This window comes from Paenibacillus tianjinensis (genome assembly GCF_017086365.1).
In the GTDB taxonomy this organism is placed as follows: domain Bacteria; phylum Bacillota; class Bacilli; order Paenibacillales; family Paenibacillaceae; genus Paenibacillus_AQ; species Paenibacillus_AQ tianjinensis.
Genome location: NZ_CP070969.1, coordinates 2,823,220 through 2,880,890, shown reverse-complemented (window position 1 = coordinate 2,880,890; position 57,671 = coordinate 2,823,220). Strand labels below are relative to the sequence as shown.

The 57,671-nt window shown below is 48.7% G+C and carries 50 protein-coding genes, 1 riboswitch and 1 other annotated feature (2 of these 52 only partly in view); of the genes, 9 read left to right on the top strand and 41 right to left on the bottom strand.

The window, feature by feature from the left end; translation table 11 throughout:
* From JRJ22_RS12750 to JRJ22_RS12715, 8 genes are all read right to left on the bottom strand, one after another.
* Window positions 1-817 carry the 5' portion of a MerR family transcriptional regulator gene (locus tag JRJ22_RS12750; protein WP_206104780.1) on the bottom strand. 65 nt of this gene lie to the left of the window's left edge, so only the first 817 of its 882 coding nucleotides appear in the window; its start codon is at window positions 815-817; its stop codon lies off the left edge, out of view.
* Between the two features lie 153 nt (window positions 818-970).
* Window positions 971-3,244: an amylo-alpha-1,6-glucosidase gene (locus JRJ22_RS12745; protein WP_206104779.1), complete on the bottom strand. Its 2,274-nt coding sequence runs from the start codon at window positions 3,242-3,244 to the stop codon at window positions 971-973.
* A gap of 25 nt (window positions 3,245-3,269) precedes the next feature.
* Window positions 3,270-5,123: a glycoside hydrolase family 13 protein gene (locus JRJ22_RS12740; protein WP_206104778.1), complete on the bottom strand. Its 1,854-nt coding sequence runs from the start codon at window positions 5,121-5,123 to the stop codon at window positions 3,270-3,272.
* 134 nt (window positions 5,124-5,257) lie between these two features.
* Window positions 5,258-5,815: a 5' nucleotidase, NT5C type gene (locus tag JRJ22_RS12735; RefSeq protein ID WP_206104777.1), complete on the bottom strand. Its 558-nt coding sequence runs from the start codon at window positions 5,813-5,815 to the stop codon at window positions 5,258-5,260.
* 21 nt (window positions 5,816-5,836) lie between these two features.
* Window positions 5,837-7,948: a PEP-utilizing enzyme gene (locus JRJ22_RS12730; RefSeq protein ID WP_206104776.1), complete on the bottom strand. Its 2,112-nt coding sequence runs from the start codon at window positions 7,946-7,948 to the stop codon at window positions 5,837-5,839.
* A 92-nt stretch (window positions 7,949-8,040) separates the two neighbouring features.
* Window positions 8,041-8,526 (bottom strand): GNAT family N-acetyltransferase, encoded by a 486-nt coding sequence (locus JRJ22_RS12725; RefSeq protein ID WP_206104775.1) that lies wholly within the window; start codon window positions 8,524-8,526, stop codon window positions 8,041-8,043.
* Window positions 8,527-8,692: 166 nt separating this feature from the next.
* Complete coding sequence (locus JRJ22_RS12720) at window positions 8,693-10,114, bottom strand: flotillin family protein (protein ID WP_206104774.1); 1,422 nt, start codon at window positions 10,112-10,114, stop codon at window positions 8,693-8,695.
* A gap of 21 nt (window positions 10,115-10,135) precedes the next feature.
* Window positions 10,136-10,654 carry an NfeD family membrane protein gene (locus JRJ22_RS12715; protein ID WP_206104773.1) on the bottom strand — a complete coding sequence of 173 codons (519 nt, stop codon included), beginning with the start codon at window positions 10,652-10,654 and terminating at the stop codon, window positions 10,136-10,138.
* 181 nt (window positions 10,655-10,835) lie between these two features.
* A riboswitch (cyclic di-AMP (ydaO/yuaA leader) is annotated at window positions 10,836-11,023 on the bottom strand.
* 313 nt (window positions 11,024-11,336) lie between these two features.
* Between JRJ22_RS12715 and JRJ22_RS12710 the strand changes: the two genes are divergently transcribed.
* Entirely contained in the window at window positions 11,337-11,933 is a 597-nt protein-coding gene (locus JRJ22_RS12710; protein ID WP_206104772.1) for a P-loop nucleotide/nucleoside kinase family protein, read from the top strand.
* An 80-nt stretch (window positions 11,934-12,013) separates the two neighbouring features.
* On the opposite strand, the gene JRJ22_RS12705 is transcribed toward JRJ22_RS12710, so the two are convergent.
* Window positions 12,014-12,841, bottom strand: coding sequence for an AraC family transcriptional regulator (locus JRJ22_RS12705; RefSeq protein WP_232381126.1), 828 nt, complete (start codon window positions 12,839-12,841; stop codon window positions 12,014-12,016).
* Window positions 12,842-12,943: 102 nt separating this feature from the next.
* On the opposite strand from JRJ22_RS12705, the gene JRJ22_RS12700 reads away from it, so the two are divergent.
* Window positions 12,944-16,057, top strand: a complete 3,114-nt coding sequence (locus JRJ22_RS12700) for a beta-galactosidase, LacZ type (protein ID WP_206104770.1) — start codon at window positions 12,944-12,946, stop codon at window positions 16,055-16,057.
* Window positions 16,058-16,154: 97 nt separating this feature from the next.
* Here the strand turns inward: JRJ22_RS12700 and JRJ22_RS12695 are convergent, their stop codons facing one another.
* Window positions 16,155-16,580: a VanZ family protein gene (locus tag JRJ22_RS12695; protein WP_206104769.1), complete on the bottom strand. Its 426-nt coding sequence runs from the start codon at window positions 16,578-16,580 to the stop codon at window positions 16,155-16,157.
* A 158-nt stretch (window positions 16,581-16,738) separates the two neighbouring features.
* Here JRJ22_RS12695 and JRJ22_RS12690 point away from each other — a divergent pair, with 158 nt between their 5' ends.
* Window positions 16,739-17,221, top strand: a complete 483-nt coding sequence (locus JRJ22_RS12690; protein WP_206104768.1) for a GyrI-like domain-containing protein — start codon at window positions 16,739-16,741, stop codon at window positions 17,219-17,221.
* A 139-nt stretch (window positions 17,222-17,360) separates the two neighbouring features.
* Window positions 17,361-17,906 carry a P-loop nucleotide/nucleoside kinase family protein gene (locus JRJ22_RS12685; RefSeq protein ID WP_206104767.1) on the top strand — a complete coding sequence of 182 codons (546 nt, stop codon included), beginning with the start codon at window positions 17,361-17,363 and terminating at the stop codon, window positions 17,904-17,906.
* Between the two features lie 325 nt (window positions 17,907-18,231).
* Here JRJ22_RS12685 and JRJ22_RS12680 read toward each other — a convergent pair whose 3' ends face one another.
* The 6 genes from JRJ22_RS12680 to nirB all read right to left on the bottom strand — a co-directional run bounded on the left by JRJ22_RS12680 (window position 18,232) and on the right by nirB (window position 24,719).
* A complete protein-coding gene (locus JRJ22_RS12680; protein WP_206104766.1) occupies window positions 18,232-19,620 on the bottom strand; it encodes a sedoheptulokinase in 1,389 nt (462 codons plus the stop codon).
* A gap of 131 nt (window positions 19,621-19,751) precedes the next feature.
* Window positions 19,752-20,498, bottom strand: a complete 747-nt coding sequence (locus JRJ22_RS12675; protein WP_206104765.1) for an alpha/beta fold hydrolase — start codon at window positions 20,496-20,498, stop codon at window positions 19,752-19,754.
* A 161-nt stretch (window positions 20,499-20,659) separates the two neighbouring features.
* Window positions 20,660-20,992: an iron-sulfur cluster biosynthesis family protein gene (locus JRJ22_RS12670; RefSeq protein ID WP_206104764.1), complete on the bottom strand. Its 333-nt coding sequence runs from the start codon at window positions 20,990-20,992 to the stop codon at window positions 20,660-20,662.
* 114 nt (window positions 20,993-21,106) lie between these two features.
* Window positions 21,107-21,874 carry a uroporphyrinogen-III C-methyltransferase gene (gene cobA, locus JRJ22_RS12665; protein ID WP_206104763.1) on the bottom strand — a complete coding sequence of 256 codons (768 nt, stop codon included), beginning with the start codon at window positions 21,872-21,874 and terminating at the stop codon, window positions 21,107-21,109.
* A gap of 85 nt (window positions 21,875-21,959) precedes the next feature.
* Window positions 21,960-22,271: a nitrite reductase small subunit NirD gene (gene nirD, locus JRJ22_RS12660; RefSeq protein ID WP_206105116.1), complete on the bottom strand. Its 312-nt coding sequence runs from the start codon at window positions 22,269-22,271 to the stop codon at window positions 21,960-21,962.
* A gap of 18 nt (window positions 22,272-22,289) precedes the next feature.
* A complete protein-coding gene (nirB, locus tag JRJ22_RS12655) occupies window positions 22,290-24,719 on the bottom strand; it encodes a nitrite reductase large subunit NirB (protein WP_206104762.1) in 2,430 nt (809 codons plus the stop codon).
* Between the two features lie 332 nt (window positions 24,720-25,051).
* Between nirB and JRJ22_RS12650 the strand changes: the two genes are divergently transcribed.
* Both JRJ22_RS12650 and JRJ22_RS12645 read left to right on the top strand, forming a co-directional pair.
* The gene (locus JRJ22_RS12650) at window positions 25,052-25,648 is read left to right on the top strand and encodes an ANTAR domain-containing response regulator (RefSeq protein ID WP_206104761.1); all 597 of its coding nucleotides are present in this window, start codon (window positions 25,052-25,054) and stop codon (window positions 25,646-25,648) included.
* Window positions 25,649-25,660: 12 nt separating this feature from the next.
* A complete protein-coding gene (locus JRJ22_RS12645; protein WP_206104760.1) occupies window positions 25,661-26,707 on the top strand; it encodes an anthranilate phosphoribosyltransferase in 1,047 nt (348 codons plus the stop codon).
* 82 nt (window positions 26,708-26,789) lie between these two features.
* On the opposite strand, the gene JRJ22_RS12640 is transcribed toward JRJ22_RS12645, so the two are convergent.
* The 7 genes from JRJ22_RS12640 to JRJ22_RS12610 all read right to left on the bottom strand — a co-directional run bounded on the left by JRJ22_RS12640 (window position 26,790) and on the right by JRJ22_RS12610 (window position 33,020).
* Window positions 26,790-27,290 carry a DMT family transporter gene (locus JRJ22_RS12640; protein ID WP_206104759.1) on the bottom strand — a complete coding sequence of 167 codons (501 nt, stop codon included), beginning with the start codon at window positions 27,288-27,290 and terminating at the stop codon, window positions 26,790-26,792.
* A gap of 30 nt (window positions 27,291-27,320) precedes the next feature.
* The gene (locus JRJ22_RS12635) at window positions 27,321-28,019 is read right to left on the bottom strand and encodes a Crp/Fnr family transcriptional regulator (protein WP_206104758.1); all 699 of its coding nucleotides are present in this window, start codon (window positions 28,017-28,019) and stop codon (window positions 27,321-27,323) included.
* A 26-nt stretch (window positions 28,020-28,045) separates the two neighbouring features.
* Window positions 28,046-28,471 carry a DMT family transporter gene (locus JRJ22_RS12630; RefSeq protein WP_206104757.1) on the bottom strand — a complete coding sequence of 142 codons (426 nt, stop codon included), beginning with the start codon at window positions 28,469-28,471 and terminating at the stop codon, window positions 28,046-28,048.
* 167 nt (window positions 28,472-28,638) lie between these two features.
* Window positions 28,639-29,040 (bottom strand): NUDIX hydrolase, encoded by a 402-nt coding sequence (locus tag JRJ22_RS12625; protein ID WP_206104756.1) that lies wholly within the window; start codon window positions 29,038-29,040, stop codon window positions 28,639-28,641.
* 103 nt (window positions 29,041-29,143) lie between these two features.
* Window positions 29,144-31,108 (bottom strand): elongation factor G, encoded by a 1,965-nt coding sequence (locus JRJ22_RS12620; protein WP_206104755.1) that lies wholly within the window; start codon window positions 31,106-31,108, stop codon window positions 29,144-29,146.
* 10 nt (window positions 31,109-31,118) lie between these two features.
* The gene (locus JRJ22_RS12615) at window positions 31,119-32,102 is read right to left on the bottom strand and encodes an aldo/keto reductase (RefSeq protein ID WP_206104754.1); all 984 of its coding nucleotides are present in this window, start codon (window positions 32,100-32,102) and stop codon (window positions 31,119-31,121) included.
* Between the two features lie 162 nt (window positions 32,103-32,264).
* Window positions 32,265-33,020, bottom strand: coding sequence for a class I SAM-dependent methyltransferase (locus JRJ22_RS12610; RefSeq protein ID WP_206104753.1), 756 nt, complete (start codon window positions 33,018-33,020; stop codon window positions 32,265-32,267).
* A 264-nt stretch (window positions 33,021-33,284) separates the two neighbouring features.
* Between JRJ22_RS12610 and JRJ22_RS12605 the strand changes: the two genes are divergently transcribed.
* A complete protein-coding gene (locus JRJ22_RS12605; RefSeq protein ID WP_206105115.1) occupies window positions 33,285-34,097 on the top strand; it encodes a class I SAM-dependent methyltransferase in 813 nt (270 codons plus the stop codon).
* Between the two features lie 218 nt (window positions 34,098-34,315).
* Window positions 34,316-35,035, top strand: coding sequence for an SAM-dependent methyltransferase (locus JRJ22_RS12600; protein ID WP_206104752.1), 720 nt, complete (start codon window positions 34,316-34,318; stop codon window positions 35,033-35,035).
* A gap of 129 nt (window positions 35,036-35,164) precedes the next feature.
* On the opposite strand, the gene JRJ22_RS12595 is transcribed toward JRJ22_RS12600, so the two are convergent.
* From JRJ22_RS12595 to JRJ22_RS12510, 18 genes are all read right to left on the bottom strand, one after another.
* Window positions 35,165-36,334, bottom strand: a complete 1,170-nt coding sequence (locus JRJ22_RS12595; protein ID WP_206104751.1) for an alanyl-tRNA editing protein — start codon at window positions 36,332-36,334, stop codon at window positions 35,165-35,167.
* Complete coding sequence (locus tag JRJ22_RS12590; protein WP_408637882.1) at window positions 36,327-36,788, bottom strand: GNAT family N-acetyltransferase; 462 nt, start codon at window positions 36,786-36,788, stop codon at window positions 36,327-36,329. Before JRJ22_RS12590 ends, JRJ22_RS12595 begins: the two co-directional genes overlap by 8 nt.
* Before the next feature lie 19 nt (window positions 36,789-36,807).
* Window positions 36,808-37,572 carry a TSUP family transporter gene (locus JRJ22_RS12585; protein WP_206104750.1) on the bottom strand — a complete coding sequence of 255 codons (765 nt, stop codon included), beginning with the start codon at window positions 37,570-37,572 and terminating at the stop codon, window positions 36,808-36,810.
* Between the two features lie 96 nt (window positions 37,573-37,668).
* Window positions 37,669-37,848: a hypothetical protein gene (locus JRJ22_RS12580; protein ID WP_054940500.1), complete on the bottom strand. Its 180-nt coding sequence runs from the start codon at window positions 37,846-37,848 to the stop codon at window positions 37,669-37,671.
* A gap of 71 nt (window positions 37,849-37,919) precedes the next feature.
* Complete coding sequence (locus tag JRJ22_RS12575; RefSeq protein WP_206104749.1) at window positions 37,920-38,639, bottom strand: YebC/PmpR family DNA-binding transcriptional regulator; 720 nt, start codon at window positions 38,637-38,639, stop codon at window positions 37,920-37,922.
* A 27-nt stretch (window positions 38,640-38,666) separates the two neighbouring features.
* Window positions 38,667-40,265, bottom strand: a complete 1,599-nt coding sequence (gene lysS, locus JRJ22_RS12570; RefSeq protein WP_206104748.1) for a lysine--tRNA ligase — start codon at window positions 40,263-40,265, stop codon at window positions 38,667-38,669.
* A gap of 64 nt (window positions 40,266-40,329) precedes the next feature.
* Window positions 40,330-40,599, bottom strand: a binding site (T-box leader).
* A gap of 55 nt (window positions 40,600-40,654) precedes the next feature.
* Window positions 40,655-41,011 (bottom strand): hypothetical protein, encoded by a 357-nt coding sequence (locus JRJ22_RS12565; protein WP_206104747.1) that lies wholly within the window; start codon window positions 41,009-41,011, stop codon window positions 40,655-40,657.
* Between the two features lie 375 nt (window positions 41,012-41,386).
* On the bottom strand, window positions 41,387-42,502 hold the full coding sequence (locus tag JRJ22_RS12560; protein ID WP_206104746.1) for a 5-methyltetrahydropteroyltriglutamate--homocysteine S-methyltransferase: 1,116 nt from the start codon (window positions 42,500-42,502) through the stop codon (window positions 41,387-41,389).
* A gap of 15 nt (window positions 42,503-42,517) precedes the next feature.
* The gene (locus JRJ22_RS12555; protein ID WP_206104745.1) at window positions 42,518-43,450 is read right to left on the bottom strand and encodes a LysR family transcriptional regulator; all 933 of its coding nucleotides are present in this window, start codon (window positions 43,448-43,450) and stop codon (window positions 42,518-42,520) included.
* A gap of 107 nt (window positions 43,451-43,557) precedes the next feature.
* A complete protein-coding gene (locus JRJ22_RS12550; protein ID WP_206104744.1) occupies window positions 43,558-44,682 on the bottom strand; it encodes a phosphodiester glycosidase family protein in 1,125 nt (374 codons plus the stop codon).
* A 162-nt stretch (window positions 44,683-44,844) separates the two neighbouring features.
* A complete protein-coding gene (locus tag JRJ22_RS12545) occupies window positions 44,845-45,972 on the bottom strand; it encodes a TPM domain-containing protein (RefSeq protein WP_206104743.1) in 1,128 nt (375 codons plus the stop codon).
* Window positions 45,973-46,146: 174 nt separating this feature from the next.
* Window positions 46,147-50,634 carry a coiled-coil domain-containing protein gene (locus JRJ22_RS12540; protein WP_206104742.1) on the bottom strand — a complete coding sequence of 1,496 codons (4,488 nt, stop codon included), beginning with the start codon at window positions 50,632-50,634 and terminating at the stop codon, window positions 46,147-46,149.
* Complete coding sequence (locus JRJ22_RS12535) at window positions 50,621-51,379, bottom strand: DUF6063 family protein (protein ID WP_206104741.1); 759 nt, start codon at window positions 51,377-51,379, stop codon at window positions 50,621-50,623. Before JRJ22_RS12535 ends, JRJ22_RS12540 begins: the two co-directional genes overlap by 14 nt.
* An 11-nt stretch (window positions 51,380-51,390) precedes the next feature.
* Entirely contained in the window at window positions 51,391-52,899 is a 1,509-nt protein-coding gene (locus JRJ22_RS12530) for a hypothetical protein (protein ID WP_206104740.1), read from the bottom strand.
* A 266-nt stretch (window positions 52,900-53,165) separates the two neighbouring features.
* Complete coding sequence (locus JRJ22_RS12525; protein WP_232381125.1) at window positions 53,166-53,762, bottom strand: GNAT family N-acetyltransferase; 597 nt, start codon at window positions 53,760-53,762, stop codon at window positions 53,166-53,168.
* Window positions 53,763-53,946: 184 nt separating this feature from the next.
* Window positions 53,947-55,860 carry a threonine--tRNA ligase gene (gene thrS, locus JRJ22_RS12520; protein ID WP_206104739.1) on the bottom strand — a complete coding sequence of 638 codons (1,914 nt, stop codon included), beginning with the start codon at window positions 55,858-55,860 and terminating at the stop codon, window positions 53,947-53,949.
* A 405-nt stretch (window positions 55,861-56,265) separates the two neighbouring features.
* A complete protein-coding gene (locus tag JRJ22_RS12515) occupies window positions 56,266-56,688 on the bottom strand; it encodes a DUF4362 domain-containing protein (RefSeq protein ID WP_206104738.1) in 423 nt (140 codons plus the stop codon).
* A gap of 44 nt (window positions 56,689-56,732) precedes the next feature.
* Window positions 56,733-57,401: an HAD family hydrolase gene (locus JRJ22_RS12510; RefSeq protein ID WP_206104737.1), complete on the bottom strand. Its 669-nt coding sequence runs from the start codon at window positions 57,399-57,401 to the stop codon at window positions 56,733-56,735.
* Window positions 57,402-57,551: 150 nt separating this feature from the next.
* On the opposite strand from JRJ22_RS12510, the gene JRJ22_RS12505 reads away from it, so the two are divergent.
* On the top strand, window positions 57,552-57,671 hold the 5' portion of the coding sequence (locus JRJ22_RS12505) for a DUF6803 family protein (RefSeq protein WP_206104736.1). Its footprint extends 366 nt past the window's final position; only the first 120 of its 486 coding nucleotides appear in the window; it begins with the start codon at window positions 57,552-57,554; its stop codon lies beyond the right edge, outside the window.

Sequence of the window (57,671 nt, the reverse complement as noted above, 5' to 3'; positions counted from 1 at the left end):
CCTCTACATAAACCTCTGCAGCCAACATGCCTCCCAAGCAAAAGCCCGATTCCGGCAGCCAATTGTTATACAAAAAGTCATATGCGCCCGCCAATGCCGAATTGGTAAGCGTTTCTCTGTTACTTGCTCGAAAAGCAACCCTGACGTATAATCCGGCAGGCAGTGTAAAGCTCCGCATCCCTTCAGGGATTTCGTCCAGAGAGGTGACCTGCATACCCATCATGTAAGTTCCCCAGCTCATATCCTGTTCACACTCACAAACAAGCCCAATTCCTGCAGCTTGCATCATACGGTTCGGGATCATCTCCGGTTCGTCATTGCCAAAAAAAGAGCTGATTAATTGGTCGATCAATGCCTGTTTCTCATTGCTGTTGCTATAAGGCACCCGTGCAGCTCTTCCAATAATATGAATGGGCTCTTCTAAATCGAATGTGTCCACTTTGTATTCAGTTGTTATAGTCATAGATGCGTAGACCTCTTTTCCTTCACTGATGCGTTTTTGAAGATCCAGCAGTTCAAACTCGATGGCAATCAGGTTGCACGTCTCTCTTTGGATAGAAGCCAGCTGTGCCTGAATGGGTTCAATCCATAAATCAGATTCGACAAGTAACAGGGCGCGGATTTCCTCAAGGGAGAAACGGAGTCTTCGCAGATATTGGATCCGCTCCAGTCGTTTACTTTGTTCGTCTTCATAGCAGGTATATCCGTTGGCAGGATCAACCCCCGCCGGCTCCAGAAGGCCGATCTCTTTGTAATACCTGAGTTGTTTCTTAGATACCTGATGCAGACCCGCAAACTGTCCTATGGTGTAGCCCATATTTTCACCTCCGAATACATCATAATGTGTTCCCTAGGGGCACAGTCAAGGCTTCTACTCTGAAAAAAACATCCGGCGGGTTCCATTCTAGTAGGGCGGCATATTGCGGCATCCAAAAAAGACCAGCCTAGATTTAGGCTGATCTTTTTTCGCTCACAACGTATCAGGCTGTTCTTTAAATTCAACAGCTGTTGTTCTTGTCCGCTGCATCACCGGATGATTGTCCAGTGCAAGCGGCTCTGCAAAATGCACACCCGCTAAGAGCTGGTCGCTGTGCATTTGCTGCTCTTTTCTAGCTGCTGAAGGTTGCTCTGTTAGCTTCCTGATGATTTCTCCGTGGCCATTCAACAGTTCCATCACAAGCTTCTGCTCTGTACGGATAATCCGCAGCTCCGCCCCCGATTCGGCCTCAAACTCCAGCTTGTCAAACGGCGCTATATCGATCTCTGTCGTAAGCTTGATACCCTTGAAACGGTAGAAATACCGCTGTTCCGCGCTATTCGCTGAATAATCAGCCTCAATCATACCCTCTCCGACTTTTACATGATAATGCAGATCGGTTATCTCCTGCGGGATTCGCGGAGCCAGCAGAACTGTATGATGGATCATATCGGGCCGGATGCCCAGGAAATACTGATACCATACACGCAGCTGCTCTGCATTGGACCAAGCCTGGAGATAAGCTCCGGTCAGTTTGGCCCAATTCTCCCCTTCATGCGGGTATGCATCCAAGTTCTCACTCAGTCCGCCTACGACCCCAAGATGCAGCGCCTGCCAGTTCATATTATGGAATAGCTTATAGGCGGTTTCTTCCTGCCCGGCTTCAATCATGCGCTGCATAGCTATGCCGTTCAGCCACGTCCACACGGTGCCGTTATGGTAAGCTTCATCTTTGTGATACTGCTCTGTCAGATGGAACGGATGGAAGAACGGATGCTGCCGGTCAAGGGAAGCAACACCCCAAGGGTACACCAGCTCCTCCCATGCGGTACGTACCGCAGCATCCGTATAGTCACGATCTTCGAACATATCAAAAGCAAACAGCTGGTTCGGACGCAGAGAGAACTCCGGCTCATCCGCTGCGTTTAAACGGTCCGCCAGATAAGGATGTGCCGAATCGCGGAAATCCCGCTCAAAGTTTCTTTTCAAGCGGTCGGCCAAGCTTCTCCACCGCTCTGCATTTTTCTGATCGCCCATATATTCGGCAAAATACACACCCGCACGCAGCTGGTGATACCACAGTGCCTGTATATCATTCGCGCGCGTTTCACGTGGTGAATAGGAGTTCAGGTCTGCATCCCGCGCATCCATCCAGGTCTCATTGTCATCATGGGTAAGATAGCCTTTGGCATCCACCCAGTGCTTGAGCGAGCCTTCGATACTGCTCAGCACCGCCGGGTACAGCTGTTTAATAATCTCTGTATCTCCGGAATATTTAACATAATCCTGCAGCTGGATAATAAACCTCGGTGTCCCGTCGGTTGTGTGATAGTCAATATTCTCCGGTGCCAGGATATTCGGAACTCTGCCGTAATATTTAGATGTTTCATCTGTATTCTGATATTCGGCAAAAGACAGCAGAATATTCTTTGCCGTTTCGAACTGCCCGCTGACCAGTACTGCACCAGGAAGAGCGATGAACTGATCGCGTCCCCAGTATTCATTGAACCAGGGCAGTCCGGCATAGATCCCCTCGCCCTGTTGTCTGGTTACAAGCTGATCCATAGTTAAGCTGAGCCAGCGGAGTGCGAGCGTCAGCTGTTCGTTACTGCTGGAGATATAAGCATTCTGCTGCAAAAAATCCTCCATTCGCTTCGTGCGCTCAGTTTTCAGCCGGTTTACGTTCGCATCAGTATCCTGAATTAAGGCAGCAGCTTCAGCTTCTGTCCGGGCAGCGGAAATATAGAATCCCCCGGCTTCGGCATCTGTATGGAAGACCTTACTCTGCAGCGATAACGGACGGGCATTACGGGGACGCAGCGCAATGATCCACTCCCCTTCCATTGCCTTGAAATAAGCGGTATTCCCGCTGAGCTTCAAAACCTCCAGCTCTTTCCCTTTTAGGGCAATCCCAATGTCTTTCCCTGCCCCGCTCAGGCTCACTTCAAGCACATTCCGGTAATCAAACAGCCACAGCTCCTCGGTCAGGCTGCCGTGGGTGCGGATCATGGAATAGGGGCTGACCTTAACAGCAGCTTGCTGATTATCCAGCTCCTGATGGTCGGCATATAAGGTGTACCCGCCAAAGAGCCGGTTCTTCGCCACGTTCAATCCCTCAAAATAAGCATGTTCAGGATGATCCGTTACATGGGATTGGGTAAAGTAATAGGCAGCTTCTTTATTGGTAAAAGAGACTGCGCGGTTGTCCTTCCGTTCAACGGTCATCGTCATTTTGTCCAGAATAGACGGTTTGGCACCTGATGTCATGACTGTTCCTCCTGCATAATTTAGTTTACTCCACTGCCAGCAGCCTGAACGAATAAGACTCCATACGGATTTTCGCAGCGGTTTCAACCAGCTGATCATTGTACAAATCTTTCATTTTCCGTCCTTGTAATTCGTTAGGAAGCTCAATATCGGCTGGTTCACTGGAATTATGGATGAGTACAAACAGGGTTCCGCTGCTGCTTTCTTTTTTGTAAATCAAAGTATGGGTTGCCCCCCCTGCAGACAGCCACTCAATATCAATCGCCTTAAACAGCGGATTCTCCTTGCGGAGCCCGATCAGTCTGCGGATCGTTTGATACAGCGCCAGATTCTGCTGCTCCGCCTTCCAAGGCATACACTGCCGGTTATGATGTTCGTCTCCGCCAAGGCCGACCTCACCGCCATAATAGATGCTGGGCGAGCCACCGTAGGTCAGCAGAAAAACATAAGGAAGCTTCACCAGCTCCGGGTCATCTCCGCAAAAGTGCAGAATTCGAGCGGTATCATGGCTGTCGAGCAGATTGAACATATTCCGCGCTACATGCTTAGGATAGCTGACCAGCAGCTGATTAATGGCATACACGAAATCCTCAGCGGTATACCGCTCCTGCTCCGGAAGATTTGTCCCGAAGTACCGGGTAACCGGCGTAGTGAACTCATAATTCATCACTGCATCGAATTGATCACCCTGCAGCCACGGATTGGAATACAGCCAGTTTTCTCCGAGTAAGTAGATGTCTTTGCGGATCGCCTTCATGCGTTTCCGGAATTCCCGCCAAAAGTCATGGGATACTTCGTTAGCCACATCAAGCCGCCAGCCGTCTATATTATAGCGTTCCGTCCAATAAACGGCAGCGCTTATCAGATATTCCCTTGCCGCAGGATTGCCAGTATTCCACTTGGGCATCAGCTCCGTATACGCAAAAGTCCGGTAATTCAAATGCTCTCCGAAATAATAGCCTTCTCTGGCCGCGAGCGCAATGTCAGGGACAACCGGTTTGTCCGCGTCCAGGATATAGAAATAATCATAGTAAGGCGAGCTGCTGCCGTGCTTCAATACATCCTGCCAGAACGGATGCTCATAGCCGCAATGATTGAAAACCGCATCCAGCATCACCCGTATGCCCCGCTTATGGGCCTCTTCCACAAGCGTACCTAATTTCTCGTTGTCACCGAATTGCGGATCAATCTTAAAATAATCCTTAGTATCATATTTGTGTGAGCTTGGCGAATCAAAAATAGGTGTGAAATAAATGCCGTCACAGCCCAGATCACGGATATAATCCAGCTTTTCAATGACCCCTTGCAAATTACCGCCGAATTTCTTGTAAACGCCGTCCAGCTCATCACTGCCCCATTCCAGTATATCATCCGCTGTAACATCGGCTGCCCCCCGGTTGAACCGGTCCGGAAAAATCTGATACCATACCGTATCCTTTACCCACGATGGCGCCTCATACAGATCTTCTTCCAGAATATAAGGATAATGAAAGTAGTTCGTGTGATCCTTAGGCGGTGTCCAGTTTTCCATAAGCGGAGTAAAATGATGGCATCCGGCAAAACAAAACTCATGGCCGTCATTCAGCACGAAAGCGTACTTAATTCTTCTCCAGTTAAAGCCCGGTAGCTCGGCAAACCAGCAATCATGATAACGGGTAACATACTCCTTCTTCATCTCCACATGCTGCATTGTATCTACTGCAAACTCATAGACATACGAATCTTTGGTCACCGGCTTCCAGTTAAACGGATCAATGGCCAGCAGCGTGACCGACTGGATATCATCTTTTTTCGTTTTGATGCGGATATGCAGGGTCTCCGAATCATAGGCGTATGACAATGCCCCTTTAGGTTCATGAATAAAGGCCGCTAAATCCATAGCAGTACACTCCTCACAGCGGGAATTTGAGTTTCACTTATACGTTTAAGTGATCTAAGTATAAAGCCCCTGCAGGCGGTCTGTCAATCCGCGCCCGGCAGGGTTATAGGGATAATCCATTCAACTATGTATGGCTAAGATTGGAGAATTTCATCAATCCGCTCCTTCGCACCTTTCCAGGAGGTCATTAGCGGGAACGCATATTCTTCCCGTGCTCTCAGATTCCAGGGATGCGGGATACACAATACTTTCTTGCCCTCTTGTACAGCAGGGAGAAGATTATGCGGACCATCGTCAATGAGCAGATCGAAGTTGATCAGGTGCTTCCGCTTGCCGGTAAAGAAGTTATCGGCCGGGATAAACGGCATATGCTTTTGCAGCCAGTTCCATTTTTCTACAACCGTTTTCGGTACAGCTGCAGTCACAATAATAACATCATAAGCATTGTGCAGCTTCTCCATCTCTTCAACTACATGCTCATCAAACAGTTCAAGCTCCTCATACAGACCCGGTCTTCCAAAAAAGATGTCCATCGTGCTGTCCGGATGGCGCAGGTGGTCACTGTTCCAGTCGAACATATCCTCATAGCGTAGCGGATGGGTCGGAAATTCATTATTGTTATGATAAATCGCCCGTTTAACGAGGTGGCAGATCGTATCATCCATATCAACTGCGATGATTGGTTTCCTCATAAGTTGTCTCCTATTTGCATTCTATATTGTACTAATGACTCTTTGAATAATCCCCTGCTCCGCATCGACTAGAACATCATCGCCGTTCTCCAGCAGTTCTGTTACGCCAGCCACTTGAACGATTGCCGGAATGCCCATTTCTCTGGCGAAAATCGCTCCATGGGACAGAAATCCCCCAACCTCTGTTACGATAGCAGCACAGGAGATTATAGCATAGGTAAGGTTCGGTGTTAACACAGGTGCAACGATGACCGCGTCTGCGGGAATAAGACTATAACTCTCACGGTCCAGCGGATTCATCAGTTTGTAGACTTTTCCTCGAACGGCTCCACGGGAGACAGCAACGCCCTGCAAGTGGCCTTCTGCAGGAGCTTCCACACTATGCCTGGCAGCCGGCTTTTGCTGGGGATTGACCTGTTGGGCTGCAGCAAAGGCTTCTTTTCGCTGAACAAGTGTATCCTCATTGGGACTTGGCGCGGAACCGGAGATAATACCGGAAATTTCATCGGGATACAGGAAAAATATGCTTGCTGTGTCTTTAATTTCCCCACTGGCAAGCAGCCTCTTCTCTACTTCCAGCAGAACTTTTCTTATAGCAGAAGCGCCTTTTTGCAGCAAATAATCGTCATCCTCTGTCCTGATCAGCATAGCCCGGAATACGTGCAGCAAATCCCGGAACTCCGCTCGATCTTCACAGCTCATCCTTTGTTCTAAGGCTGCAGCTGTTTCTCTCCAGCTCTCTGATATCACAGATGTCTCCCGGTATGTATACTTCCCGAGTTCAGTATGAATTCTCAATAAAATATCCTCAGTACTCTCAGCTAATGTCTTAAGATGCAGGGCCAGCGGATGCGGAAGCTCGTAACCGTACTTATGTATGAAGGCATTGAATTCCTCGGCCCAGGGATGTGAAGTGCCTGCGATGACCGCATCTTTTAGTTCATTGAAGTCAGAATACATACGGGCAGAGCGGATTAGCCGGTTAAGCTCAGAAGTCTTTTGATAAGTCAATGTATTCAGCGCCTCTGTCAACGAAGACAGGATCAAGTGTACATCGGCATGATCTCTGGCAAAGCGGCTGATGATGCCTCTCAATTTCTCTCCTATAACACGGCGTGCTTTGAGCCATCCCCTGTCCAAATATTCTAGTACATAAGCACGGTTTATCTCTACTCTTTCTGCTGTGATTTCCCACAGCTTCAACACTGAATAGTTCGAAATATCTTCGGATAACAGCTTATCAAATTCCGGCTCATATTTACTCTTAAGAATCTGCCATTCTACCGGACTATCCACTTGCTGATTAACTGTGGAATTGTTCTTTATTCTGATATACGGATAATGCTGTACAAACCGGGTATCCCAATAGGGCATTTGAAAAAATCCGCCGGGATCGAGCTTCATAACTAACGGAGCTACCGGCTCTGTACATTGATCGAGCAGGAACCAATCCTCATCAAGCGATTGAACACCTGTCGTTATGGGACGTACCTGAAGCCAATATAGCGTACCGTTTTTTAGACAGAATTCCATATCCACAGGTTGGTTGAACAAAGTTTCAGCTTTAGAAACCCATGGTTGCAGAAGCGGCTGGAGTTGATTAACGAAATCTATTGATTTGTCCCAGATCCCATTACGGTAAGAATATAAAGGGTTCGCATAGCCGCCCACCAACTGCTCTCCTCTGCCCTCCACGATCTCAATGTTCAAATCTGTTTCTCCAGTAACCGGATTACAAGAAAATAAGACCCCTGAATAATCCGGTTCGACAAAGATCTGAATGATCACCGGAATTGAATTTTCGTGGACCAATGTCACTGCAGACGGGAGCACAGACGGGTGGCTAATTACAGTCGACTTGTATTGACCGGCCATAGATTGGCTCGAACTGTCTTCATCAGCCGCAGAAGACCTGACAGCCCAGCCGTCTGCAGAAGGCAGCAATTGCGCCAATTGTTGAGCTATATCAACAAGTCTGCTATTTAATTCAGCCTCTGTACATGCAAAAAAATTCAACGGAAGCACCATTCCGGCGGGAACCCTGAAATCATTGAATATTAACCTGGACAGGTTGAAGGCTTTATTACCGACGTCCGCTGCATCTAAACCGGGAGTGCTTAATAGTAATTCCACAACGTATCTCCTTCACTGAAGCTATGATTTGGAAACTACGAATAGGATACTAATTATTTCCATTATTTACAATGAACTAAATACTAGTCTTTTTAGGAGTTTAGTTGTAAATCCTTAATATACCAGGCATCACAGGCAAAATGCTCAGATCCGGCAAGCGGCTCCGCCAGCAATGAGAAGCCCTGTTTCTGATAAAATCGGTTCGCGGCAGCCATGGTCTGCAGCGTTTCCAGATAACACTGTTTATAGTACAGTTTGGCAAAATCCAGAGCAGTCTGCAGCAGTTTCGAGGCGATCCCGGTTCCTCTGGTAGACGTAGTGAGGTACATTTTCTGCAATTCACACACTTCATCTGATTCATCAAAAGCGGCGATTCCGCAGCCTCCCAGCACTTCCCCGTCCTCTTCCACGATCCAGTAAGCCCGGTTTTCTGCTGCATTATAATAGCTGTAGAGATCATGCATGCTCGCATCAGCCCAAGCCAGGCCGTCACGGTTACCTCCGTATTCAATCAGGCATTCACGGATAATCCGTTCGATTGGGCCATTGTCTGAAATTTGGATCTGTCTTATGTTCATCTGTATTCTGCCCCCAACAATCCTAATCTGTTTTATTTTGCTATTATACAGGATTAAGAAGGCTTGAACTACTGATCCCGGCTCAAACAAATGAAACCAGCCCAGTACGGCGCGAAAAGCTTTTGCCGCGATACTGAGCTGGTTTGAATAATACTTCGATAATGGATTACTGTTCTTTAGTTCTGCCGAGCAGCCCGCTAATCGCCTCGGTCACGTTCATACCGGTAAGTGTCTGGGTCAGTTCAGGAATCTGGGTCATGATTTTGGCGATATCCCCGGTAATTTTGTTCACACCGGATGAAGCTCCATCCTGGGAAATCACTGTAATCTTATCGACCTTAGCCAGCGGGGAAGCGATTTTATCAGCCAGCTCTGGCAGAACCTTTAAGAATTCCACCGTGAGCGCGGCTTGCGTGAACTGTTTATACGCTTCCGCTTTCTTCTCTAGTGCCCCTGCTTCGGCCGCACCGGCCAGTTGAACAATCTCAGCGTTTGCTTTCCCCTTCGCAAGTTCTGCTTCCGCTGTTGCCAGCCCGCGTCTGGTCGTTGTGGCAGCCTCTGCTTCGGCCTCAAGAATTTGCCGCTGCTTGGCCGCTTCCGCTCTCATAATCGTTGCCTGGTTTTCCGCCTGAGCAGGCTTAATCACCGTTGCCTCCAGCTCCTTCTGTCTCAGCTCAACTTCGATTTCCCGGACGGTCCGGTTGGCTTCCGCTTCCATCTGCGTAATTTTGACCTGTTCTGTAACCAGCGACTGCTTGATTTTATTCTGCTGCAATTCATACGCAAGATCCGCCTGCGCCTTCTTCACTTCCGTCTCCAGCTTAAAGTCCGCCTGCTTAATGTTCAGATCCTTCTCAAACAAGGATTCTTTGGCGCGGGCAGCAGTTTCCGCTTCAATGGTCGCCTGATGCGCATTGGCTTTGGCAATGGAAGATTCTTTCTCCGCCTCGGCCTGCTTGATCTGGATGTCACGTTCCGCTTCCGCTTTGGCAATGCTTGCATCACGGCGGATGCGCTCAATTTCCGGAACGCCCATATTGTCGATATACCCTTTGTCGTCGGTAATTTTCTTAATAGTGAAGCTGACCACTTCCAGTCCCATCTTGTCGAGGTCTTCCGAGCAGGTTTCCCGCATCTTACTGTTGATTTCGTCAGGTGTCTTTAGAATCGATTCAACCGTTAATTGTCCGATCAAGCCGCGTAAATGCCCTTCCACCGAATGCAGGATTATCGTCTCGCGGTCTTCTTCCGGCCGGTCGATAAACTGCTCACTGGCCGTCAGAATAGCAGTAGGGTCACTTTTGATCTTAATCTGGGCCACTGCCTCCAAGTTGAGCTTGATGCCTTGCCGGGAGAACATCGCCTGCGCTGGGATGACATCAAAGCTCATCAGCATCATGGAGATAGTCTTGCTGTTCTGGAAGCCGGGGATGACGAATGTCCCTCCGCCCTGCACCACTCTCTTCCCGCCGAGGCCGAACACAATCATTGCCTGATTGGGCGGAACTTTTTTATAAGCGTTCACGATACTAAGTAGAGCCAGCAGGATTACAACAACAATAGCCGCGATTGTATAAAGAATTACCATTAGTTCGACACTCCCTGTTATTTATAATTGTTCAAATTCTCTCTCAAATAGAGTTACTGTTGCCATTCCTTTATCCACCTTCAAAATAATTACTCTGTCGCCTTTTGCAAGCTGCTGGCCGGCTTCTGCTCTCACCCCAAGGGAGCGCATCGTTCCGTGCAGCACATATTTCATTTCCCCAACCGCACCATCCATTGCAGGAATGCTGATGTATCCGAGCTGGCCCGCCTGTTCATAGTCCATTTCATTCATGCTGCTGTCATACCGGGTCATCACCCGGGCCAGCACTACATACATCAGACAGCCTAGCAGCAACGCAACCACGGTGGAGATCAGGACCACTGCAAGCATCGTCATCCCGCTGAACCGGGTAAACACATAACCCGTTCCGCCCCAGACCGTGACAAACACCATCAGCGGAAGTATGGGCACAAAGCCCGGACCTCCGGCATCACCGCCTCCCACATGCATGTGACCTGCCAGGCCATGCCCATGAAATCCGCCGCTGAGGAGGAGCAGTAGTCCTACCCAGAAGCACACGATAAATACAGTAATGATATTAATCCCACCTTTTAGCACTTCATATCGAATAATAGTATTTAATTTTGTTGTTATAAGAATTTTACTTCTCATACAGATCGACAATCCAACCTGTAGGCGCAGCAAAAAGACCACAGAAGCGGCAGGGCTCTCCGTGGTCGGTTAATCGATCATGGCGCTCATCCTCTCTCTTCGAGGCTTACGGGGTTAGCTGACGGATTCGGGCAGCGAGATTGCCCTACCCTGCCGGATATGCTAATCAGCACTCAGCAAGGATTCACCCCGGGGTGAACGGCAGCGGTCTGAGCGAACGCTGTCTTCACCATTGGTTCCCCCGTTCCCATTAACGGAATTCAGCCATTTGAGAACAGTTATAGTATTCGGTTGCTGATTTGAATCTTACGCCTGCGGCCGTTTAATGTAAAACCTTAAGTGTGGAAAAAAAAGACAGAGAATGCCGCCTCTTCACGAATGAAGGCGTATTCTTTAACTTCGCTCTTAAGCGGTCGATGATTTACTCATGATTACGCCGTTTCTCATAAGCTGTCCCGTCGGGCAATACAAGCTCCGCTATCATAAGCCCGATTCCCTCTCCTATTTTGATTACCAGCATACAGGTAAGTCATGTTACGATAGGGGAGCTGATAATCAACCCGACTCGTATAGTAAGGAGCCTACTGCAATGAACAAACTCGTCTTTTTCCTGGGTCCGGCAGGCGCCGGTAAAACCACATTAGCCAAGGCTGTCGCTTCCCGCCGTAAAGCCGCCTTTTTCGACATGGATATTTTATTGAGGCCTGCGGCAGATGCTATTATGACTATGCACGGACTAGATCCCACTGATAGGGACTCGGCAGAATATAAAAGACTGTGCCGCGACCTGGGGTACCGGATCACAATGGATGCCGCACTTGATAATCTTGGCCTGGACAGCGATGTTTTTGTGGTGGGCCCATTTACGAAGGAAGCGGCGAATCCCGGCTGGATTGAAAACGAGCTGAGCCGGATTGGCCTTACACTGCAGGAGGTTGAAGTCAAGGTCGTGCTGGTCACATTAGCTGACGAGGAGCTGTTCCGCGAGCGGATACAAGGCAGGCATTCCCCGCTGGATGACTGGAAGTTCCGGAATTGGGAGGTCTTCCGCTCTTCACTGGGCAGCCGTACGGTTACATGGCCGCTGCCCGAAGCAAACGTGGCGCTAATCGACAATTCGCATCCTGATCTAGCGGTCACTACTGAGCTCGTAGAGCAGTTTATCTATCAAGATGATGATGTATAAATCGAATCAAGAACATTCTACGGTGCAGTTTCAATCTGGGTAGGAGCATTTTTTATTGCCCTGGGTATTTTACAATTTATTTAATCCAAACCGTGCAGCTGCTTGAACTGCTCAGGCTTCATTCCGGTTAACCGTTTGAACACCGCGCAGAAGTAGCTCGCGTTCTCAAAACCTGTCAGCTGTGCGATTTCGTACAGTTTTTTTTCACGTTCCTGATACATCAATTGCTTGCTCCGGTTAATGCGCTGCTTATTGATATAGGTTACCGGCCGGTCATGAACCGTACGCTGAAACAGCCTGCACAAATATTGCGGAGAAACAGAGATTACCTCCGCCAGCTCCTTTAAGGTCAGTGTCCGGTGCAGATGAAGCTCAATATGCTCCAGCACCGGTTTGATCCGCTCAAGCTCATCCTCCTTATTCGGGGCAGGAGGCAGATTTCTTTTCAAATCCAGCAGCAGCGAGTACAGCAGCTTGGAACGTTCCATGTTCACTTCGAGATCGTTGCCACCCGGCAGCAGCAGCATTTCTTTAAGCGGAGCAAGAAGTTCAGCTTCCCTTAATCTCCAGATACCTGACTCGCGGATGCCCGCATACGACAGCATCCCCCCGGCCTCTCTCCCCTGAAACGATATCCAGGCCAGCTCCCACTCCCGGCTAACCGGTGTATAGGAATGCGGAATATCAGGAAAGGTAATGAATACATCTCCCGGGCCGACAATCTGCCGTTTATCTTTTATCGTCAGCTCGCCCTTGCCGTCCAAAATCTGATGCAGCTGATAATCCGGAAACCCTGCCGGACGTTCAGTCTCTTCCTGGTGTTCCCAATATCCGATCGTTGTAGCATACAGCGGCAGCTGAACCGTATCCTCTGTCCCGCAAAAAACCATCATGCTCTCCAAGTCCATTCACCTGTTTCATATATTGTTATTTCACTATAATATCCTTGTATATCTTATAGGCATTTGCCAATTTATAATATGAATATAACAATACAAGGAGATGTTAATGTGCGCAAGAAGCTTAACTACCAACCACCCGCCAACGGCTATCCTGAATGGAATAACAATCCCGAAATTTTTGAATTGAACCGCTTGCCGGCTCATTCGTCCATGATGTCCTACACGACCGCTCAGCAGGCATTGCATGGAGACAAAACAGCATCCCCTAATTATCAAACCCTTAATGGCAGCTGGAAGTTTGCCTTCGCGGAGACCCCTGAGCAGCGCATCAAGGATTTCTATAAATCAGATTACGATACCAGCAGCTGGGCTGAAATCCCTGTGCCCTCCCATTGGCAATTCCAGGGGTATGACTATCCGCAATATACCAATGTGCGTTATCCTTGGGCTGTTTCCGAGCCTGACCTGAAACCGCCGTTTGCTCCAACCGTGTATAATCCTGTAGGTTCGTACACCCGGACGTTTTCTGTGCCTGAAGCCTGGGAAGGCCAGCCTGTGTTCCTTAGCTTCCAGGGGGTCGAATCCGCATTTTATGTATGGGTGAACGGTGAACTTGTGGGGTATGGTGAAGATACTTTTACCCCGTCAGAATATGATATTACTGCTTACCTGCATGAAGGCGAGAATAAGCTTGCGGTTGAAGTCTACCGCTGGTGTGATGCCAGCTGGCTGGAGGATCAGGATTTCTGGCGGCTTAGCGGGATTTTTCGCGAGGTTTATTTATACACGACTCCTCAAGTCCACCTTACGGACTTTTCTGTAGTGACAGAGCTTGATCATGATTATGCAGATGCCGAACTGAAGGTGAAGCTGCAGCTTGAAAATTATTTCAACCATGAGCTTAGTCCTCATTCTGTTCAAGTCCAGCTCTTGGATGACCAAAAACAGCCAGTCTTTGAACAGCCGTTGTCGGCGGATATTACATTTGTTGATGGCGAGGTTCAGCAGCTTAAGCTGGCAGCACACATCGAACGCCCTAAGAAGTGGAGTGCGGAGAAGCCTTATTTATATACCCTGCTCATTACGGTTATGGACGATCAGAATCAACTGCAGGAAGCTGTAAGCTGTAAGGTTGGTTTCCGCACGTTTGAGATCAAAGACGGTCTGATGAAAATCAACGGCAAACGGATTGTGCTGAAAGGCACCAACCGCCATGAATTTTCCTGCGACACTGGCCGCGCCTTGTCCAAAGAAGATATGATCCGCGATATTCAGCTCATGAAATCCCATAATATCAATGCTGTACGGACTTCCCACTACCCTAACCAGTCTGTATGGTATGAGCTGTGCGATGAATACGGCCTCTATGTGATTGATGAGACAAACCTGGAGACACATGGTTCCTGGCGGTATGGCCAGCAGGAGCTTCATGATTACAATATTCCCGCTAGCAGACCGGAATGGCGTGCCAATGTCATCGACCGCTGCAATTCCATGATGCAAAGAGACAAGAATCATCCATCCGTGATCATATGGTCCCTGGGCAACGAATCCTTCGGGGGCGATAACTTCCTTGCCATGCATGATTACCTGAGAGAAGCCGATCCGACCCGGCCTGTTCACTATGAAGGCATTTTCCACTACAGACCATCAGAGGCAGCCAGCGATATCGAATCCACCATGTACATTAAACCGAACGAAGTGGAGCAGTATGCCAAAAACAACCCGCAAAAGCCTTATATTCTGTGCGAATACAGCCATGCGATGGGCAACTCGTGCGGCGGACTCCATCTCTATACAGAGCTGTTTGATAAATATGATATTATTCAGGGCGCTTTTATCTGGGACTGGGTTGATCAGGCGATCCGCACTACCACAGCGGAAGGTATTGAATACTTGGCATACGGCGGAGATTTTGGTGAAACCCCGCATGACGGAAACTTTAGCGGCAACGGCTTATTGTTTGCGGACCGTACAGTAACTCCGAAACTGCTTGAAGTGAAGAAATGCTATCAGAGCATCAAAATCTCGGCCTTGGATTTGCAAAAAGGGCACTTCCAGCTCCGCAATACCTTCTTGTTTACCAATATCGAAGAGTACAGCCTGGAGTGGCGAATCGCCCGGGATGGCGAAACCACCCAAGAAGGCACTATGCGGGTTGGTGCAGCACCTGGCGAAACGGTCGAATTTATCATTCCTTATGAGCTGAATGAATTGGTCAATGGTAAAGAAGCGGTGCTGACTATTTCCTTTACCCAGCCTGAAGAAACCTCATGGTCAGAAGCCAATCATGAGATGGCCTGGGAACAGTTTGTTCTAGTGCCCTGGTTAGCATCCAGCCGTGCGGTATCCACAAGCGGTGCACTTCACATTGCCGAACAAGAAAACGCCGTCACCGTTTCAGGCGATAGCTTCTCTCTAGCCTTCAATACAACGACCGGGGAATTGTACTCCTATCAGACTGCCGGTCAGGAACGTTTACTTCAGCCTGCAAGAGCGAATTTCTGGCGGGCCGTCACGGATAATGACCTCGGTAACGGCCTGGATAAACGCTGCGCCGTCTGGAAAGAAGCCTCCTCCTCCCAGAGCTTGATCGATTTCAACTGTCATACGGAGGGCAGCCGCTGCTTTGTATCCGCTACCTATCTCCTGTTCACGAATCCTGACTCCATTCTGCGGGTGAAATATGAGATCCGGACAGATGGATCAATAGAGATCACGCAGGACTTGAACCCGGGAGGCAGTGATCTGCCGGAAATCCCTGAATTTGGCATGATGTTCGTGCTGGACGGCGGACTCGATACCATCTCCTGGTACGGGCGCGGACCACACGAGAACCATTGGGACAGAAATACCGGCGCTGCAATTGGACGATATAGCGGAAAAGTCATTGAACAATTCACCCCTTATCTCCGTCCTCAGGAATCCGGCAATAAAACAGATGTCAGATATGCTTCTCTTACAGAAGGCGTGAACGGACCCGGCTTCCATATCGAGGGTACGGTTCCGATTGAGGTTAACGCATTACCGTGGACCCCGGACGAACTGGAAGCAAGTGATCATGTGTACAAATTGCCGGCTTCAGACAAAACCGTGCTGCGGGTGAATTACAAGCAAATGGGTGTCGGAGGCGATGACAGCTGGGGTGCCCCGACGCATGCCGAGTTCACTTTGCCTGCCAACCGGCCTTATTCCTTCCGGTTCACCGTTACGCCAAGATAAACGAAGTTCAGCCGGTACAGCAAAGAGGGGAATTCCTTTTACAGGAGTTCCCCTTTTTTAACAGCCTAATAACAGCCTAAGCACATAATTAACTGACTTAGCTGCGCCGGCTTATTAATCCGCTAGTTCTAGGCCAGCTTTTCATCAGTCCCAGGAGGATCATTCCGGTCAGGATACCGGCGGAGTCGATAACCATATCGTACAGCCTTCCGTCGCGTCCAAAATACAGCTGAAATATTTCAGTCGTCACAGCAAATATAATGGACCAAAAAATGCTTTTCCCATAGCTTCTAGTAATACGGTAGAGCAGAATCCCGAATATGCAAAACCCGGAGAAATGCCCGATTTTCCGGATAATATAAGCCTTGGTGTGATAAAGATCCATCACGAGCAAATGATGATAATCCGGTGAGGGTGTCCAGTGGAAATACGGCAGCACACCTGTACTCCAAAAGGTTGAATTGGCGGCACAGGTGAAAATTAACAGCACAATTCCCAAAAGAAACAGCATTACGGCTTTCATAGTGGACCTACTTTCTGATACAAGGGTTGAACAGATATAGTAGCTATTATAGACTTTTGCCATTCAATTAATCAATTCTGCAGCCATCTCTCCTAAACCTGACAGAACGCAGTCAACTTACTCCCTGTATAATTTGTTGTAAGGAGAGGATGCAGATAATGAGTACTTATATCACGCAGGAACAAAAGCTGACGCTTACAGGTGTAACAGTGCGCACTACCAACGCAGATGAAGCAGGAACAGCTGGACGATTGCCAAAGCTATGGGAAACTTACTTTCAGAGCAAGCTCTCAACCTTGACCGGGATTAGAAATCCGCATTATATTTACGCGCTGTATACCGATTATGAAAGTGATGCAACCGGGTCTTATACCACCTTAATTGGACATGAAATTAACGATGAGCGCGCGCGGGACGACAACAATTTTGAGGTTGTGTTTATACCCGAGAGCAAGTACCTTGTATTCAAAACACGAAAAGGCCCGGTGTATGAAGTCGTTGCAGAAGCCTGGCAAGAAATATGGGATTATTTCAAGGAATCAGCGGAGGTCAGAACTTACACGGGAGATTTCGAGCTTTATGACACCAGAAACTACGATCCGGCAAACACAGAAATTGAGATCTACATAGCTATAGAGTAGTCACAAGGACGCCTGCTTGGGCGTCTTTTTGCATAACAGGCTTTCTGTATACCCAGGATACTCCAATTGAGATATAATTAAGCATACTTTTACAATCGTGGTGATAAAGATGAACAGAATTAATAAGGAGTACTCAATCATGACACAGAAATTACCGTTATTCATTATCACAGGTGCCAGTGGTGTAGGAAAAACAACTGTAATGCATGAACTAAGAAGGATACTCCCCGAATTTGTAGTGTTTAGTACGGATCAGGATAATTTCGGTACAACCGCTGACAAGCTGGAATATCAGGACAGGTACAATCTGCTGCTGCATTTTGCCAATGCCGTGGCGAAGTCAGGGAGAGGTACAATTATTTGCGGAACGTTTATGACCTGGGATGCCGAAAAATGTGATACCTACGATAACTTTAGTGAAGTCTGCTTCATTAATCTGCATTGTGATGATGAAACCCGCAGTTCCCGGCTTCGCAGACGTGAGGATAATGCCATGTGGACAGAGGATATGCTGAAGCAGCATGAGCAATTTGCCCAGTGGCTTCTCGACCATGCGGACACTGACTATAATCCGCCGATGCCTATAATTGACACCTCCTCTACCCCACCGGCCCAAGTAGCAGAGCAAATCAAAAGCTATATCCTGCAAAAATGGAATGAGCAGCAGGTGATTACAGAAGTATAACCTGACGGTGCAAGTTGACCGGGTTTCATCCAAAAAAGGTCATCCCCCGAAGGATGGCCTTCCCATTTACTCACTTCACCCAGATATCCTTATAGTTAATTGTTCCTCATCTTGTTCATTAAGCGCAGCAGATAGCATGGATTCCACCATCTGCCTTAAGGAAAGGGCTAGATGGTTCTGAATTATACCCGTTATTTTGGATGAAGAACAATCCATCACGTATCATTTGGACTTTTCCATGCTGAAATAATCTGCTAGCTTTCAGCGCTGCTGCTGGGCCGGATATACGGATACGGATTTAAAATAAAGCCGCCGCTTCTCATCCTCATATTCTAGGGTCTGCTGGCAGCTCCAGGCCGATATATTGACCGGCCTCGGAGAAGCTTTCTACTCCGCCAGCCCCTACGGCAGCATAGAGTGCTGCTCCAACCGCAGCTTCTTCAGGTGAATAACTAAGAGCCAGCGGCAGCTTAAAAGTGGACTGCGCTTTTGCGCATAACACAGCATTGGCACGCAGTGCATTGCCGGACCCTATCATATGCTTATAAGCGCTACCCGTTATACTAGTAAGTGTCGTATAGAATGCGTGCAGCTCATCAATCATTCCCTGCAGGAATCCATGAGCCAGATGGGCTGGAGTGAAATTATCCAGCGAAATCTGCCCGATGCTGCCGCGCACTTCCGGGTTCGTACGTGTGCCGAGAAACTGTGTATTCACTCTCAATTCTTTTCCTGGAGTTTCTCTATCGCTTAGAAGCTGCTCCATGAAGGTGTACAGTTTTCCAGGCGCCTCCCCCGTGTAGGCGGTAATTAGCTCCCGGAAAAAATGTTCCAGCAGGGCATAGGATTTCCCTCCGCTGAGCGCAGCACCGACCGCAAGCCTGCCTCCGCCGGGAAAAGGCCGTATCTCCATCCCCTCTAACGGGTACTCACCATCAGGCAGCAGAACGGAAAGCTGGCTTCCCGTACCAATATTAAGCAATACCGATTCATCAGGAACCGGAACACTGCCGAGAAAGCTGGCCTGATTATCCCCCAGCGAGCAGTACACCGGAATTCCGCTTGTCGTGAAACCAATCACCGTACCGGAAGGTACCACCTGAGGCAACAGCCCCGTATCTATTCCAGCCCGTTTAATCGCTGCATAGTCAAAACCTCTATTATCAAAACTGTAGCACCCGATACCAGCAGCTTGGGTTGGATCGATTAAAGGCGACCGGCTTCCTGTCAGCCGGAGTGCGGCATAGTCAGCAATCGTACAGAAGCTAACCGCTGCAGCCGGAACGAGCCCATTATGGATATTATAGTAGTGAGTAGCAAGCCCGTAACCCGGAGCAACGGTATAGCCTGTAGTCTCACTCAGCTTCTGTGCATAAGAAGAGCCGCCATCAATTGGCAGACCAGCTCTGCCGTCCTGCCATGTGTATAAAGGACTGACATGTTGCCCCCTGCTATCCGTATAGACAATTCCGTGCATCTGTCCGGTTAGGCCAATGCCAATTATTTCCTCCTCCATGAGATAGAGCTGTTCAAGAATCTGACGGGTTCTCTCAATAATAGATTCGGGATCCTGAAGCCGTTCCCACTCTTCTCTGTGCTCCGTTGTGCCGGTGCCGCTGTCGTCGGTGACGGAGCAGACAACAGTCTTCTGCTCCAGGTCATAGATCAATCCGGTGATTGATGTGGTACCAATATCCAGTCCTATAAACTTCATCTGTCTTCCCCTTCTATGTGCACATGGTTTATTACAGGATCAAAACTTAATTTGAGTAATTAATTTAAAATTAATTATAGTATGAATGAATTTTGAAGAAAAACTTCATCAAGGATGCTGGGGGAAATGTACTATAATTGCTCCCAACATTCCTTAATTGCGTTAACAACGATTTGGGGTTCTGAGAACTGTGGAAAATGTCCGCTATTTTTAGCAGGGAAGTGTTTGCTCTTTGCGGATAAAGTGAGTAGCTCCAATTGATGCTCCAGTCGTTTAGTGCGGACGGTCTCCGGCATCATTTTACTATTTTTCTCCCCGCTTATTACACATACCGGTATGTCCGGAAACGCTTTGGAAGTAAGGATTTGTTGTACTGTTTGCTTTACAAAATTGACTTCATTGAATTTCTTAGATGGTGATAAGGAATCGAATACCGACAACATCTTATTGATCCTCTTGATTACCTTTCCTTGGTACGCCTCCAGCTCAATGTCTTTCGGATGACTGGATTCAAGAAATACAACCCCTGCTATTTCATTCGGGTATTGCCGGGCATACAAATTTGCATATAATCCACCCAAGGAATGTCCCACCAATAAATATGGAGGTTCAAGACGAATTAACTTTAATGCTTCGCGCAAGGTTTCAATTATGGTCAGTCCGTCTTGGGGTTCTTGAGGTTTGTCACTTCCTGCAACACCAAAGCGGTTATAGCAAAATACAGATGATAAATTCGCAAGTTGCGGCAGAATCCTCATCCATCCTTCAATAGGTCCCGAGCCGCCATTAATCAATACAATCGCCGGACTTCCGTTACCTCTGATGTTATATTGCAGCCTTCCTTTTGAAGTGATTACAATTTGCCTCTCAATACCCAAGTACAACACCTCGCATGATTAGAATATATCAATCAGTACGACCTCTTTGAGAAGTGGTTTCAAAAGCTCCTGGTTCATTCCTAATGCGCCCCCTGACTATGCAAAAATCCCGTCTGCCCATGATTCCGGCAAACGGGATTTGCTGAGTGATGTTTCACTATTTAATTTACCGTTTGTTGTCGCGTGTCCCTTACCCTGATATTGCTCCCGAACAGCGTGGAATCACTGGTTAGCTTGTAAGAGGGATAATTCTCTTCCGCTTCCAGCCGCATGACCTCATCGAACAAGGATTCCTGCTGACGGTCACAGAGAAACGTAAACGGTTCTTGCTGAAATACGATATCAGTTGCGTTTGGCTCATTAATAATCTGAATCACCAGCACGCCATTACAGCCGCAGTCTTCCGTATCATAGAACAGCTTGAAGGATCCCGGCTGGCCGGCAAGACTCTTATGAAGCCGGTCAGTAGTCAGTGTATCGAGTTGAATGTGCATAGATTGTTACCTCCTTGGAACAGTGCAGTCAGTGAATAGAGTATACCGCAAATATAACCCCGCTGCACCTTACACCCGTGTGACCGCACGCACTATCTTTTTGACATTCCCGGCTCAACCGATCTGTGAACGGGCCGCATGTTCCAAACTTAGCAGCTGCTCTCTTACATTAACTACTTCTCCGACGATAATCATTGCCGGATTATGGATCTTCATCATTGCCGCCAGTTTACCGATATTGGCGAGCGTTCCGGTGACCGTCCGCTCTCCTGAGGTAGTTCCGTTCTCGATTAAGGCAACCGGAGTCTGAGGATCTTTGCCATGCTTCATCAGCTGCCCGCAGATTTCGCTTAACCGGCTGACACCCATATAAATTGCCAAAGTATCCACACTATGGGCCAATGTATCCCAGCGGACAGGAGCAGCCGCATCCTGACAGCGGCTGCCGGTCACGATGGCGAATGAGGCGGCCAGTCCACGGTGGGTCAGCGGAATACCGGCGGAAGCGGCTGAGCCAATGGCCGAAGTAATCCCGGGAATGATCTCGTACGGTATTCCAGCAGCGGCGGCGGCGAGCGCTTCTTCCCCGCCTCTGCCAAAAACGAACGGATCTCCTCCCTTTAAGCGGACCACATGGCTTCCTGCTGCAGCGTGATTAATCATCACCCGCTCGATGGATTCCTGGGACATGGAATGCTGGCCTGGAGCTTTCCCGCAATAGATGCGGATCGAGTCAACTGATGCATAGTCCAGCAATTCTTCGTTCACAAGGCGGTCATACAGAATAACATCTGCCGCCTGAATGCGGCGCATGGCCTTGACTGTGATCAGCTCAGGATCACCCGGGCCTGCACCGACGATAGATATGCTGCCCTGTTTCATAATCTGTCCTCCAGCGAGGCCAGCTTGACTGTCTCTATATTCCCATAATCATGCATATTATCCCCTCCTCTACTATGTTTAATAACTATATTGTCAGATAGATGCTGCCGCTTTCAGGGTCAATTTCTACCTCATAGGTCTTCACATGGCCTGTATCCGGAGTAAGAACGTTGCCGCTGTGCAGATCAACCCGCCAGTCGTGGAGCGGACAATGCACTCTTGATCCGCAGACCATACCCTCGGACAAAGCGCCTCCTTTGTGGGGACATTTATTCTCAATAGCCAGAACCTCTCCTGTTGTTAGTCGAAATAAGGCGATTTCGGTATTCCCCACAAGCAGCTTCCGGGACCCTTTAATATCGATTTCATTTACATTTCCTACGAGCATTTTGGTCATTGTCATGGTAGGGCCTCCTTATACCGTCTCAGGTTGTGAAATCGGCTCGAAATTTTTGCGCAGCTCCGGCTCATTTACAATTTGCTTCCAAGGGTCGCTCGTCAATCTCAGGGTTGCTTCAATCCGCTCCTTCAGGGCAAGCCGCTCTTCCCTGTCATCAAGCGCCTGCTTGATGCTGTCCAGCCCTACTCGCTCAACCCACTGGGCGGTCCGCTCATTCCATCCGGCATTTTCCCGGTAATATTGAAGGAATGCACTGGCCCATTCCAGCACTTCGTCATCTGTTTTCACTACGCAGAGCAGATCCGTGGCCCGGACATGCACACCGCCATTGCCTCCGATATGCAGCTCCCAGCCTCCATCGATCGCAACAACTCCGAAGTCCTTGATTGTTGCTTCTGCACAGTTACGCGGGCAGCCGGATACTGCCAGTTTCACCTTGGCCGGAGTGTTGAGCCGCTCGAAGGCTTTCTCCAGCCGGATTCCCATGCCGATTGCATCCTGGGTACCGAACCGGCAGAAGGTAGAGCCCACACAGGTCTTGACGGTCCGGAGTGTCTTGCCGTAGGCATGGCCGGATGGCATATCCAGTTCCTCCCACATCTTCGGCAGATCCTCTTTCTTAACGCCGAGCAGATCCAATCTCTGTCCACCGGTGAACTTCACCATGGGAACATCGAATTTTGCGGCAACCTCAGCGATTTTGATCAGATCGGCTGGTGTCGTAACCCCGCCGTAAATCCGCGGCACTACGGAATAGGTTCCGTCTTTTTGAATATTGGCGTGATAACGTTCGTTCGTAAATCTGGATTCCTTTTCGTCGATATATTCTTCCGGCCACAGCATGCCCAGATAATAATTCAGGGAAGGACGGCATTTCGAACAGCCTTCATCATTGCTCCAGTCCAGTACATTCATTACTTCCTTGACCGTCTTCAGCTCCATGCGCTTGATCTCGGCAACAATCTCATCACGTCCAAGCGTGGTGCAGCCGCAAATGCCTTCCTTCACCGTTACAGCATTATCCCCTGCGTATAATTGAAGCAATCCTTCCACCAGCGGCTTGCAGCCGCCGCAGGAAGCAGAAGCCTTCGTGCAGGCTTTGATCGCTCCAACACTGGTGCACCCGCCGGATTGTATCGCTTCGGCAATTGCGCCTTTAGAGACGCCGTTGCAGCCGCAGATAATCTCATCATCAGCCATCGTTTCCAGCCGGTTCCCTTTTGGTGATGCCAGCGCATCTGAAGATACGCCGAGCAGAAGCTCTTTTTCCATCCCTTTAATATTCTCATGATTCTTAATCATCGAGAACAGCTGCGCCCCGTCTCCCGTGTCTCCGAACAACACTGCGCCTACCAGCTTGTCATCCTTAATCACCAGCTTCTTATAGACTCCTTCGATCTCATCCTGGTAGCGGAGTGCCCTGGAACCTGGCTGTTCCGTAAACTGGCCTGCTGAGAATACATCCACCCCGGAAACCTTCAGCTTGGTTGAGGTGATGGAACCTGCATATCCTTCGGTCTGTACCCCCGCCAGTCTTTTGGCGAGAACAGCTCCTTGTTCATATAATGGAGCAACCAGCCCATATGCGATCCCCCGGTGTTCTGCACATTCCCCTACGGAATATACGCCGGGAGTGTTTGTTTCCATATAATCATTCACAATAATCCCGCGGTTGACCTCAATCCCGCTTTTGCGGGCCAGTTCAACATTCGGTTTGATGCCCACGGCCATTACAATCAGGTCCGCTTCTGCAATTTCTCCGTCGGCAAACAGCAGGCCCTTCACTCTCTTTTTGCCGAGGATGGCTTCAGACTGCTTCTTCAGAAGGAACTTCATCCCTTGCTCTTCCAGCTCTTTGCGGAGCATCACGGATGCTGCTTCATCCAATTGACGTTCCATAATATACTCATGGATATGGACAACGGATACCTCCATCCCCAGATGCAAAAGCCCTCTGGCTGCCTCCAGTCCCAGCAGACCGCCGCCGATTACCAGCGCTTTCCGGTGGGTCTTCGCTGTTTCCTGCATGATTTGGGTGTCCTTAATATCGCGGAATGCGATCACACCCTCCTTCTCAGCTCCAGGCAGCGGCAGCATGAACGGATTAGAACCGGTGGCCAGGATCAGCTCGTCATAACTGGATTCTATACCTTTATCCGTGTACACTTTTTTCTGGCGGGTATCGATGGAGGTTACGGTATGTCCTGTATAAAGCCGGATGCCATTGCTGTGATACCACTCCAGATCATTAATGATGATATCGTTCATAGAAGCTCCGCCTGCAAGGACAGAGGACAGCATAATCCGGTTATAATTGGGATGCGGTTCTGCACCGAATATTGTAATTTCATAAGCCTCCGGGGCTAATTTCAATAAATGCTCGATCGCTCTTACCCCCGCCATTCCATTGCCGACCATGACCAGTTTTTTGCGTAAAGTAGACATATGTCTCTCTCTCCCCTCTCCATGTAGACAACAGAAATAGCCCGCTTCACCCCGCCCGGAAAAATAGTTTTCCCGTTGCGATATTGTGAGAGCAGGCGCCATTGCCGCTTCGACCGAATACATCGTTGTACTCGCCGTAATAATGAATTTGTTAAATCGACTATACTACAGCACCTCGCTATACGTCAATAATTATGACATATAAATTTTAAATATTTAAATCCATCGACAAAACGGGGTGTTTTGTGTTATATAATATAACATCTAATTAATTGGCGGTATACTTCAGCTATTATGCCTCGATCATTACGATCTAAAAGGAGCGTCACGCTATGCATTCCCTGCTCTTGATTCATAACGGCAAAACAGAGAACGACATAGAGGCGCGCTCAACACAGAGTCCGGACGGCATTCTTAAGTCCTGCGGGTACGTGGTCGGAGTAGCCACTAACCAGGAGCAGGCTGTTGGAATGATCCGGGATATTGACGCCTTCATACTGAATATGCCGATTACCGAGATTAATCTCTGGAGAGAAAAGCTTATCCGCCACAAAATCGCCCCGGTTCTGTGGTGGTGCACCTCATCTACCGCTAACTTATCCGTCTCTGCCTGCGGAGATGATATTATGGTGGATGGTATTCTCTCCCCTTCTATGCTGGCCCAGGAGATCCATTGGATTCTTCATTTCAGCTCCAGACAGTGCTTCGAGCGTCATCAGTGGCTGAAAGAGAAGGAACAGCTGCTTGCGCGGATCGAGGAACGCAAATGGATCGACATGGCCAAGGGCATTCTGTCCAAAGCCAAAAACATCAGTGAATCCGAAGCCTACGACCTTTTGCGTAAGCAAGCGATGAACGAGCGTAAACGTATGGTGGATGTAGCCACTTCCATCGTCAAAGTCTATCAGCTGCTGCAGGATCAAACTTAAGGAGAATCCGATATGATTAATATTCTAAAAGAAGTCGCCAGAGGCAAACGCGGTGCGCGGGATTTGAGCTACGATGAGGCGCTCATTGCAGCAGAAGCGATCCTGGGGCAGACGGCCTCCCCTGTCCAGATCGGAGCCTTTTTGATCGCTGAACGGATCAAGCTGGAGAGTATTGAAGAGCTGGAAGCCTTTGTAGCTGTCTGCCGTAAGCTTGCCCGCCGTGAACCGGTGCTTCAGGGACTCGATTGCGCAGGACCTTATGACGGGCGGAAGCATTCCTTCATCGCAACTTTTCCAACAGCGTTTGTGCTATCCGCTGCAGGTGTGCCGGTTACCCTGCATAGTACAGCTTCACTTCCGCCCAAATGGGGCGTTACCTTGCAGGATATCATTCAAGAATCCGGCATAGATATTTCCAGGCTGACACCGGGGGATGCCATTGAAGCGGCAGCAGGCAGCGGCGTACTGTTCGCCAAAGCTGAAGACTGGTGTCCCCCGCTCGGTGCGCTCCGACCGCTTAGAGAGGATATTGGAATGAGAACCATCCTGAATACCGCAGAGAAGCTGATTGACTATTCCTGCTCCCCTTATATCGTATTCGGGATTTATCATAATACCGTATTTGACCGCCTCTCCAGACTGATCATTAAGCTTGGGTATCAAAAAGGGCTGATTGTCCAGGGGGTTGAAGGCTCCGAGGATCTCTACATCGACCGTCCAAACCGGGTATACACCATCAATAGGGGCCAGGCCCAGCTGGATATTATTGATCCGGAGTCCCTTGGACTGGAAACGGAAGTTCCTGAGCTGGAATGGACGGCCCTACGCCAGCTGCAAACTGCGGAAGAAGTCCTCCAGGGCGGCGGGCACATGGCCTTTTACAACCAGACCCTGTTAAACGGCGGAGCCAGACTCTTTCTTGCCGGCAAGGTGAATTCCATTGAAGAAGGCGTGTACACCTGCAAGCATCTGCTCGATAATGGCGAGGCCTGGGCGGTATATGCGAAATGGAAAAGCCTGCTTCACGGCAGCAAAGCAGCTTCCTTGGGACAAGTGTAGTCGGCAGCGCCGTTAGACACAAAAATATAAGCCAGAGCTTCCTTAGTTTCAGGAGACTCTGGGTTTTTCAGGTCAAGATGGCTTAATCCATATGCAGGGCCTGCCGCCGCTGGCCGGGGTTCACTTTATCCTCTGGCTCAGCCTCACGGCCTCCGCCTAATTTAAAGACCAGAATGCCGCCAACGATGACCAGAACACCCAGCAGCTGATTGAGGGAGAACGGAACCTTTGTCAGACCCAGCCAGCCTAAAGAATCCCATAACAGCGCGAATCCCAGCTGAGAGGTCAGTACAATGGAAATCGCATAAGTAGCACCCAGCAGCTTGGTAGCCTGCACGAGGCAGATTACGACTCCAACGCCGATAACTCCGCTGAACCAATACCAGGCCTGCATATGCTGCAGTGTAAACATGCCAGTTCCTTGCGTAATCAGTCCCATAATCAGGGAAGCGATGAAGCCCATGCCCAGGACTAGTGTGGTAGTGGTCCATGATCCCGTATGTTCATTCACTTTACTGTTAAAAATATTCTGAAGGCTTACCAGCGATCCCGCAAATAATGCCAATAGTAGTCCAATTATCATTTAGCAAAAACTCCTTAGTTCATGGATTTGTTATTCATAAATATTACGGTGGGCGATAGCACTGAGTCCGTTCCGGTCTTTTACTAGAATGACCCCTTTGCTGCGCTCGGTCAGTCCGTCCCGGCAGAATTTCTGCAGCACACGGTTCAAATGTCTATAGCTGGTTCCGATGAAGTTGGCCGTATCCACCAGGTTGATCGTCTCCAGTTGACCGGTAAAAGAAGGATCTGTTTCATCAAAGCTGATGGACAACAGGTAACTGGCCAGCCGCACCTCCACCGGATGCAGCAGATTGAGGCTCAGAAAATCCGATTTACGGTAGAACTTCTGCGTGATAATCTCCAGCAGAAACTGCAGCAGTGTGGGGTTAGTCTTGCCGTATTTCTGCAGCCAGCCGTAGGAGATGCCAAGCATATGCACCGGAGATACAGCTTCAACAGTGTTTATCATCTCAGTCCCCTGAATATATTCAACATCTCCAATGACCTCAAGCGGTGTCTTAAAGGAGATAATCAGCGTTTTACCTTCGGCTGTTGTCGTGTAAACTTTCAGCTTGCCTTTAACCAGTATATATAGCGTTCCTGAAGGATCTCCTTTGGAACAGATGCATTCGCCCTGATCAAAACTGTAGAGTGATAAATGCTCACTTAACAGCCCTGTAAAAATCGCTTCCAGCTGATAATTCCGTAAATAGGAATCTACCTGCTGGCGGTCTTGAATTTCTTTCATCGCAGAGCTTCACCTCCAGCTGTGTCTCAGAATTTGAGAATAATGACACCGACAATCATCATCCCGATGCCAAGGAATTGCGGCAGCCGCATTTTTTGCTTAGCCACACCAAACCAGCCGTTAATGTCAATCAGAAAGGTCAGAAACAGCTGGGCAATCAGCAGCGCAGAAATGGTAAAGGTGACTCCAATGTTCTGAATGGCTGTCACTTCACTGAAAATAATGAATGCGGCCAGTCCGCCTCCGGTCAGATATAAGGGTTTTACTTTTTTTAAGCCCTGTTTCTTGCCATCCCGCACAATCAGCAGAATCGCCAGCGCCATAATGAACCCGGTAAGCTGGGTTATCGTCGCCGCCTGCCATGTACCGATATCCTGGCTGATTCGCGCGTTCGCAACCCCTTGCAGCGTTATACAAGCTCCTGCAATGAAGGCAAATATAATTCCTTTCATATACTTCTCTCTCCTCTATGTGTTCTCTGCTTTAATTAAATGACATCCTGCGTAATCCGTGAAGGACATATGTCCTAAATTGCAATTTGCAGATCAGCCACATAAGTAAACGAAAGCCCGTTTCAAGCCTTAACAGGCTGAAACGGGCCATATGGATAGTAATCCAATTAGAGAAGCAGCTGCATTTCATGCAACCGGTCAAAAATAAGCTGGCTGACAGCAGATACCTTCTCCCTGTCCTGATAGCTGAGCCATGCCAGTTCAGCGATTTCCGCCGCCGGAGCTAATGTCCCGCTATAATCCGCGGTCAGACAGGTCATTTGGACTTGTACGCCTGACTCTTTACCATGTGCCGCAGCGGCAAATTTGCCAAACAGCTGAATGGTGTCCGGCTGAATGCGGACCGTTAATTCCTCTTCAATTTCGCGGATTAAGGTCTCGTTATCGGTTTCACCGGCTTCACGCTTGCCGCCGGGAAAATAATAGGTATCTTTGCCATGGGAACGTGCAGCTAATACTTTACCCTCCACGATATGAATCCAAGCGATCTTGTCTATCATTGCAGTCATGAATATCCCCCTCGAAATCTTGGCTTTGCTCTAATGTAAGAGTAAAGCAACATCAGACGCTGAAGAAAGGACATATGTCCTGAAGCATTCAGGACTTCAGAATTTACCGCTGCAGCTTCACGTGCATATGCCGTTCTGCTTCATCCCAGGGAACCGAATAGGCTTGTCCTTTCGCACAAAAAATCGAATTTGAACTATAAGCAGGATCCGCATTTTTATCATACTGTTTGTGCTCAATCACACTCACCGTCTGATGGCAGCTCTGATACCCTGATACCTTTAGCGATAAGGAGCCTTTACCCTGTGTCATTGAAGCTAATCTGACCGAATAATTCATAAAGGTCGCAACCGGTACCGTACCGGTAATGACAGCCATCTGATCTGTTATTTCAGGTGCTGCAAAGCTTCCGCTTGCCTGCTGGATATCTGCCATTACTTTGCCCACATAATCGCTATTTATCCTGATCTTGAGGTCATAGACCGGCTCCAGCAGTATATTCTCCGCCTGCTCCAGCCCTTGGCGTAAGGCGCGGAAAGCCGCTTCCCGGAAATCCCCGCCGGAAGTATGCTTATTGTGGGCTCTTCCGCTCAGCAAAGTGATGCGAAGATCGGTCAGCGGTGATCCGGTAAGCAGGCCGTGATGGCCGTTATCCTGGAGAACCTGCACAATCTGGCGCTGGTAGCCAACAGATAAGTCATCCGGATGACACTCATTATAAACAGAGATTCCACTGCCGCGTTCACCGGATTCAAGCTTAAGATGCACCTCTGCATAATGTCCTAGCGGCTCAAAATGGCCGCAGCCGTAGACCGTATTTGTGATCGTCTCCAGATACAGAATTTCCGGATCACCGAAGGTCACCGGAATGCGGAACCGTTCGCGCAGGATCTGATCCAGAATCTCCAGCTGGATTTGTCCCATGACATGAATATGCAGCTCCTGCAGCGCTTCATCCCAGCTGACATTGAGTGACGGGTCTTCTGCACCCAGCTGCTGGAAGGCATGAAGCACCTCCTTAAGGTGGACTGGCGGAGCAAAATTCACTTTAGCTTTCAAAGTAGGCATCAGCTCACTGCTCAGGTGATCCTGCAACGCCCCAACGCCTTCACCAGGCATGGCGGATGTAAGTCCAGTAACTGCAAACAGTTCACCGGCAGCCCCCCAATCTGCAGCAGCTGTCTTTGCCCCGTAAATTCTGCGGATTCCGGTAATCCGCTCTGTGATCACTTCCCCGGCACGGCCGTAAGTCAGTTCCTCTCTTGCTTTGAGTACGCCTTGCAGTGCTTTTATATAGATAATCCGTGTACCTCTCTCATCATGACGGATCTTATAGACCCTTCCGGCAAAAGGCAGACGGTGATCATATCCGGTGCTCGTTAATGCTTCGAGATTTCGGAGAAAGCTATCCATACCTATATCCAGCAGCGCAGAACCCGCCATACACGGGAAGATCTTACTCTGTTTAACCATCGTGATGAGCGCTTCCTGCCATGCAGAATCACTCAGGCTTCCGCCGAGATAAGCCTCAAACAGCTGTTCATCACGTTCAGCCATAAATGCCTGTAGCTCTTCACCTGCTCCGGCAGCTTCCAGGTCAGGCAGCATAACGGCATCTCTGCTAAGCTGCTGGCGGATTTCGGCTAGTACCCGCTGCGGATCGGCGCCCGTACGGTCAATTTTGTTGATAAAAAAGAAAGTCGGTATGTCATGCCGCCGAAGCAGCTGCCATACCGTTTCTGTGTGACCTTCTACTCCCTCAACGGCACTTACAATGACCACGGCATAGTCCAGAATTTGGAGAGCGCGCTCCATCTCCGGCGAGAAATCGACATGACCCGGCGTGTCCAGCAAAAAGTAACGCGAATCTCCCATGCTAAATTCAGCCTGATCAGCAAATACCGTGATCCCGCGCGCTTTTTCAATGTCATGTGTATCTAAAAAAGTATCTTTATGGTCCACCCGTCCCCGGCTGCGGATCGCCTCCGTCTGGTAGAGCAATTGCTCTGCAAAGGTTGTTTTTCCCGCATCGACATGCGCAAGCAGACCAATGGTTGTATTTCTTGTCATAACCTCTGATCTATACACCCCCGCGGATGTGAGGAGCTACATCACTGCTGTAAAACCGGCTCAAACGCTGCATTTCTTCAGCTGTAAAGGATGGCACTTCCCCCGCTGCCAGATTATCAGTAACCTGAGCTTCATTCTTAAAGCCTGGGATGATGCAGCTGACAGCAGAATGATCAAGAATCCAGCGCATCGATGCTCTTGCCATATTGCCCCGCCCTTCACTGATCCACTCCAATTGGGAGGCCAGCTCCACGCCCTTGACGAACGGTAGACCAGCAAAGGTCTCCCCGACATTGAACTGCTCACCATTTGCATTGAAGCTGCGGTGATCATTCGGCTGGAAGGTGCTGTCCTTCCCAAACTTCCCGGTAAGCAGCCCGCTGGCAAGCGGCAGACGTACCAGAATCCCGGTTCCCTGAGCTTCGGCCCGCGGAAGCAGTTCAAGCGCAGGCTGTTGACGGAACAGGTTAAAGATAACCTGGAGTGATTCTACACCCGGGTACTCCAGACATAGCAGACCCTCTTCTATCGTTTCAACACTGACGCCGTAGTGGCGGATCTTACCTTCGGCCTTTAATTGATCCAATACAGCAAATACACTTCCATCCCGCAGAATCTCAATCGGCGGACAATGGATCTGATACAGATCAATCGCTTCACGCTGCAAACGGCGCAGGCTTTGTTCAGCATACTCGCTAACCCTCCGTGCGGAATAAGTTTCGGGATCATAAATATCGCCGGCACGGCAAAACTTCGTAGCAATATGGATTTGATCTTCTTTACCTTTGGTAGCCTTGGCCAGCAGCTCCTCAGCATGTCCTGAACCGTAAACATCTGCAGTGTCAAAGAAATTCACGCCTTGTTCGATAGCGAGTGACAGCCCTTTCAGTCCGTCCTCGTCACGACTTGTCCCCCAGTCGCCGCCAATGGCCCAAGTGCCAAAGCTGACTTCACTGACGGTTAGACCGGTATTTCCAAGCTTGCGGTAATTCATAGGATTGCCTCCTGGTGATTTAGATTGTTAATTCAATTTTGTCGCATTGTTATCGTTTTCATCAACTTATTGCTTTCTGAATCGGAATAAACTTAATAGTAGTGTACGTCTTACAGTCCACTCTAAGTCAAGGTCTTTTCAAATATTTCGTCTTGAACGTCTCTATACTTCTCCCCAATAAATCTCAGTTTCATAATCGAATGGAACAATACCATCCTGATTATTCCGGTCAAAAAGATTCTGCAGCTCCTTCATCATCGGATCGTAATTCGGGTGCCCGGGGACAGGACTGTAGGAAGAGGATAACAGCCGGCCTTGTAAACCCTCGAAATCGAACTCCTGACTCAACCTGAATCGAACTTCTTGCATCGTACCTTCCTTGAAAAAAGCTTGAAGGATATCTTGAGAAATATTTTTATGATTAACCTTCTCGTAGTCAGTTCCGTATGTATGAAGCAGCTGATCGTACTCCTCACGAAATGGGGTACCGTTGGTAAGCCGGGAATTCCAGAGCAGTATTACCTTTCCGCCCGGTTGTAGAATTCTGCGGAACTCGGATTGTGCGGCTAAGCGGTCAAACCAGTGAAACGCCTGTGCACATACAATAAATTCAACTGACTGATCCGGTAATCCTGTGGATTCTGCTGACCCGGAACTAGTCTGAAAGTTCGGATAATCTTCTAACATTTGCTCAGCGGCTACACGCATTGCCTGATTAGGCTCAACCCCGGTCACATAGCTTCCGCGTTCCAGAAGCAGCCTTGCAAAGATCCCTGTACCTGAACCTATGTCTGCTATTCTACTGTTCGAACGCAAACCTATGAAGTCGTACAAATAATCAATAGCCTCTTTCGGATAGCTCGGGCGGTACTTCAAATAGGAATCGACCCGGTCCGAAAACCTTTCTTCATTGTTCATCTCTCGTCACTCTCCTTTTTTATTCACTCTTTATCAACGGCATGCTTGTATTCCTCTGGTCTCAGTGGGTTTCAAACTTATTCTCCGTACAATTTTACCATATATCGGGACTTCCCAGTTCGTTAATTGGGGCAGTATGGAATATTTTAGGTAGATTTGTACGTGGATAAATGGTACATTATCTTGGCAGCAGCAGAGCGGGTGTTCGTATTGTCGGGATATGCACTTAAGCTCATATTATTCCTAATGGGAGAGGATACCGGTATGGACAAGGAATCGGTTTATCGAACAAATATTATTGGTGCGGGCGCAGTTGGTAGCGTTATCACAGTCGAGATGGACAAAAATTCTATACATAAAACAAACAGCATCTTTTGGGATACAAAAGGAAATGAAATCTTAGGAGCAACCTCACTTCCTTTGTATGGAGCATATGTCTCTGAAGAGAAGTGCCAGCTTTTTGGCGATGTTTCAGGAAAAAAGGTTCTGGAAGTAGGCTGTGGAAGCGGGCAGTCCTTGCTTTATATGGGGGAACGCAGAGTATCTGAACTATGGGGTACTGATATAGCTGCAAATCAAATCAAAAAGACATCGCAACTTTTGACGTCCTCCGGTCTTTCAGCCCAATTGATCTGTTCTCCCATGGAGGATGAATGTGGAATTCCGGGGAATTATTTTGACTTCGTGTATTCGGTTTATGCCATAGGCTGGACCACCGACCTTGAGGGTACTTTTAGCCGGATCGCTTCCTACCTGAAAAAGGACGGTGTCTTTATTTTCAGCTGGTCTCATCCCATACACAAATGTGTTGTAGCAGAGAATAACATGCTTGCTTTTAAGAAATCTTATTTCGATGAATCCTGGTATACCGCATCCCTTGATGAAGGTACGTTAACCTTATCGGACCGTAAACTATCGACCTATTTGAACGCACTCGCAAAAGCGGGATTTGTCCTTGAGCAATTAATTGAGGAATCAGATGACGACATTATGCAGTCGCGAAACGATAACAGTGATTTTGCAAAAAAAGCAAAAATGCTGCCTGTAACTTTCGTAGTCAAAGCAAGAAAACTATAGTATCCCAGTCATCTGTGATATAAATCGCCGTGCCGGACGATGATGGAGTATTACAATTAATAACATAATAGTGAAAGGATGTGTCTATATGATGAGCATTGTGCGATTAATAAAGGTGAGTTTTAACTAACCCTGTAAAGGGCATAAACGATTCAGAGCTTCCTTATGCTCTTTTTCTGTATGACCTTTACAGGGACTACAAAAAAGGAGAATTAATAATGAAAACATATCTTTTTAAAGAAAAATACGGTGACCTGATCAATGATTTAATTAAAGATTTCGAAGAACAAACGAACAGTAAATATATTATAGGCCCGGATGCCCTTCGACTTCTCGAGTTGCTGTGCGAAAAAATGAAGTTTACCCCTGGGATGCGCGTTCTAGATATGGGGTGCGGCATTGGCATTACATCAATTATCCTGGCAAAGGAATATGGAGTTAATGTATTTGCCAATGACCTTTGGTTTAGTGCAAGCGATAACTATAAACGTTTTGTTAAAGCAGGCGTCAGTGATTTGGTTGTCCCGATCCAAGCGGATGCCCGTAGTTTGCCTTATGCCAGTGATTTTTTTGATGCGGTAATCAGTATAGATGCTTACCACTACTTCGGTACCGATGAGTGTTACTTCAGCAGCCATTACGCAAGATTAGCTAAACAAGGCGGTCAGTATGGGATTGTATGCCCTGCGTTGACAAGGGAATTCACGGAAGGCTTGCCGGATGGATTGGCTTCGCTATGGGAACCGGAAATGTATGCATGGCATAGCGCCAGCTGGTGGAGAAATATGTGGCAAAAGACAAACCTTGTTGAGGTTACGAACGCTGAAGAGATCCCGAACGGTAAGGCGTTATGGAGAGAAACGGCAGATTTTGAGCTTCACAATGCCGACACCGAAAATTTCTTAACTCTTATGCTCATGACTGCAGTTAAAAAGTAGTTTTTTCCTGGTTGACTAGCAATACTGCACTTAGAACTTAAAAAGAACCTGAACCCTTGTATAACGAGGATTCAGGTTCTTTTCTAGTTTTCCCGGCAAGTGTTCCGCCAAAACAATGTAGTTCAGCAGCTATTGCCGTTTTGCAAATTCATAGAATGCCAGGGCCTGCTCCCAGGTAGGAAAGCCTGCTTGAGCCAGCTTATCACTGCCTCCGCCTTTTCCCTGGAACTCCCCTAAGTTGGTTTTGAAAAAGGCTCCGCAAGACAGCCCGGCATTTCCGCTATGGGCAAACACTACTTTATTCTCGGCAGCTGACAACAGCAGCACCGGCAAGTCCGTCAGTACCGTCAGCTTAACCGCCAGACTCTGCAGATCTTTAAGTGACCTCTGCTCAAAAACCTGCGCGATGATCTCGCTCCCTGGCTCCTGCGCCGCCAATAGTTCAGCCGCGACATAGCCGTCGTTCTGCTCTTTAAGGGCATTGAGCTCTGCTTGAAGCAGCTTCTGCTCCTGCTCCCACTTCTCAATCCGGTCTACAATTTCATCCTTACCGGTATTAAATTTCAAGGACAAGGCGCTAAGGATACGGGCATTAGTATTGAATTCCTCCAATGCACGCCCACCACACTTAAAAGTAACACGGATATTGCCCTTCTGTTTCTCAGATCTCAGCAGCTTAATCATGCCGATAGCCCCTGTAGACGAGACATGAGTTCCTCCACAGGCGTTATACTCGACTCCTTCGATCTCCACAATCCGGATGTTCTCCGTTACTTTGGGCTGCTTCACCAGCGGCAGACGGGCTAATTCTTCTTCATTTACGATATAACTGGTGATGCTGCGGTTCATATAGATTTGCCGGTTAACCTCTGCCTCAACCTCAAGCATCCGGTCCGCAGACAGCTCCTGCAGCTCGATATCGATCGTTGCATAATCGCTCCCCAGGTGGAAGCTCAAGGTCATTGCCTGACATAGCTTAAGGAACATAGCGGATAACAAATGCTGGCCGCTGTGCTGCTGCATGTGGTCCAATCTTCGCTCCCACTCGATCCGGCAGCTTACCCCTGGCCCGTCAGGCAGGATCATAACCTTATGGAGTACTTCTTCCTCCTCCAAAATAACATCCAGCACAGGAATGTCATCAATAAATCCGATATCACAGGGTTGTCCGCCGCCGTGCGGATAGAACGCTGTGTCTTTTAAAATCAGGTAGAGCCCGTCCTCTCTCTCCACGATACGGCTGACTTCGGTCTTCCATTCCTTAATATATGCGGATTCGTAATATAGCTTATTAGTCATTAATCTGTTCCACTCCGTTTCTTTCTCTCTCTCCGGATGCATCGAAGTAAAGTTCCATAATCACATAGTCTTTCCCGCCTTTAGTGAAGGTCCGGTCCGTAACAGCCAGTCCAAACTTCTGATAAAAGGAGGCTTTATGGCTTCTGGCATTGCAATAAACCCGCTTCACACCGGAGCTTGCCGCTTCGTTCAGTACATGATGCAGCAGTTTGCTCCCATATCCTTTGCCCTGCATGGATTCCAGGGTGGCAAATTTGCGGAACTGGGCTTCACTTCCATCTATAAACAGTGAGACTACCGATATCATCTGTTCACCTTCGAACAGCCCGTAATGTGCGCCGGCATCGTCATCCTCCAGCTTCACGTAGTCCAGCTCACGCTCCGGCCACATGACTTCGTGTCTTAGCTGCCAGGCCGCTTCTTTATGTATTAACGTGATCCTCAATCTATCCATCACCTCAGCTAGTGTGTCTTTAGTGCATCGTATCCCAAATTTGCTTGCCGATCAAGATCACAGTCACTGTGATGAACAGCGGCCGGATATAGCCTGCTCCCTTGCGGATCGCTACCTTAGAGCCAATAACCGCACCAGCTACCATTGGCACACCCAGCAGCAGACCATAATAAAAGCTGACAGAACCAAGCGCGATAAATGTGAGCAGACTGGAAATATTGCTGGCAAAGTTCAGAACCTTGGCATTGCCGGCAGCAGTTACAAATTCAAAACCCAGCATCAGAAAAGCAAAGATCAGAAAGGATCCGGTGCCCGGACCAAAAAATCCGTCATAAAACCCGATTACGAACGCCACCATAACGCCGATCAGACGTGTTTTTTTACTGCTGCCGGAGAACGTGGACACATCTCCCCACGACCTTTTGAATAAGGTATAGATCGTAATTACAACCAGCATCACAATGACGAGCGGCTTCAGAAACTCTGAGGGTACCTGCCTAACCGTAAAGGAGCCTGCCACCGCCCCGATAATTGAAAAGGGAATGAGCAGCTTCAGCAGCTGAAAGTTGATTTTCCCCGAACGGACAAACGAAGCGGTGCTTGTAAACGAACACATCGTCCCGGCCAATTTGTTGCTGCCAAGCAGCAGATGAAGGGGAATGCCTGCGGACAGCAAGGCCGGAATTGAGATCAGCCCTCCGCCTCCTACTACAGAATCTATGAATCCCGCCAAAAAACCGCAAACCACCAGAACGATGATCATTCCTGTACTTATATGGTCCATACTTGTTAAATCCCCCTGCTATGTATTTTCCCGCCTCAATAAAAAAGCAGCAGGATCATCTCCTGCCGCTCTCTTACTCCCTCTATAGCGGAAGTGTCACTTATAAGTGTTCTGTTCATTCTTCTTATAAGTCGTCTTATCATCCATCAGAGCTTCCTTGCGGACATCGAGCTTCTTCTGCTCCATTTGCTGGGCCTGCTGGCTGGTAACCGGCGTTTGGTCCAGCTCCTCGACGGTGTTGATCAGGTTCTTGTCCGGTTTATAGTCATTTGTCACTGTGCTGCCTCCTTAAGTGTAAACTTAATGGTTCAGCTTATTGTGGCAATCCGCAGCCGGAATTATTCTCTCTATTCTTCGGAATCGATGTTGTGATATACCTGCTGTACATCATCGAGTTCTTCCAGAGCGTCGATCAGCTTCTCGAACTGGACTTGGGCATCTTCCGGAAGGGTTACATAGTTCTGCGGAAGCATTGTCAGCTCTGCTACAGTGAAGTCGGTGATACCGGCTCCGCGCAGGACTTCCTGAACGGCATGGAACTGGTCAGGCTCGGCATAAACGATAACCGACTCGTCCTCTTCCAGCACATCTCGCACATCTACGTCTGCTTCAATCAGCAATTCCATAACTTCCTCGGCAGACTTGCCTTCCAAACCGATAACGGCTGTGGTATCAAACATATACGTTACCGAACCGCTGACGCCCATGTTTCCGCCGTTTTTGCTGAATGCGGAACGCACTAGCGGCGCTGTACGATTCACATTATTGGTCAATGCATCGATGATGATCATCGAACCGCTTGGACCGAAGCCTTCATAACGCAGCTCAACATAGTTTTCGTCGCCGCTGCCTTTGGCTTTTTCCAGCGCCCGGTCGATGATAGCTTTAGGTACATTATAGGTTTTGGCACGCTCCAGAACGACCTTAAGTGCACGGTTCGACTCCGGATCCGGCTCGCCTTTCTTGGCTGCTACATAAATCTCAACACCAAACTTGGCATAGATCTTACTAGTATTGGCATCCTTGGATGCTTTCTTTTCTTTAATATTATTCCATTTACGACCCATAGTGTTCCGCTCACTTTCCAACATTAATTATAAACAGTCCGTTCTATTATACCTCTCCCGGGACGATCCCGTAAAGTCCAGTAGACGGAGCAGAGGTTCCGTTCCTACAGCCTGGATCAGAGCAGGAATCCTCGGCCCTTCCGACTGATGCAGAACAAGCTGGTATATCAAGGCAAACAGGCGTTTCTGATTGCTTCTCATCATCTTTTTGTCATCATGGTGACAAATAGCGTAAACTCGTCTCATGAGTTCCTCTTCCTCTATTTTTTCTTCTCTCAACAAGCCGCAAAAAGCGTTTATCCACTCCTGCTCAACAGCTTCAAGCGTATGATACAAAGCTATGTCCGGGTTTTCGTTTACCGTAACTAGCCTCTGTGGAACAAACTGTCTAATCCAGTGCCCGGCCCGTGCTGCCGTTTGCTGAATGATCTCCTCAGAGTAATCCTCACCGCCTTGCCGAAGCAGCTCCTGCAGCACTCTGTTGTCAAAATTAATTAGCGGCAGCAGACTGGATACCTGACTAAAGCTGGGTGCATGAGGCTCTGTATCCTTCATAAGTGAAAGCTCCATCGCTGCGCTTAAATCATTGTCAGTCAACGTTCCGGCGTCATATGCTTTGCGGTATCTTTCGAATTCCGTGTAATTACGCAGAACATCCTCATCAAGCCCGATACTAAAAGCGGTATTCGGATGATATTTGGCAAACAGGAACATGATCGGCTCCGGCCCGTACACCTCGAGCAGATCCGCAGGTGTGTAATTATGGCCGGAAGAGCTGGACATTTTGGCATGGCTGCCTTTGATGCTGATGAATTCATAGGGAACGTAATAAGGCGGCGGATTCCCGAAGATTCTCTCCGAGATAACCTTAGCGACATTATAGCTGCCCGTTTCGGAGGAGTGATCCCGGCCTCCCGGCTCGAACACAACCTGCTCCATTCCCCAGCGCATCGGCCAGTCGATTTTCCAGTGTAATTTGATATTCGCCGCCTTTGGAACGTACAGTGTATTATAACAGCCGCATTTGCAGCTATAGATCAGGTTTTCTGAGTCTTCGTCAAAAGCATGGACACTGGTCGTATCCTTCCCGCAGCGCTCACAGTACACTTGTACCGGATAAAAGGCAGCCCGTGCGTCCTCCGTTGCTTTTCCTGTTTTGAACATCATCAGAATGTCGTAAATTTCTGCTCTATTGCGCAGCGCATGCAGAATAGCCGGATTATACCGGAGCGATTGATACTCGCGGCTCTGATAAATGAACTCGGGAACAATTCCGAAGGCAGCCAGCGCATGTTCAAATTCCTGTTCATAGTGCTCCGCATAGGAGGCATGACTTCCGCAGGGACAAGGTACCTTGGTATAAGGCAAGCCGATATATTGTTCAAAAGAAGGATCAAGCTGAGCAGGAACCTTGCGGAACCGGTCGAAATCATCCCATGAGAAAATAAACCGTACCTCTTTGCCGGATTTCCGGAGTGCCTGCGTGACGAAGTATGTCGTGACGATCTCCCGAAAGTTTCCGATATGCACCGAACCCGACGGGCTAATCCCTGATGCGCATACAAAGGTCTGTCGTTCAGGATGGTTTTGGATTAAATTGTTTGCGTATTTTTGTGCCCAATGCATGTTAATGCTCCTCTGTTTATAGTATTGGAAAAGCAAAAAAAGCTCCCGCCCTCAAGATTGTTATCTTGAGGACGAGAGCTATGAATAGCGTCGTGGTACCACCTCTGTTCGCGGTCATGTTGCCAGGCCCGCCTCTTCGGGTACGGCCATTACGCTTATACCCTATCTCTGTAACGGGAGATCCCGTCATACCATCCTTGAGCTATATTACTTCCCCAATTCCGTATGCAGCTCGGAGACTTTATTCGTTAAGCACATTGCTGCTCCATCTCACCACCTAGGAGCTCTCTGGGAACAACGTTATCTTAAGTACTCTTCTCGTCATCGCTTTTCATATTCAATTCAAATCAATTAACATTATTTAAACATGGTTTTCCGGGCTTTTCAAGTTAAAGTTCGAAGAAGAATCTTTTGAATAGTCCTAAGTACTTCTTCTCCGCCTGAATATCTGAAATAAATGTTTTACCGTCTTTGATGTCCGGGATACTGTAAACAGAGAACAAGATATAATTATCCCTTTCTGCAATCGAGTTCAGCAACGGTCTGGCCAGCAAATCTGTAGCCCCGCCCGGCAACCAGCCCCCCAGCTTGTCATGCAAGTCATTCGCAGCAAAATCGGAAAAGTCCTCTCTAGTCGGATTCAATACAGCAAGTGCCACCAGCAATAAGCCAATCACGATTAGAACATTCCTGAATCTTCTAGTCTTAGTATTGCGAACAGCATGCTCATCAACAAACGGTTCCATGTCATCCCCCCTGCTAGAACAATATCCCATTTGGAACTTTATGTAAATGACGGTCTTTAGGATAAGGCCGGGAGGCAAGATGATCATTAGGCTATTAGAATGAATAGATGGCGAAGTCATAAGACTGCTTGAAATCTGCCCTGCCACACAAATTATATAGATTGAACTTGACAATAAATATTTAGGGAGAAGTGACGGAAGGGAATTTTGGAACTGGAGGAGCGCCAGCGTCCGCCTTTGTCTCTGGATTTCAACCGCTTGCAGCGGTATAAATCAAGAAATACTTACGACAACAGCGGCCGGAAGTCCAAACATTCACTGTAGTCACGGCCAAACCCCAAATAAAAATATCCCAATTCAATCTATATAACAGAACTAAACCCAAACTTCATTCGCCGTCTCAACGACCAGCCGGATCTTATCCCACTGCTCTTCCTCCGTCAGGATGTTCCCTTCCTCCGTCGAAGCAAAACCGCATTGCGGGCTGAGGCACAGCTTCTCGATATTCACATATTGGGCCGCTTCGGCAATCCGCAGCTTTAGCTGCTCCTTGCTCTCTAGTCCCCCATGTTTGGTGGTAACCAGGCCAAGCACTACAAATTGGTCACGGATAAACCGCAGCGGGGCGAAGTCTCCAGAACGTTCATTGTCATATTCAAGGAAAAAGGCATCGACCTGAGTCTCGCCGAACAACACTTCGGCAACCGGCTCATAGCCGCCTGCAGCAAACCAGGTAGACCGGAAGTTGCCGCGGCACACATGCAGCGCGATCGTCATATCCTCAGGTCTGCCGGCAATACTCTCGTTAATGAGGCGCACATAATCCTTAGCAAGCTGCTCCGGGTCGACTCCCCTGCTGCGAAGATGGGCCCGGTGTCTGCCGCTGGAAAGCGTACCCCAGGTGGTATCATCCAGCTGCAGGTAACGGCACCCTGCATCATAGAAGGCTTGAATAGCAGCCTTATATACAGTAATAATGTCCTGATACAGCAGCTGCTGATCGGGATATATTTCATTCCCGTTATAATCCTGCACGAAGTGGAACAAGGATGGGGCTGGGATCGTCATTTTGGCCAGCGTATCTCCTGCCATCTCCTGCAGCTGCGTAAAATGGGCAATCATCGGATGATCTTCAAACGCGATTTTGCCGGTAATCTTAAAGCTCTCAGCCCGCTGAGTACTTTCCTTGGAGCCGCTGCTTTGATTGAGGATGATTTTTTGAGTCCCTTTAATCCCCAGGAAGAAATCAAGATGCCACCACGAACGGCGGAATTCCCCATCGGTAACCGCCTTGAGGCCCAACGCCTTTTCATGCTTCAGCAGTTCAGCAATCTCCTTATTCTCTATTTCGTGAAGCTGTATAGCTGTAATCTCGCCCTGTTCATACCTGCTGCGGGCTGCCTTAATTTCGTCACTGCGCAGGAAGCTGCCGATGATGTCATAACGAAAGGGCGGTGCATTTCTGGCGGAACCGGTTATTGGACTGATCATACGTCCCTCCTGCTGTTATAGTAAGAATTGATTCAAGTCGAAGCAACTGCTTGCGACCAGATCATTTAATAGTTCGATATAACTCGACATGATTTCACTAGGTTTGCGGTCCTTGTGAGTAATCCAGCCGACGGTAAACACTTCATTGCTGTCATAAGGTATGGTCACTAGGCCGTTGCCGTTCAGCTCAGAAGCCATGATTCCAGTGCCTATTGTATAGGAATCGGTGCCTAGCAGCAGGTTCGTAAGTGTTGCCCGGTCGGTTACCTTTATATTCTTCTCAATCTGGGTGAAGCTAAGCATTTCTTCTGAATAGTGCAAAGAATTGTTGTCTCCCTGCTCAAAGGTAATATACGGATAAGGGAGGATGTCGTCCAGGATAAGGGTCTCCTTGGCGGCCAGCGGATGTCCTGCTCTCACATAGACATGTGGATTCGTGTTGAACAGCGGGGTGAATTTGAGGTTCCCGTCGCTGAACAGCTTATTCATTACCTTATAGTTGCTTTCGTTGATATACAAAATCCCGAGATCACTGCGCAGGGTCCGCACATCCTCGATAACTTCGTAGGTCTGTGTCTCACGCAGGCTGAAATTATATTCCGACACATTGCGTTCCTTCATCAGACGCACAAAAGCATCGACGACAAAAGCATAATGCTGGGTGGACACGGAAAAATAAACCGGGCTGCGTTTCTTGCCGGTATACCGGTTCTCCATGAACTCGGTCTGCTCGATAATCTGCCTTGCATAGCCCAAGAACTCCATGCCTTCCGCTGAAATGCTGATTCCCCGGTTGGTCCGTTCAAAAATCGTGATTCCCAGCTCGCTCTCCAGTTCCTTGATGGCATTGGAGAGACTGGGCTGTGACACAAAAAGCCGTTTGGCCGCTTCGTTCATAGAGCCGCTGTTCGCAATCTCAATGGCGTAGCGGAGCTGCTGCAATGTCAATCCTGTTCCCCCTCTAATCAAAGGCTGTGGCCCTGTGCGTATCTAGTTATTTTATTAGCATATCCTTACTTGCTGTACTACGTCTACTGCTCTCTTAAAATCTATTGTTACTGTGTCCGCTTCTTGGCCGCATCGATCTGCGAAGGATCAAGCCCTTCCCAAATATTCGCAATCTGTGCCTGCTCCGGATGCTCAAAGACGAGAAATGCTGTAGGCAGATAACGTTCTCCATATTGCGAAGAAGGTTTATTAACGATTTCATTGTCTTTCACCAGTACCGTCGATGATCCGCCATCCAGATTCGCGGCAATTACCGCTCCATGCTTCAGCATAATCTGCTGGACATCGTAGAGATTTGCACCGATGCTGTAGCCCGGCTGCCGGCCGTCGATGACAACAAACAACAGCGCCCCATCCGCACGCTGACCCATCGCAGTTCTTGGTGCAATCCCCCAGCCTTCGGCTGCGTTCTTGATTAATCCTTTGCCATTAACAATAATCCGCGGCTGAAAAGATACGGCTTCCTGCACACCAAGCTCACTCAGCTCTTCCAGCGAATAGTTTCCTGCAATCATTTTGCCCTGCTTGTCCAGGCCGACAATCTGTGTCGATTTCTTGCCGCCAAGGCCATTATAGAATAATTTCCCCTGTGAGATGACCAGCCCGATCGGTTTAAACCCGTTCCCCTTCCAGTTCGGGTCGGCAAACCCTCCGCCGTTCACTCCGGCAATCGCCCCGGTACGCTTGACCATACTGGATACTTTCTCGCCAGAGCCGATTTTGCCCGGAACACCTAACCGGACCTTCGTAGGATCGTTGACCGTCATTACATAACCTGTATAACTAGTCCCTGACACCTTCTCAATCTCGACCAGCGGCTTCTCTGCTTCAACTTCAGGTGCAGGGGTTGCAATCGTATGGGTATCCTTCTCGTCGCCCATATGTACAAAACGCTGATTGTACTCGGCTACCCGATTCTTCAGCTCGTCTTCACCAATAATATATTTCGCCATATAGCGGTGTTGTGTCGTTATCAATGTGTCTGCGATCAAATAACGGAGATTATGGGCAGAAGGTGCAAAATACAGCCAGCCCCCGGCAGCAACCAGTAACACGATAAAGAACAGGAAGACTCTGGTGAGTCTGCGCAGAAAGCTTTTTTTCTTACGTTTACGGACAGGTTTTTTCTTTTTTCGTACGTCTGAACGCTGGGGTAATGATGAAGTACTCACTTCTTTCTTCCTCCCTGGAGATGCATATAATGGAAATCATGATAGAATCATATCTTCCCATGATAGACGATATCGCGGAAGTAAAGGTTTCAGTTTTTTAACTCTGTGATCCATAACTAGTAAAATAAAGAAAACCCTCTTAGAAAAGAGGGTTCTGCTGCTCTAGTTATATTGGTTGCGGCGTGACACCACCGTTGCAATCAATACGATAAATATAATGGAAAGCGCGAGAAACGTCAGTCCCTTACTCAATGAGGCTGGCTTCGTTACCGATATAGCTGCTGTTGACACTGCCGGTCTATCCGTTCCGGTGTTTATGGAATTGTCGTTTGCCGCTGTAAAAGCTGTCATGGAAGCTGCCGAAGCTATTTCCGGACTGTGATCTGCTCTGGCCAGAAAAAAGCTGTAAAATTCATTTGCCGTTGCTGTGACACCGGCAGCGTAATTTTTGCCGGCAAATTGCGGTTCGAGCACCTTATCCAGAATGCCTCTGATAAGCTCATTCGTCAGCGTCCTGTCTACATTTCTTCCCTGCAGCACATGGTAGTTGTCGCCTTCGATATCCAGCACTAGCAGCACATCCCTGGAACCGGCACGTATGGATGCAAATTTTGCGTAGGTGTAATCCTGCAGGCTGCGGCCTCCGGTATTCTTCACTGTTACGATGTAAATGCCGCTTCCGGTCGTTGTTTTATAAAGGTTACTGGACTGGTTGAGATACAGCCTGGTTACCTGAGGCAGGACTCTGGCGTTGTCAGCCACATAATTCCTGCTCCCGAGCGGCTCTTTCCAAACCCCGCCCAGGCGTTCAATGAGTGCTCCGTAGGTTTTCCGCGCACCGGCGGCGTAATTTTTGTCCGCAAAGTCCGGCTCGAGTGAATCCGAGAGAATCTGTGACAAGACGTTATCTGTTAAGGTGCTCTTTAGCCCGTTTCCCTGCAGTGCCCAATATTTATTATCTTTGATCGAGAGCAGCAGGAGGACTCTATTGTTCTTATCCGCTGTACCCATGCCCCAGCTGTTGAACAACATGGTCGCGTACTCTTCCATTGAAGCCCCGCCCGTGGAATCAACCGTAACCAGCACGACCTGTGTTCCGGTCTCCTGGTGAAGCTTTACTCCGTAATTGACCATATAGTTCTCAGCCTTTACGTCAATTACATTGGCAAAATCATTGACGTAGAACGATTCCGTAGGCTCCGGTACAGCCGGTTTTGCCCAGCTCAGCACCGGCAGCATCATACTCAGCATCATGGCGATAAATGTTATTTTGATAATCTTCCGATTCATCTGAATCCCCCTGCCCGTGTTATTGCTTGATTAGATAGATAATAGATTCTATGCGAAGAGGAACACTAGTATGATTTAATAGTCTCCTGAATGATCTAAAATTACATCCATATAAAAATAGAACCAGCCTGCCAGGTTTGAGCCTGGCAGGCTGGTTCTATTTGATATTTATATTTAGAACAGCGAAGCCGGGATCAGCTTTCTTCCGCCTTTTACGAGCGTGGATTCCAGCATTTCTCCCTTATCGCCGCCAAAATAGAGCTGCCAGTAAACGCCGAAACGGACACTGACATCATTCTTAACCAGCTCCGGCGGCGTGACGATTAGCCACTGGAACCTCAATGCTTTGGAGATCTCAAACACCGGATCAAGCACGTTGTTCGAGACCATTTCGCCGAACGGATTGTCATATAAGAAGACCGTCCAGCCTTTATTCTCACGGTTAACCCGTTTATGCGTCATGATCATCATCGCTACCAGAAGCTGCACGGATTGGCGCTGACCGCCGCTGCCGACAGCTTCATCCAGCGCTCCGCGGTTAATAACCTCCCAGTCGGAGTAATGGAATTCTTCCGGGGCCGCATAGAGGAAGTAGTTCTCGGTGACCGGCTTGTACACTTGAAGTACCGGGAAACGGTTCTGCATTGCGGCATATACGATTTTTCCGTCATTTATAAGCTCCTTGACCGCAGCTGCCGGAACCTGCTCAATCTTCGGATATTTCTCCAGCAAAATGCTGATGCAGCGGTTGAAATAGTCGCTGACCAGCGGTTCGATATCCTCTGTAGTCTTTGGAACGGTGATATTCTTATAATTCAGCCGCACCAGCGGAAAAGCATGTCCGTTCTCATTGTGGATGATCATCCGCCGTTCCATGCGCTTCAGGATATCCACAATTTGCACGACCCGCTTGGCGGCGCGCCCGACCCATAGCTTCCGGGACAGCTCCATCCCTTCCTTATCACTGCGGATGCTCTCAATCTGATCCTGCGAGCTCTGCAGCATGGAATCCAGCACTTGGCGGGCAATAAAGAAATCATCCCAGTGTACGGTATTAAGCCGCTCCTGAATCTTGGTCTCCAGTTCGCTGTTCCATCCGCACTTGGCGAGCTTACTGCTTAAAGAAGATTTCTCTTCCTTCACTTTGCGGGAGATTTCGGCTCGCTCTCCGCGGCTTTTCTTGCTCTGCAGCAGCCAATCGGCTACCAGCGGTTCACAATCTTCTCTTACGCGCAGCTGTATTTCTTCCGGCACTTCCCGCAGCTGTGTGCGGCCTTCAACATGCGTATCCATTATCTTACTCTGATTACCCAGCGTTTGAATCCACTGATCCATTGAAGATAAGGCCTGCTTGCAGCTGTTCAGCAAATGCTCGTTTTCGCGGTTGCGAGCATTAACCTCAGCTTCTTTAGCGTCGAGGGATTCCTGCCAGATTTCCACCGGGCGTTCGTGTTTTTCTTTGATCGTTTTTTCAGCTTTCCGCAGATCCTTCTGCAGATTCTCCAGAATCGTCTGGCAGCGGATGTAGGATTCACGCACGTTCTGGTAATCTTCATCCAAATTAGCTGTTTCGTTCTTCTGGCGTGCTCTCGCTGTCATAAGGGTTTCCGGAGAATCGGAAGGCTCAGCCGCATTCTTCCATTGTTTATCTACCTCATTGACGGCGGACTCCAGCTCAGCCAGCTGTTCACCGGCTCGTTTAATATTGCCTGCCCGGGTACGGATTTCCAGCTCATTTTGCGTTAAGGATTGCTGCAGGCTTTCCACAGTACTGAGCAGCTGCTGGAGTATATTTTGAGCCTCTGGATCAAACTCCTGCTCTTCTAAACCGGAACCCTCTGAAGGATGAAGTTCACCAGGAAAAACAATCTCCGGGAACCAGCTTTGCAGCCTCGGGAATAAGGAGTAGCGTGTATCCCCAATCCAGTTCACACGCTGCTGCGCGGTGCTGTCCATTTCCGCTTTCAGCTGGACCATCCCTTGCTCTTTGGCGGCAATCTCTTTGCTTAGAACCTGTTTGCGTTCCACAGCACTCTGCTTGTCCCTGTAATCCTGCTCCTGCTTCTTCGTCCGTTCTTCCCACTGGCGCAGCGCCTGCACCCTTTGTTCTAGTCCGGTCTGCTCCAGCTCATTTTGAACCACTTCTTTCTGAATGCTCGCCAGAGCCTCTTCATTGCTGCTGATCTCATGGTTCAGGCTGCTTAACTTTTGGCCAAGCTCATCGCTGAGTTGTGCAAGTGTGCTCAGCTTAGCTCTGAGATTCATCGTATGCTCGCCTTGGAACAGCCGCTCGAACTCTTGGCGGGCAGATCTCAGCTTGGAGAGGTAATTTTCCGCGTCCTGCAGCTCTTCCTCCTGCTCCTTCAGCCTTGATGCGATACCGCGCTTCCAGTCCTGGAAGCGTTCAGGCTGCAGAATCATCTGGGGCCCCTGGTTGGAGAGCAGCCGGAAGGGCTCCACTGCCGTCCCAGCCATTTCTTCGCGGATAAAGACCGGTACAGCAGATTTGAGGATAATTTCCTTCAAAGCACCAGGAGGGATTTTATCCGCCTCACGCTGTGTAACAATTAGTCCATACGGGAGCAGCGGATGACGTTCCAGCTCTTCTTCACGGTTTAAATAAGACAAGTCATTGAGAAAAGAACTGCCGAGCATGGAGGTAATCTTCAGCGCATCCAACGTATCTTTCACAGTAAGAACGTCTGCATTAGGCAGCCAGTACGCTTCCTGCTGCAGCTCTACATCCATCTGCTGATGGTAATAAGCTCTTCTGAGCCGTTTCGTCTGCTGCTCGGCATCATCCAGCCTGCGGATAAACCGCTCCTGAATCACAGCCTTGGCTTCAAACAATGCCGCCACACCCATTACCTGATGCTCTTCATACAGCTCAAGCAGCACGACCAGTTGTGACCATAGCTGTGATTCTTTGTTCATCTGCACTTCAAGCTGATTGTTCAGCTCATCAGTTTGCTGATTCTGGGCGTTCTGTTTTACGCTAAGCTCTGCATGTGCTTTGTGCAGGCTGAACCGCTGCGCCTCGGCAAGCTTGCGCTGCTCCTTGAGTTCGGTGATACTGCCTTCAATCCCGTTTATAGCGATTAACGTCCGCTGAAGCGCTGCACCTGGAGCGGACGCAGCTTCTTGTCCATGGCGTGAAGTGAAGATGCCTGTTTCCTCTGTAAATTGCCGGATAGCGCTAGTAAGCTCATTAATCCGGTTCTCCAGTCCTCCCAGCTCCAGCAGGAAACTTTCTCTTTCCTTTTGCAATCCCCCCTCTTCTGTCGTTAAGGCATGCTGGCGCTCAGCAAATATGGAAATTTGCTTCTGCCACAACAAGGATACCTTATCCCACTGGGTACGCAGCTCATTCTTGGCGCTCTTAATTACCTCTTGCCGTTCCTTCATTTCAAGCGAACCTTCGATCGCTTCTATTTCCTTCTGCCACTGCTCGATCTGGCGGAGTTGGACTTTGCGTTTGGCTAAGTAGTACGCCACTTCCAGATGCTTTTCCTTCTCCTTCGATGCATCCAGCCGCGCGCGTGCTCTTGCCTGATTGTCACTGATCCCCTTGAATTCATCCTGTTTCCGGTCATGTTCCTCTTTGCTGCGCAGATAAGTCAGATTATCCGCCTCAAACCGCAGCTGGCGGCCTTCCTGATGCAGGCGGACCAGTTCATCTGCTTGCTCACGCCGCTTGTCCTCGGCAGTCTTAAGCTCCTCATGGATGACCGTAAAGATCTGCCGCCCCTGCTGCTCAGACTCCTGAAAACGCTGCTCGGCTTCCGTTCCTTGCTTCACCAGCTCATAGAGCGGCGCAGTCAGTGAGGTGAATTCGGCAAAAGCCTTCTCCCGCTGTTCCAGCATCGGCAGCCGCTGGGCGACCGTCGCCGCGTCGAGGAACATCCGCTGCAGGGAACCGTCTTCCTCACGAAGGCCTTCATTAAGGCTGGAGCCGATTTCAGGAATGATTAGCTTCTCGAACAGATTCTGGTTCGTAAAGGCGTCATTTTTTTGAAAATAGCCCTTGATCCCGCCCTCTTCGCCGTTGATTTTCTTCATGTTACGCCACTCACCGATATGAATATCCCGCTCTTGCAGAAAGTTGTAATACTTCTTGAGTTCAGAATTGCTGCTGCCAAATGGGACAATCTCCCCGCGGTGCTCGCGCACAAACTGCTGGATCGCTTCAAAACTCGCCGGCCCGCCTTCTGACTGATTATAGAGGGGCAAGGTCGAAAGTGTAAGTTCAGCCTGCTCATCATAATCCATAAGCGTGTAGAGCAAATAATCCACCTTGATTTCCAGCTGATCCACGGAACTGTGGGCAGTCATGGCGATAGCGGTCGTCATATATTCATTACGCTCATCGTTATCCAGCCTCCACTCGATAGCGACATGGAAGGTATAGGGTTTGAGCTGCTTTTTATGATTATGAAAGAATGCCTCCACCTGGTTCTCGTTATCTTTGCCCCAAGCGGCTTTGGGAATCAGTAATTGAAAAATCGACTGAAGCAGTACGCCCTTACCGCCGCCGTTCATCAGGGTGATCAGGGTATTAGCCGGTCCTTCCTCGTTGCAGAGGTCAAGAACCATATCATCATACTTCTTCAGCATCTTCTCATACTTCAGTCCGGCGATACGGATACGCTCAATGCGCGGCATGGGCTTCCCCTTCTTTCTCCGTCAAGGTCCGGCCGATCAAAGCTTTCAGTTCCTTATAACGGTCAACATCATGATACAGATAACGCATTCGTTCATACAATTCTTCCCGCGGGAAAATCCGTTTCTCATTCTCTGAAATGAACACCAGATGCTCATCCTCCAGCAGCTTCATCCCTTCATGGATCAGACCGATCCGCGAGCCGTACCCTCTGGATAAAGAGTCTCCATCCTCCTGGCTTTTGGTCTGCATATAGAGATTGGTCCATACCTTGTACATCGCCTGGATATCCAGACGCCACTGTTTGCTGAATGTCCCGTCTTCATCCAGTGCATTCCATGACTGAAACAATGAGGATACCTGGTCGGAAATCTGAATATAGGACATGCTGTCCTGCCCGGGCTTGAAATGCTGCTCATCCTGATCCATTTCCGCCAGAAATACCAGAATAATGACATTGATAATATGTAGATGGGTTTTACGCTCAACCCTTGAATATTTATTCCGCAGCTGGGTGAAGTTGGTGGCAAATCCCGAACCGAGCGGATTCACCAGCAAATGCAGGCGGTGTCCGGAATTCATGATCCGGCAGCCTCCCTCCTTAGCCAGGTACTGCAGGGCATCATAAGCCCCGGTATCCTGCAGGCATTCCGCTGCGGCGGGATCATCTAGTGAAATTACTTTCCGGCGAAGCAGATCAAAAAACAGCCGCGAGGCCATCTGTAATTGTTCTAATGAATAGCTCATGCTCTAACCTCTCATCTCTGTACTATAGTAATGGTATAGGGACTCATTTCCAGCCCCGGCCATTTGACGGTTTCATTCCGCTGTTCTCCGGCAATTGTTGTTCGTAGTGTTTGACCACGCAGTATCTCCAGCTCAGGATGTTCCTGGAGCAGATATTGGATTAGCCGCTGGCACTCGTCTGTCCCGCCAGGGCTGTTCGCTTCAAGCTCCTGAACCCTAATCTCCGTGTGAAAAAACTGCGCCCAGAGGTCGACGGCATCCGGCGTCCGGGCCCATTTTAGTTTTACTTCCTCTGGAAAGGCGTCTGATGAAAACGTAAACTGCCCCGCTTCAGCCAGCTCCGTAAATACAGGAAGCCACAGCTCCGCGACCTCGTCCCACGGGATCGACTTCGGCACATAAGGAGCTTCCGTCTCCTCTTCCTCATCCTCAGGCTCATTTAACAATTCTTCCGGCAAAAAGCCGACATCCTGCTCCTCCCAAGCCCAGGCGAGAGGATAAATGAAGTCCTGGTGCGGCGCAAACAGCCCGCTGACCAGGAGTTCCAGGCTGTCCCCGCCGGGCAGGCCCTCACTCTTAACCCATTCCTCCCAGACATTCGTCCGGAAATTAAACCCTGCAGCCCCCCAGAACAGCTCCGGGAAATTCAGTCTTAAGTTCGTCTCGGCTTCAAAAATACTCAGGACGACCTCAGCCAGCTCATCATGCACTTTACGCGACAGCTCCACCCGTTCGGACAGGAGCCGCAGCTCGTTAAAGTCGATGACATCCTTCTCGTCATTGGCCAGCCGGGCCAGCGAGCGGTGAATATTATCGAAGTGCCTGCGTTCCTCGTCAAACTGCTGGTGAATCTCCTCCAGCCGCTGATGCCGTATCACGCCGTATTCGCTGAAAATATGCTTCGGATTGCGGCGCAGGGCGCTGCGGTATTCCTGCTGCTGCTGGGTCATCTTCCGCACACGTGAGATGAGTTCGTTCACATCCTGCATCGCCCGGGTTACGCGGCCATGCTTAATGTGCATCTGAATTTCGAGCAGCTTAATGCTGATCTGAAATTCATCGATAATCTCATGGCTCATGAAAATCAGTTCCAGTGCGTATTCGGACAGCCTGTATATGGTAGTGCCGTTCTCTTCCCAGCTGCTGCGGGTTGCATCCTCGTCAACCGTGAAGTATTTGTACTTTTGCACCGTCATCTGCCTAGTGTGGTCATCATAATATACCGCCTCAAAATCACCCCCGCTGCCGCTCCACAGTAGTCCGTCGACCAGCCGTTCCACGGATTCGGATGTGCCGAGCCTGGCAATATTGAAGCGTTCCAGCGAACTCCACGTGAGAGCGATAATATCTTCCTTAGACCGCTGTTCGTTCGATTCCAGCTCCAGGTAGTAGACCTGCAGCAGCACGCTGAGCGCAATCATCTCCTTATAGGGCTGCAGCTCACCAAGATTCATCCCTGCACCAAGGCTCCACAGCGGGTTGAGCCGTTTATTCCGTTCACCAAAATCCGTCCAGTTCATATCTAATGCCTACCTCGCCATCACTTCGTAGTCTAGCTTCAACTTAGGTATTCCGAATAAATAACATAAACCCATATTTGCCCCATGCAGGGTGAAATATGGGCTGAGTAATACTGATAAGTTATTGTTATCGGGGAATATATGTTTCTATTATATCAATCAAATAGAAATCTGGCTATTTGTAATATAGATTGATTACATAACAGCCACAATTAAAAAAAGAGCCGGTCGGCGGCTCTTTCTACTACTAAATGCAGCATAGATTACTACTTGTATTTCTCATGCAGCAGATAATGCAAATTTGCTTTAACTGCCGGCCAGTCTTCATCGATGATGCTGTACAGCACATTATCCAGTACAGCCCCTCCCGAAGTGATCCGGTGCTTGCGCAGAACGCCTTCTTTTACTGCACCAATCCGCTCGATAGCTTTTTGTGATCTCAGGTTATCACCGACAATCGTGAAGTTGACCCGGATCAGCTCCAGGTGCTCGAAGCAGTACTGCAGCAGAAGTGATTTGGCCTCCGTATTGACCGGCGTTCTCCAGTAGTCCGGAGAGATCCAGGTGCAGCCGATTTCCGCATTCCGGTGAGTCCGGTCGATATGCATAATCCGCGAGGTGCCGGCGATTCTGCCGGTCGAAAGATCAATCATCACAAAAGGCAGGTCTTGCCCCTTCTCTTTACCCGCAAGTGCCGTCTCAATCAGCTGCTCTACTTCTCCGGCGGAGGATATTTTTCTCCAGGTGAACTCCCAAATTCGCGGATTGTTCAGAATGGCGGTCAGTTCTGCCTTATGTGCTGCTTCCAGAGGAACCATTTTAATAAAAGTGCCGTTTAGTTGCCTGATGTTGTCCGAGATCACGAAGTTGCCTCCTATATCCTGATTAATCACGCTGTAATAGCTAGACCCAACCGCTGCTTAAGATCAGTTTCTATTAAATTATAGAATACATCTATCCCTACGTCTGCATCATTTATATAAAAGAACAACCCCGTTTATGTAAAAACGGAGCTGTTCAGCCTGATACATCTTAATGAAGGAACAATTAGCTTCTATCAGCAATCTCAGCAGAGATCTGCCGGACAATCTCTTCAATACTCATTGCTCCGGCATCGCCCCCAGCACGTTTTCTCACGGAAACTGTAGCAGATTTCTGCTCATTATCGCCTAGAACGAGCATATATGGCACCTTTTCAAGCTGGGCTTCGCGGATCTTCAAGCCAAGCTTCTCGTTACGGTCATCCACCTCAACCCGGATTCCGGCAGCAGCGAGTGCCTGTTTCACTTGAAAGGCATAATCTGCATGATTCCCGGAGACGGGCAGCAGCTTGGCCTGCACCGGAGACAGCCACACCGGAAAAGCGCCGCTGAAATGTTCAGTGAGAATCCCGATGAACCGGTCAATCGAACCGTACACCGCACGGTGAATGACAACTGGCCGATGTTTCTGGCCGTCTTCGCCGATGTAAGTCAGGTCAAATTTCTCAGGCATCTGGAAATCCAGCTGCACTGTTCCGCACTGCCAGCTTCTCTTGAGTGCATCCAGAATGTGAAAATCGATCTTCGGCCCGTAAAACGCGCCGTCTCCGGGGTTAATCCGGTAAGGGATGCCGCGGTTCTGAAGCACCAGCTCCAGTGCTGCCTCCGCCTGGTCCCAAAGAGATTCTTCTCCCATATAATCCGCCGGACGAGTAGATAACTCCACCTTGTATTCGAAGCCAAACACATTGTAGATATGGTCGATCAGATCCAGCACCTGACCGATTTCAGCTTCAATCTGTTCCGGCAGGACGAACAAATGGGCATCATCCTGGCAAAAAGTACGGACACGCATCATCCCGTTCAATGACCCGGAAGATTCATTGCGGTGCACCTGCCCGAATTCGGCAAGGCGGATCGGCAGCTCGCGGTAGGAATGCCGGCTGTTTTTGAAGATCAGCATATGCCCCGGACAGTTCATTGGCTTCAGCGCGAATTTCGCCTCATCCACATGTGTGAAATACATATCATCCTTGTAATGATCATAGTGCCCGGACTGCTCCCACAGCCGGTTATTCATCATCAGCGGAGTGCGGACTTCACTGTAAGCCCGTTCCCGCTGGATTCCGCGGCTGAAATCCTCCAGCTCTGTGCGGATGATCATTCCTTTTGGCAGATAGAACGGCATTCCCGGCGATTCTTCGGAGAACATGAACAGCTCCAGTTCCTTACCCAGCTTACGGTGATCACGTTTCTTCGCTTCTTCGAGCATATGCAAATGCTCTTCTAGCTGCGCTTTTTTCAGGAACGAGACGCCGTAAATCCGCTGAAGCATCTTGTTGTTTGAATCTCCGCGCCAATAGGCTCCGGCAACACTCATAAGCTTGAATACTTTAATTTGGCCAGTTGAAGCCAGATGCGGCCCCCGGCACAGATCCGAAAATTCCCCCTGATCGTAAATACTGATAACAGCTTTTTCAGGCAAATCGCGGATCAGTTCCAGCTTAAGCGGCTCTTCAAGGTCTTCGAACAGGGCTTCTGCGTCTTCCCGGCTGACCTCCCGGCGGACAATCGGCAGATTCTCATTAATGATCCGTTGCATTTCCTGTTCAATTGCCGCCAGATCCTCGCTCGACAACGGCTGCTCAATATCTATATCGTAGTAGAACCCGTCTTCAATGACAGGACCGATACCCAGCTTCACATTTTTACCGCCATATATGCGTTTAATGGCCTGAGCCATCAGATGAGCTGTGCTGTGTCTGTGAATGTCCTGGCCCTCTTGGCTATCCAGGAGCACAATTTCAACCCGGCTGTCCTGCGTAACCGGATAATGAAGGTCCACGAGCTTACCGTTTATTTTACCTGCAACCGCATTTTTCTTCAGACTTGGGCTTATGGATTCGGCAATTGCACTTATTTCGGTGTTATGCGAATACTTCTTAACGTTTCCATCCGGTAGTGTTACATTAATCTCCATGATTGTGGCCTCCATCTCTTCAAGTGTTATTGAACGCAAAAAAACGCATCTCTCCCGTAAAGGGACGAGTGCGTTCAGCTCGTGGTTCCACCCTAATTTGACCTGCGCTGTTACAACCCTCTGCTGTTAGACGGAAGTAAAGTCGCATAATCCTCATGGTATCCGGTATCGGGGATAAGTCGGTGGCATTTACAGCCGCCCTAACAGCAGGGAGGGTTCAGTGCCACGGCTGCAAAGGGGTAACATCCGGCCGGTCTCTGTAAGAAGCTCTCACCATTCACTTCTCTCTCTGGTCAGTCCTTGAAGGATATCATGTCTTTGGTCAATGCCTTGGATATTGGTGTTGCTGGTTACATAATACTGAACCGTCCTCCAAAAAGTCAAGAGCAAATCTAAAAATCGGTTTCATTCCGTTTTTTGGGTTGCATAAAACCGCTGGCCAATTTTAGCGTCGTCACAATCTGATAAAGAGTAAACTCCGTCAACTTCTTTTATGGCTTTACAAGTAGTGCTTACCTTTTCCTCTTTGCCATTTTCGTCTTGTCTGCTGTCGTAGGTATACGTAATAGTATCTTTATTATTACTATATTCAAGGTAATGGAATATGGGGTCGCCTTCTACGGTATAAATTGCAAATTTAACTTCAGCCTTATCCTTACTATTTACTTTATCTAGAAATCCTTCGAATAATTCATAATTTAATACATCCATTCGACCATAGACTACATAACCTTTTTTGACAGCTTCAGTAGAACTCATAGACTTAGAACAGGCAGCAGCAAAAAGCGTTAGCATCATCATTAAAAAACAGACTCTAAGCATCTTCATGTTCGCGCCTCCTAAGATTCACAACTTTTTCCCTAGAGCAAAATTTATATTTTATATGGAATGCGTGCAATAATCTCCTGAATCTCCTCTACGGTGGAAGCAATGTAATCCGCTCCGCTACTGGACAATTCCTCCTCCGAACCATAGCCGAACAACACACCAACAGAGGCTACACCACAGCTTTTTGCTCCGATAATATCATGCTCCCGGTCCCCGATCATCAGAGCCTCTTCCGGAGGGATGGCATTCTGGTCAAGCACGAACTGGATCACCTCACGCTTCTTGGAGCGTGTACCATCGAGATTGCTGCCTGCGACATGCTTAAAATATCCGTCCAGCCCGTAATGCCGGAGAATTTCTTCGGCGAAAACAGTTGGTTTCGAAGTTGCAACGTATAACGTGTATCCCATTCCCTGCAGGGCTTCCAGCAGCTGTGGAATTCCAGGAATGACGCTGTTTTCGAACATCCCAATTGTGCTATAGCGTTCACGGTAATAAATAACCGCCTGAGCGGCCTGTTCCTCCGGCAATCCCTGAATTTGCACAAACGAATCAAACAGCGGCGGCCCGATATACGGGAGCAGCAGATCCAGATGATCCACCGTAATATCGAACTTGTTCAGTGCATATTCGACACATCTGGTAATTCCCTCTTTAGGGTCGGTTAAGGTACCGTCCAAATCAAATAAAATACTCTTCAGCCTTCCGTTCATTTCGTCCTGCTCCCCTCAAAAATCATAACTTTCAACACCATCCTGCTTCACTTCACAGCTTGTTCAATCATACCCCCGTTTCTACATACTTTCCACATACATATCCATTAAGATCAGGAAGTAAGCTAATTTGCTATTGGAGGATGTAACATGAACATGACACATTATATGTCTCTGCTTGCTGACAACCAGCCGTGGAATCTGATTTTATTTATGGCAATTCCCGTTATTTTTGCAGAGACGATAACTGTAACCGAGTTTATTATTTTG

Bases quoted from the DNA above. Each gene is read 5' to 3' on its own strand.
- JRJ22_RS12710 (WP_206104772.1), top strand. From the start codon at position 11,337: ATGAACAAACTCGTCTTTTTCCTGGGTCCGGCAGGCGCCGGTAAAACC.
- JRJ22_RS12610 (WP_206104753.1), bottom strand. From the start codon at position 33,020: ATGAACAATGAAGAAAGGTTTTCGGACCGGGTCGATTCCTATTTGAAG.
- JRJ22_RS12625 (WP_206104756.1), bottom strand. From the start codon at position 29,040: ATGACTGCAATGATAGACAAGATCGCTTGGATTCATATCGTGGAGGGT.
- JRJ22_RS12560 (WP_206104746.1), bottom strand. From the start codon at position 42,502: ATGATCAGTCCAATAACCGGTTCCGCCAGAAATGCACCGCCCTTTCGT.
- JRJ22_RS12635 (WP_206104758.1), bottom strand. From the start codon at position 28,019: ATGAAAGAAATTCAAGACCGCCAGCAGGTAGATTCCTATTTACGGAAT.
- nirB (WP_206104762.1), bottom strand. From the start codon at position 24,719: ATGTCTACTTTACGCAAAAAACTGGTCATGGTCGGCAATGGAATGGCG.
- nirD (WP_206105116.1), bottom strand. From the start codon at position 22,271: ATGACCAAAATGCTCGTAGGAAATGTAAATGAAATCGATATTAAAGGG.
- JRJ22_RS12545 (WP_206104743.1), bottom strand. From the start codon at position 45,972: ATGAATCGGAAGATTATCAAAATAACATTTATCGCCATGATGCTGAGT.
- JRJ22_RS12745 (WP_206104779.1), bottom strand. From the start codon at position 3,244: ATGACATCAGGTGCCAAACCGTCTATTCTGGACAAAATGACGATGACC.
- JRJ22_RS12630 (WP_206104757.1), bottom strand. From the start codon at position 28,471: ATGAAAGGAATTATATTTGCCTTCATTGCAGGAGCTTGTATAACGCTG.
- JRJ22_RS12535 (WP_206104741.1), bottom strand. From the start codon at position 51,379: ATGAGCTATTCATTAGAACAATTACAGATGGCCTCGCGGCTGTTTTTT.
- JRJ22_RS12650 (WP_206104761.1), top strand. From the start codon at position 25,052: ATGCATTCCCTGCTCTTGATTCATAACGGCAAAACAGAGAACGACATA.
- JRJ22_RS12590 (WP_408637882.1), bottom strand. From the start codon at position 36,788: ATGGATAGATTGAGGATCACGTTAATACATAAAGAAGCGGCCTGGCAG.
- thrS (WP_206104739.1), bottom strand. From the start codon at position 55,860: ATGGAGATTAATGTAACACTACCGGATGGAAACGTTAAGAAGTATTCG.
- JRJ22_RS12595 (WP_206104751.1), bottom strand. From the start codon at position 36,334: ATGACTAATAAGCTATATTACGAATCCGCATATATTAAGGAATGGAAG.
- lysS (WP_206104748.1), bottom strand. From the start codon at position 40,265: ATGCATTGGGCACAAAAATACGCAAACAATTTAATCCAAAACCATCCT.
- JRJ22_RS12720 (WP_206104774.1), bottom strand. From the start codon at position 10,114: ATGGTAATTCTTTATACAATCGCGGCTATTGTTGTTGTAATCCTGCTG.
- JRJ22_RS12600 (WP_206104752.1), top strand. From the start codon at position 34,316: ATGAAAACATATCTTTTTAAAGAAAAATACGGTGACCTGATCAATGAT.
- JRJ22_RS12740 (WP_206104778.1), bottom strand. From the start codon at position 5,123: ATGGATTTAGCGGCCTTTATTCATGAACCTAAAGGGGCATTGTCATAC.
- JRJ22_RS12615 (WP_206104754.1), bottom strand. From the start codon at position 32,102: ATGAATTACCGCAAGCTTGGAAATACCGGTCTAACCGTCAGTGAAGTC.
- JRJ22_RS12695 (WP_206104769.1), bottom strand. From the start codon at position 16,580: ATGAAAGCCGTAATGCTGTTTCTTTTGGGAATTGTGCTGTTAATTTTC.
- JRJ22_RS12670 (WP_206104764.1), bottom strand. From the start codon at position 20,992: ATGCACATTCAACTCGATACACTGACTACTGACCGGCTTCATAAGAGT.
- JRJ22_RS12565 (WP_206104747.1), bottom strand. From the start codon at position 41,011: ATGGAACCGTTTGTTGATGAGCATGCTGTTCGCAATACTAAGACTAGA.
- JRJ22_RS12725 (WP_206104775.1), bottom strand. From the start codon at position 8,526: ATGAACATAAGACAGATCCAAATTTCAGACAATGGCCCAATCGAACGG.
- JRJ22_RS12690 (WP_206104768.1), top strand. From the start codon at position 16,739: ATGAGTACTTATATCACGCAGGAACAAAAGCTGACGCTTACAGGTGTA.
- JRJ22_RS12645 (WP_206104760.1), top strand. From the start codon at position 25,661: ATGATTAATATTCTAAAAGAAGTCGCCAGAGGCAAACGCGGTGCGCGG.
- JRJ22_RS12540 (WP_206104742.1), bottom strand. From the start codon at position 50,634: ATGCCGCGCATTGAGCGTATCCGTATCGCCGGACTGAAGTATGAGAAG.
- JRJ22_RS12530 (WP_206104740.1), bottom strand. From the start codon at position 52,899: ATGAACTGGACGGATTTTGGTGAACGGAATAAACGGCTCAACCCGCTG.
- JRJ22_RS12685 (WP_206104767.1), top strand. From the start codon at position 17,361: ATGACACAGAAATTACCGTTATTCATTATCACAGGTGCCAGTGGTGTA.
- JRJ22_RS12575 (WP_206104749.1), bottom strand. From the start codon at position 38,639: ATGGGTCGTAAATGGAATAATATTAAAGAAAAGAAAGCATCCAAGGAT.
- JRJ22_RS12680 (WP_206104766.1), bottom strand. From the start codon at position 19,620: ATGAAGTTTATAGGACTGGATATTGGTACCACATCAATCACCGGATTG.
- JRJ22_RS12705 (WP_232381126.1), bottom strand. From the start codon at position 12,841: ATGGACTTGGAGAGCATGATGGTTTTTTGCGGGACAGAGGATACGGTT.
- JRJ22_RS12510 (WP_206104737.1), bottom strand. From the start codon at position 57,401: ATGAACGGAAGGCTGAAGAGTATTTTATTTGATTTGGACGGTACCTTA.
- JRJ22_RS12515 (WP_206104738.1), bottom strand. From the start codon at position 56,688: ATGAAGATGCTTAGAGTCTGTTTTTTAATGATGATGCTAACGCTTTTT.
- JRJ22_RS12585 (WP_206104750.1), bottom strand. From the start codon at position 37,572: ATGGACCATATAAGTACAGGAATGATCATCGTTCTGGTGGTTTGCGGT.
- JRJ22_RS12605 (WP_206105115.1), top strand. From the start codon at position 33,285: ATGGACAAGGAATCGGTTTATCGAACAAATATTATTGGTGCGGGCGCA.
- JRJ22_RS12640 (WP_206104759.1), bottom strand. From the start codon at position 27,290: ATGATAATTGGACTACTATTGGCATTATTTGCGGGATCGCTGGTAAGC.
- cobA (WP_206104763.1), bottom strand. From the start codon at position 21,874: ATGAAACAGGGCAGCATATCTATCGTCGGTGCAGGCCCGGGTGATCCT.
- JRJ22_RS12620 (WP_206104755.1), bottom strand. From the start codon at position 31,108: ATGACAAGAAATACAACCATTGGTCTGCTTGCGCATGTCGATGCGGGA.
- JRJ22_RS12735 (WP_206104777.1), bottom strand. From the start codon at position 5,815: ATGAGGAAACCAATCATCGCAGTTGATATGGATGATACGATCTGCCAC.